Genomic DNA, 57,671 nt, shown 5'->3' with positions numbered 1-57,671 from the left:
ACATCGAGGTCGCGGCCCGCACGGGCGGCGCCGACGTGTCCGGCAACCCGACCCTCTTCGACGCCATCCAGAAGGCCAAGAAGAGCTCGGTTCCGAACAAGAACATCGACTCCGCGGTCAAGCGCGGTGCCGGTCTCGAAGCCGGTGGCGCCGACTACGAGACGATCATGTACGAGGGCTACGGCCCGAACGGCGTCGCGGTGCTCATCGAGTGTCTGACCGACAACCGCAACCGCGCGGCCTCCGACGTGCGCGTGGCGATGACCCGCAACGGCGGCTCCATGGCCGACCCGGGCTCGGTGTCGTACCTCTTCAACCGCAAGGGCGTCGTGATCGTCCCCAAGGGCGAGCTGAGCGAGGACGACGTCCTGACGGCTGTTCTGGACGCAGGCGCCGAAGAGGTCAACGACCTGGGTGAGTCCTTCGAGGTGCTCAGCGAGGCCACCGACATGGTCGCGGTGCGCACCGCGCTCCAGGAGGCCGGCATCGACTACGACTCGGCCGAGGCCAACTTCGTCCCGACCATGCAGGTCGAGCTGGACGAAGAAGGCGCGCGCAAGATCTTCAAGCTCATCGACGCCCTCGAGGACAGCGACGACGTGCAGAACGTCTTCGCCAACTTCGACGTGTCGGACGACGTCATGGCGAAGGTCGACGCCTGAGCGGCACACCACGGCAACGGGCGAACGGGCCGACGGGACACACCCCGTCGGCCCGTCGCTTTGTCAGTGGCACCCGATAGCCTGCACAAACAGGCGATCGAAGAGGGGGTTGGAGTGCGGGTACTTGGGGTGGACCCCGGGCTCACCCGGTGCGGTGTCGGTGTCGTCGAAGGCGTCGCGGGCCGCCCGTTGACCATGCGTGGCGTCGGCGTCGTGCGTACGCCCGCGGACGCCGACTTGGGCCTCCGCCTGGTCGCCATCGAGCAGGGCATCGAGAGCTGGCTGGACGAGCACCGCCCCGAATTCGTCGCCGTGGAGCGGGTGTTCAGCCAGCACAACGTCCGTACGGTCATGGGCACCGCCCAGGCCAGCGCCGTCGCCATGCTGTGCGCGTCACGCCGCGGCATCCCCGTCGCCCTGCACACCCCCAGCGAGATCAAGGCCGCCGTCACCGGCAGCGGCCGCGCCGACAAGGCCCAGGTCGGCGCGATGGTGACCCGCCTGCTCCGCCTTGACGCGCCGCCCAAGCCCGCCGACGCCGCCGACGCCCTGGCCCTCGCGATCTGCCACATCTGGCGCGCGCCCGCGCAGAACCGCCTCCAGCAGGCCGTGGCCCAGAACCGCCTCCAGCAGGCGGTGGCCAAGCACGCCCAGCAAGCCCAGCAGACCCCCCACGTCCGGCAGGCCCAGCAAGCCGGGCGTTCCCAGCAAGCCCAGCAAACCTCGAAAGGCCGCCCCGCATGATCGCCTTCGTCAGCGGCCCGGTCGCCGCCCTCGCCCCTGACTCCGCCGTCGTCGAAGTGGGCGGCATCGGCATGGCCGTCCAGTGCACGCCGGACACGCTCTCCGGACTCCGTATCGGCCAGCAGACCAAGCTCGCCACGTCCCTGGTCGTCCGCGAGGACTCCCTCACGCTGTACGGCTTCGCGGACGACGACGAGCGGCAGACCTTCGAGCTCCTGCAGACCGCGAGCGGCGTCGGCCCGCGCCTCGCCCAGGCGATGCTCGCCGTGCACAACCCGGACGCGCTGCGCCGCGCGGTCGCCACGGCCGACGAGAAGGCACTCACCGCCGTGCCCGGCATCGGCAAGAAGGGCGCCCAGAAGCTGCTCCTGGAGCTGAAGGACCGCCTCGGCGCACCGCTCGGCACCGGCGGCCCCGCCATCGGCACCGCCGTCACCTCCGGCTGGCGCGACCAGCTGCACGCCGCGCTGATCGGCCTGGGGTACGCGACGCGCGAGGCGGACGAAGCGGTCACCGCCGTCACGCCGCAGGCCGAGGCCATGGAGTCGCCGCAGGTGGGCCGGCTCCTGAAGGCCGCCCTCCAGACCCTGAACCGCACCCGCTAGCCACCCCCGAACCGCATCGCGAGGCACACCGCATGAACTGGGACGACACGACCGACGACGCTGCCGGGGCGGCCGAGCGGCTGGTCGGTGCGTCCGCCGACGGCGAGGACCAGGCCGTCGAGGCCGCCCTGCGCCCCAAGGACCTGGGCGAGTTCATCGGCCAGGAGAAGGTCAGGGAGCAGCTCGACCTCGTCCTGCGTGCCGCCCGCGCGCGCGGCGCCACCGCCGACCACGTGCTGCTCTCCGGCGCCCCCGGCCTCGGCAAGACGACCCTCTCGATGATCATCGCCGCCGAGATGGGCGCCCCGATCCGCATCACCAGCGGCCCGGCCATCCAGCACGCGGGCGACCTCGCCGCGATCCTGTCCTCGCTCCAGGAGGGCGAGGTCCTCTTCCTCGACGAGATCCACCGCATGTCGAGGCCCGCCGAGGAAATGCTGTACATGGCCATGGAGGACTTCCGTGTCGACGTGATCGTCGGCAAGGGTCCGGGAGCCACCGCCATCCCGCTGGAACTGCCGCCCTTCACGCTCGTCGGCGCCACCACGCGCGCGGGCCTGCTGCCGCCGCCGCTGCGCGACCGCTTCGGCTTCACCGCGCACATGGAGTTCTACGAGCCCGCCGAACTGGAGCGGGTGATCCACCGCTCCGCGAACCTGCTGGACGTCGCCATCGACACCGAGGGCGCCGCCGAGATCGCGGGCCGCTCCCGCGGCACCCCCCGCATCGCCAACCGCCTGCTGCGCCGCGTGCGCGACTACGCGCAGGTCAAGGCCGACGGCGTGATCAACCGCGAGATCGCGGGCGCCGCTCTGAGCGTCTACGAGGTCGACGCCCGTGGCCTCGACCGCCTGGACCGTGCGGTCCTCGAAGCCCTCCTGAAGCTGTTCGGCGGCGGCCCCGTCGGCCTCTCCACCCTCGCCGTCGCGGTGGGGGAGGAGCGTGAGACGGTGGAAGAGGTGGCCGAGCCCTTCCTCGTCCGGGAGGGGCTGCTCGCCCGCACCCCCCGCGGCCGCGTCGGGACGCCCGCGGCATGGGCCCATCTGGGTCTCGTACCGCCCCGGCAGGGAGCGGGAACTGGACAACAGGACTTGTTCGGGTCGTGACGCGGCGCGCACCGGCGCGGAGAGTCGCACCGTCAGGAACTGCGGTGCCATGCTGAGCGTTGTTCGTTAGGCGCGGACTCGCTTAGACTCCGCCGATGCCGCCCTTGTGGGCGGCGCCGCCCACCCCCATCCATCAGGCCGCTCAAAGTACGCGGTCGTGCGAAGGAAACTCCGTCCCGTGAATATCGTGACCCTCCTCCCCTTCATCGTGCTCATCGGGGCCATGTTCCTGATGACCCGGTCCGCCAAGCGCAAGCAGAACGCGGCCGCCCAGATGCGTAACGACATGACGCCTGGCACCGGCATCCGCACGATCGGAGGCATGTACGCCACCGTCAAGGAGGTCCACGACGACGCGGTCCTCCTCGAGGTGGCCCCCGGCGTCCACGCGGTGTACGCGAAGAACTCCATCGGCGCCGTCCTCGACGACGACGAGTACAACCGCATCGTTCACGGCACCGAGGACGACCTGAAGTCCGACGACGCCCCCGTGGTGCCCGACGACGCCTCCTCCCTCACCGAGGCCGGCGAGCCCGCCGACGCCGCCGCGGCCGCTTCGGACGACGAGCGCATCGACCTCGGCAAGAAGGACACGGCCGACGAGGCCCCCGAGGCAGCGGACGCAGAGCCGAAGAAGACCGACGGCGAGTCCGGCGCGAAGTAGTCACAGACGGGGGTCCGTGCGCCCGCTCGCGCACCGCGGCCCCCGCCGCAGGTGATTTCGCGCCGCGTCTCGACACAACTTCATGGCCGCCCGCCCGGGTCCCCTCCACCGCAGCCCTCCGCTCAGCGCAGGTGACGGGGAGGCACCCCGCAGGCCGGGACGGTTGGACAGGGAGAACGAGAAGGTGGCAGCACCCACGAAGGGCCGCAGGCAGGCCGCCCAGGGGAAACCGGGCCGCACCCTGGTCCTGATCATGATCGCCCTGGTGGCGCTCACCGGAGGGATGTTCCTCTCCGGTCACACCACGCCCCGCCTCGGCATCGACCTCGCCGGTGGCACGAGCATCACGCTCGAGGCGAAGAACGAGCCGGGCCAGAAGAACGCGATCAACCAGACCAACCTGAACACGGCTGTTGACATCATCAACAACCGTGTCAACGGTCTGGGTGTCTCCGAAGCCGAGGTGCAGACCCAGGGCGACCGGAACATCATCGTCAACATCCCCAAGGGCACCAACGCCAAGCAGGCGCGGGAGCAGGTCGGCACGACCGCTCAGCTCTACTTCCGGCCCGTCCTCGCCCAGCAGCCCAGCACGGGTGCGGCGGAGAAGCCGGCCCCGAAGCCCAAGCCGTCGTCCTCGGGCAAGGACGGCGACAAGGGTGACAAGGGTGACAAGGGTGACAAGCCCAAGGAGAGCGACGAGCCCAAGGACGGGGCGACCTCGCCGACCGCGACGCCGACCACCCAGGGCCGCTCTGTCACCGACGGCCTGAAGGCCGACACCACTCCGCCCGCGACGCCCACCGGCGACGCCAAGGACGACCCGGCCAAGGACAAGAAGGACGACGGCAAGAAGGACGACGGCAAGAAGGACCCGTCGCCGACGCCGCCGGCCCCGTCCGGTGACACCGCGAAGCTCCAGGAGCAGTTCACCAAGCTCGACTGCACCAGCAAGACGGCCCGTCTGAAGGTCAAGGAAGGCACCAAGCCGACCGACCCGGTCGTGGCCTGCGGCAAGAGCGGCGACGGAAAGGGCTGGGACAAGTTCATCCTCGGACCCTCCGAGGTCAACGGCAAGGAGGTCGATGACGCGAAGGCCGTCTACGACACCCAGGGTGCCGCTGGCTGGAAGGTCACGATGAAGTTCTCCGGCAAGGGGACGAAGCAGTTCGGTGACATCACCGGCAAGCTCGCCAGCCAGCAGCCGCCGCAGAACGAGTTCGGCATCGTCATGGACGGCGAGGTCGTCTCCGCGCCGTACGTCCGGCAGGCGCTGACCTCCGGCGAGGCCGAGATCTCCGGCAGCTTCACCCAGGACGAGGCCAAGGACCTGGCCAACATCCTGTCGTACGGCGCGCTCCCGCTGACCTTCAAGGAGCAGAGCGTCACCACGGTCAGCGCGGCGCTCGGCGGCGAGCAGCTGCGCGCGGGCCTCATCGCCGGCGCCATCGGCCTCGCGCTCGTCATCATCTACCTGGTGGCGTACTACCGCGGCCTGGCCTTCATCGCCATCGCGTCCCTCGGCGTCTCCGCGGCGCTGACGTACACGATCATGACGCTGCTCGGCCCGACGATTAAGTTCGCGCTGAACCTGCCCGCGGTCTGTGGTGCCATCGTCGCCATCGGTATCACCGCCGACTCGTTCATCGTCTACTTCGAACGCATAAGGGACGAGATCCGCGAGGGTCGTACGCTGCGGCCCGCCGTCGAGCGTGCCTGGCCGCGGGCCCGGCGCACCATCCTGGTCTCCGACTTCGTGTCGTTCCTCGCCGCCGCGGTGCTCTTCATCGTCACCGTCGGCAAGGTCCAGGGCTTCGCGTTCACGCTGGGCCTGACGACGCTCCTCGACGTCGTGGTGGTGTTCTTCTTCACCAAGCCACTGATGACGATCATGGCTCGCAAGAAGTTCTTCGCGAGCGGCGGCAAGTGGTCCGGCCTCGACCCGAAGCGACTCGGTGCCAAACCGCCGCTGCGCCGCTCGCGCCGCAGTGGCCCGACCGCCCCCGTCGACTCGACCCCGAAGGAGGCGTGAGATGTCGAAACTTGGAGATCTCGGCGCCCGGCTCTACCGCGGCGAGGTCGGCTACGACTTCGTCGGCAAGCGCAAGATCTGGTACGGCATCTCGATCCTGATCACCATCACGGCCATCGTCGGCCTGGCGGTGCGCGGCCTGAACATGGGCATCGAGTTCGAGGGCGGCGCCGTCTTCAACACGCCGAAGACCAGCGTCTCGGTCAACAAGGCGGAAGAGTCCGCGGAGCGCGCCTCCGGCCACGACGCGCTCGTACAGAAGCTCGGCAACGACACCCTGCGCATCCAGATCGCCGGTGTGGACACCGCCAAGTCCGACCAGGTCAAGGACGAGATCGCCAAGGATCTCGGCATGGAGTCGGAGAAGATCAACGCCGACCTCGTGGGTCCGAGCTGGGGTGAACAGGTCGCCAACAAGGCCTGGCAAGGCCTGGGGATCTTCATGGTCCTGGTCGTGATCTATCTGGCGATCGCCTTCGAATGGCGAATGGCGCTGGCCGCGCTGATCGCGCTCATCCACGACATCACCATCACCGTGGGTGTGTACGCCCTCGTCGGCTTCGAGGTCACACCGGGCACGGTGATCGGTCTGCTGACCATTCTCGGATATTCGCTGTACGACACGGTCGTGGTCTTCGACAGCCTCAAGGAACAGTCGAAGGACCTCGCCAAGCAGACCCGCTTCACGTACAGCGAGGTCGCCAACCGCTCCATCAACAGCACGCTGGTGCGCTCCATCAACACCACGGTGGTGGCGCTCCTGCCGGTCGCCGGTCTGCTGTTCATCGGCGGCGGCTTCCTCGGCGCGGGCATGCTGAACGACATCTCGCTGTCGCTGTTCGTCGGCCTCGCCGCGGGCGCGTACTCCTCGATCTTCATCGCGACCCCCCTGGTCGCCGATCTCAAGGAGACCGAGCCGCAGATGAAGGCCCTCAAGAAGCGGGTGCTCGCCAAGCGCAGGGCGGCCGCCGCCAAGGGCGAGTCCGCCGAGGCCCCGGAGCCGGAGGGCGACGAGCCGCAGGACGACGTCGACCAGGCCGGCGAGGACACAGCACCGGCCGTGGTCGGCCCGCGCTCGGGACCGCGGTCCCAGCCCGCCCGCAACCGCGGTCGCGGGCGCCCCTCGGGGAAGCGCCGATGACCGAGACGGCCGAGATCAACGCGCTGCTGCTCAGCCGCATCCGTGACGTGCCGGACTATCCCGAGCCGGGCGTGATGTTCAAGGACATCACCCCGCTGCTCGCGGACCCGGCGGCGTTCGCGGCCCTGACCGGCGCGCTCGCCGACCTGAGCGTGCGCTGCGGGGCCACGAAGGTCGTCGGTCTGGAGGCGCGCGGCTTCATTCTGGGCGCCCCGGTCGCGCTGCGCGCCGGGCTCGGCTTCATTCCCGTACGCAAGGCGGGCAAGCTCCCCGGAGCGACCCTCAGCCAGGCGTACGACCTGGAGTACGGCAGCGCGGAGATCGAGGTGCACGCCGAGGACCTGGCCACGGGCGACCGTGTCATGGTCATCGACGACGTCCTCGCGACCGGCGGCACCGCCGAGGCCTCGCTCCGGCTCATCCGCCGGGCCGGGGCCGAGGTGGCCGGCGTCGCGGTGCTGATGGAGCTCGGCTTCCTGGGCGGCCGCGCGCGGCTGGTTCCCGCCCTGGACGGCGCCCCTCTGGAGGCGCTGCTCACGGTCTGAGCCCCTGGGGGAGCCGGAGCGGCGGCGGGACGGCCGCGGCAGACGGTTCAGGACACCCCTGCAGGACACGGAGGCGGGCCCGGTGGAATCCGGCGCCCGCCTCTGGCGTTCCTCCAGTACAGAGCCGTCTCACCGGCCGAGGGCGAGCCGTCGGCCCAGGATCGATACCATGGGCACTTCGGGACCTGACCGGGGGACCCGATCGCGCACAGGGAGCGCTCTTGCCAGACGAGTCCCAGCCACTTGCCGCCGCGAAGTCCGCCCAGCAGTCCGAGCGGGCCGCGGCGCCCGCTGGTGCGCCCGCCAAGCCCGGGGATTCCGGGACGAGCACGCCCGGTGGCACGGACGCGAAGCGCGCGCCCGGTGGCGACAGCGCGCGTGACGGCAAGCCGGCCGAGCAGCCCGGTCCCAAGCCGCCGCCGGAGGCGCAGCCCGCCCCGCAGGACGGCCCCGCCGCACCGCAGGACCGCCCCGCGGCCACCACCCCGCCGGTCCGCCCCGCCCCCGCGAAGGCCCCTGCTCCCGCGAAGGCCCCCGTCCCGGCCAAGCCCCCCGTCACCGGCAAGACCGAGCGCTCCGGCTCCTCCAACCGCGTGCGCGCCCGCCTCGCCCGCCTCGGCGTCCAGCGCTCCAACCCGTACAACCCGGTCCTGGAGCCGCTGCTTCGGATAGTGCGCAGCAACGACGCGAAGATCGAGACCGCGACGCTGCGCCAGATCGAGCGTGCCTACCAGGTCGCCGAGCGCTGGCACCGCGGCCAGAAGCGCAAGAGCGGCGATCCGTACATCACGCACCCGCTCGCGGTGACGACGATCCTCGCCGAGCTGGGCATGGACCCGGCCACGCTGATGGCGGGCCTGCTGCACGACACCGTCGAGGACACCGAGTACGGCCTGGACACCCTGCGCCGCGACTTCGGCGACCAGGTCGCCCTGCTCGTCGACGGCGTCACCAAGCTCGACAAGGTCAAGTTCGGCGAGGCCGCGCAGGCCGAGACCGTGCGCAAGATGGTCGTCGCCATGGCCAAGGACCCGCGCGTCCTGGTCATCAAGCTCGCCGACCGCCTGCACAACATGCGCACGATGCGCTATCTCAAGCGCGAGAAGCAGGAGAAGAAGGCCCGCGAGACGCTGGAGATCTACGCTCCGCTGGCGCACCGCCTGGGCATGAACACCATCAAGTGGGAGCTGGAGGACCTCGCCTTCGCGATCCTCTACCCCAAGATGTACGACGAGATCGTGCGTCTGGTGGCCGAGCGCGCCCCCAAGCGCGACGAGTACCTGGCCATAGTGACCGACGAGGTCCAGGCCGACCTGCGCGCGGCCCGCATCAAGGCCACCGTCACCGGGCGGCCCAAGCACTACTACAGCGTCTACCAGAAGATGATCGTCCGCGGCCGTGACTTCGCGGAGATCTACGACCTGGTCGGCATCCGCGTCCTCGTGGACACCGTCCGCGACTGCTACGCGGCGCTCGGCACCGTCCACGCGCGATGGAACCCGGTCCCCGGCCGGTTCAAGGACTACATCGCGATGCCGAAGTTCAACATGTACCAGTCGCTGCACACGACGGTCATCGGCCCCAACGGCAAGCCCGTCGAGCTGCAGATCCGTACGTTCGACATGCACCGCCGCGCCGAGTACGGCATCGCCGCGCACTGGAAGTACAAGCAGGAGGCCGTCGCCGGCGCCTCCAAGGTGCGTACGGACGTGCCGAAGAAGACCGGCAAGGACGACCACCTCAACGACATGGCGTGGCTGCGCCAGCTCCTCGACTGGCAGAAGGAGACCGAGGACCCCAGCGAGTTCCTGGAGTCCCTGCGCTTCGACCTGTCGCGCAACGAGGTCTTCGTCTTCACGCCGAAGGGCGACGTCATCGCGCTGCCCGCGGGCGCGACCCCGGTCGACTTCTCCTACGCGGTGCACACCGAGGTCGGCCACCGCACCATAGGCGCCCGGGTCAACGGACGGCTCGTACCGCTCGAATCGACCCTGGACAACGGCGACTTGGTGGAGGTCTTCACCTCCAAGGCAGCGGGGGCCGGCCCGTCCCGCGACTGGCTCGGCTTCGTCAAGTCGCCGCGCGCCCGCAACAAGATCCGCGCCTGGTTCTCCAAGGAACGCCGCGAGGAGGCCATCGAGCAGGGCAAGGACGCCATCGCGCGCGCCATGCGCAAGCAGAACCTGCCGATCCAGCGCATCCTCACCGGGGACTCGCTGGTCACCCTCGCGCACGAGATGCGTTACCCCGACATCTCGTCGCTGTACGCGGCGATCGGTGAGGGCCATGTCACCGCGCAGAGCGTCGTGCAGAAGCTCGTGCAGGCGCTCGGCGGCGAGGAGGCCGCCAACGAGGACATCGCCGAGAGCACGCCGCCCTCGCGCAGCCGCTCCAAGCGCCGCTCCAACGCCGACCCGGGCGTCGTCGTCAAGGGCGTCGACGACGTGTGGGTCAAGCTCGCGCGCTGCTGTACGCCGGTGCCGGGCGACCCGATCATCGGCTTCGTCACGCGCGGCAGTGGCGTATCGGTTCACCGCAGCGACTGCGTGAACGTGGACTCGCTGTCCCGTGAGCCCGAGCGCATCCTCGAGGTCGAGTGGGCGCCCACGCAGTCGTCGGTCTTCCTGGTCGCCATCCAGGTGGAGGCACTCGACCGCTCGCGGCTCCTTTCGGACGTCACGCGCATCCTCTCGGACCAGCACGTGAACATCCTGTCCGCGGCCGTCCAGACCTCCCGCGACCGCGTCGCCACCTCCCGCTTCACCTTCGAGATGGGCGACCCCAAGCACCTGGGCCACGTGCTGAAGGCGGTCAGGGGAGTGGAGGGCGTGTACGACGTGTACCGGGTGACGTCGGCGCGCAGGCCGTAAGCCCTGATGCGAAGCGGCTCCGGTACATCCGTACCGGAGCCGCTTCGGGTTATGGCACATCAGCCATCAATTGAGGAACCACAGCGGCGAGTAACCAGCTCCGCGAGAGCGGCGGCGGTTTAGCCGCAAAGAGGGCCCCTCAGCCGCCGAACTCGTGCAGGCCCTTGAGGGCCTGGTCCAGGAGCGCCTGGCGGCCGTCGAGCTCCTTCTGGAGCTTGTCGGCCTTGGCGTTGTTGCCCGCCGTGCGCGCCGTCTCGATCTGGCCCTGGAGCTTGTCGACGGCGGCCTGGAGCTGGCCGGTCAGGCCCGCGGCGCGCGCACGCGCCTCCGGGTTCGTCCGGCGCCACTCGGCCTCCTCGGACTCCTGCAGCGCCCGCTCCACCGCGTGCATCCGGCCCTCGACCTTCGGCCGGGCGTCGCGCGGGACGTGGCCGATGGCCTCCCAGCGCTCGTTGAGGGACCGGAAGGCCGCGCGGGCGGTCTTCAGGTCCGACACCGGGACGAGCTTCTCGGCCTCCTCGGCCAGCTCCTCCTTGAGCTTCAGGTTCTCCGACTGCTCCGCGTCACGCTCGGCGAACACGGAGCTGCGGGCGGCGAAGAAGACGTCCTGGGCGCCGCGGAAGCGGTTCCACAGGTCGTCCTCGTGCTCGCGCTGGGCGCGGCCCGCCGCCTTCCAGTCGGCCATCAGCTCGCGGTAGCGCGCGGCCGTGGGACCCCAGTCCGTCGAGGCGGACAGGGACTCGGCCTCCGCGACCAGCTTCTCCTTGGCCTTGCGGGCGTCCTCGCGCTGCGCGTCGAGCGAGGCGAAGTGGGCCTTGCGGCGCTTGGAGAACGCCGAGCGGGCGTGCGAGAAGCGGTGCCACAGCTCGTCGTCGGACTTGCGGTCGAGGCGGGGCAGCCCCTTCCACGTGTCCACCAGGGCCCGCAGGCGCTCGCCGGCCGCGCGCCACTGCTCGCTCTGCGCCAGCTCCTCGGCCTCCGCGACCAGCGCCTCCTTGGAGTGCCGCGCCTCGTCCGACTGCTTGGCCTTCTGGGCCTTGCGCTCCTCACGGCGGGCATCGACGGTCTCGACCAGCTTGTCGAGCCGCTTGCCGAGGGCGTCCAGGTCACCGACGGCATGCGCCTCGTCGACCTGCTGGCGCAGGTGGTCGATGGCGGTCGTCGCGTCCTTGGCCGACAGGTCGGTCGTCTTCACCCGGCGCTCGAGAAGTCCGATCTCGACGACCAGACCGTCGTACTTGCGCTCGAAATAGGCCAGGGCCTCCTCGGGAGAACCTGCCTGCCACGAACCGACCACTCGCTCACTGCCGTCGGCCGTACGCACGTACACGGTCCCCGTCTCGTCGACGCGGCCCCACGGGTCGCTGCTCACAGCGCCTCCTCCACATGATGCCTGCACAAGGCCACGGGCCCCCGGCATCGTCCACAGTTTCGTCACCGCCAACATAGGCGACCGGCGGGGCGGCTGTCCGCATCCAGCGCGAGCGAAATTCGCCTGGCCGAGGTCAGGATTTAGCGACGGTGGCCTTGTCGATGACAACCGTCGCGTTCGGCGTCCCGTCGCCCTGACCGCTGCTCTCACCGGCCGCGGCGATCTTCTTCAGGACCTTCATGCCCGAGTCCGAGATGGTGCCGAACGGTGTGTAGTCGGGCGGCAACTGGGAGTCCTGGTACACGAGGAAGAACTGGCTGCCGCCGGTGTCGCGGCCCTTCTTCGTATCCGGCTTGTACCGGTTCGCCATGGCGACCGTGCCCGCCGGATACACATTGCCGCGCAGCCGCTTGTCCTTGAGATTCTCGTCCGGAAGGGAGTACCCGGGGTCGCCCTCGCCGGTGCCCTTCGGGTCGCCGCACTGCAGGACGTTGACGTTGCCCGCGGTGAGCCGGTGGCACTTGGTGTGGTCCAAGTAGCCCTTGTTCACCAGGAAATTGAACGAGTTGACGGTGTGCGGGGCCTTCGCCGCGTCCAGGTCGACGCCGATGTCGCCGCACGTGGTGGCCAGCTTCATCTCGTACGAAGCCGACTTGTCGATCGTCAGCGCCGGCTCCTTCTTGAAGCCGAGCGGCTTGATCTTGCCGGGCGCGGCCTTGCGGCAGGGGTCCTCGGGCTTGCTGGGCGTCGGCTTCGGGGCCGCGTCGTCGTTCGTCGAGCCGCCGTCGTCGAAGGCGCCCGCCGCGTACGACACCGCTCCGCCGGCCACCACCAGGGCGACCGCGCCCGCGATCACCGCGTTGCGCATCCGCCGTCGGCGCCGCGCGGCCTCCCGTCGCTGCTGCTGCCGCAAGAACTTCTCCCGCGCGAGCTGCTTGCGCCGCTGTTCCTGGCTGACCACCGGGTGCTCTCCTTGTGCGTCTTCGGCGGCACGAGCGTCGGATGAGTCTCGTACGTCGCCTGGGTCCTCGTCGCGCGGCGTGACCGGCCGCGTGTGCCCCGTACCGTATATGGGTTGGCTGTGGAATCGGCAGCGCCGGTAGGCTTCTGATCCGCCGCAATCTCCGCTGCCACCTCCACCGGACGACGAAACGAAGGACGATCGTGCTCATTGCCGGGTTTCCCGCCGGGGCCTGGGGGACCAACTGCTATCTGGTCGCCCCCGCCGCGGGCGAGGAGTGCGTGATCATCGACCCGGGGCACCAGGCCACCCAGGGAGTCGAGGAGACGCTCAGGAAGCACCGGCTCAAGCCCGTCGCCGTCGTCCTCACGCACGGCCACATCGACCACGTCGCCTCGGTCGTCCCGGTCTGCGGGGCGCACGACGTGCCCGCGTGGATCCACCCCGAGGACCGGTACATGATGAGCGACCCGGAGAAGGCCATCGGCCGCGCCTTCGGCGCCCAGCTCATGGGCGAGCTGACCGTGGGCGAACCGGACGACCTCAAGGAGCTCACGGACGGCGCGAAGCTGCGGCTGGCCGGCATGGAGCTGACCGTGGCGCACGCGCCCGGTCATACCAAGGGGTCGGTGACCTTCGGGCTGCCCGAGGCGGAGGACATCCCTCCGATCCTGTTCTCGGGCGACCTGCTCTTCGCCGGCTCCATCGGACGCACCGACTTCCCCGGTGGCTCCATGGACGACATGCGCGATTCGCTGGCCCGCGTGGTCCTGCCTCTCGACGACTCGACCGTGGTGCTGCCCGGGCACAACCAGCAGACGACCATCGGCCAGGAGCGCGCCACCAACCCGTATCTGCGGCAGGTGGCCGCCGGCCTGGGCGCGGACGGCACCTCCGCCCCTCGACGAGGAATGTGACGAGAGAACCCCCAGTGAGCACCTTCAAGGCCCCCAAGGGCACCTACGACCTGCTGCCGCCGGACTCCGCGACCTACCTCGCGGTGCGCGAGGCCATCGCGGCGCCGCTGCGCAACTCCGGGTACGGCTACGTGGAGACGCCCGGCTTCGAGAACGTCGAGCTGTTCTCGCGCGGCGTGGGCGAGTCCACGGACATCGTCACCAAGGAGATGTACGCCTTCACCACGCGCGGCGGCGACCAGCTCGCCCTGCGCCCCGAAGGCACCGCCTCCGTGCTGCGCGCCGCCCTGGAGGCGAACCTGCACAAGGCGGGCAACCTCCCGGTCAAGCTCTGGTACTCGGGCTCGTACTACCGCTACGAGCGCCCCCAGAAGGGCCGCTACCGCCACTTCTCGCAGGTCGGAGCCGAGGCGATCGGCGCCGAGGACCCGGCCCTCGACGCCGAGCTGATCATCCTGGCCGACCAGGCGTACCGCTCGCTGGGCCTGCGCGAGTTCCGGATCCTCCTCAACTCGCTCGGCGACAAGGAGTGCCGCCCCGTCTACCGCGCCGCCCTCCAGGACTTCCTGCGCGGGCTCGACCTGGACGAGGAGACGCGTCGACGTATCGACATCAACCCCCTGCGCGTCCTGGACGACAAGCGTGACGACGTGCAGAAGCAGCTCGTGGGCGCGCCCATGCTGCGCGACTACCTCTGCGACGCCTGCAAGGCCTACCACGAGCAGGTCCGCGAGCTGATCACCGCCGAGGGCGTCGCCTACGAAGACGACCCGAAGCTGGTCCGCGGCCTCGACTACTACACCCGCACCACCTTCGAGTTCGTCCACGACGGCCTGGGCGCGCAGTCCGCCGTCGGCGGCGGCGGGCGCTACGACGGCCTCTCCGAGATGATCGGCGGCCCCGCGCTGCCGTCCGTCGGCTGGGCCCTCGGCGTGGATCGCACCGTCCTCGCGCTGGAGGCGGAGGGCGTCACCCTCGACCTCCCCTCGGCGACCAGCGTGTTCGCGGTGCCCCTCGGCGACGAGGCGCGGCGCGTCCTCTTCGCCAAGGTGACCGAACTGCGCAAGGCAGGCATCGCCGCCGACTTCTCGTACGGCGGCAAGGGCCTCAAGGGCGCCATGAAGAACGCCAACCGCAGCGGCGCCCGCTTCACCGTCGTCGCCGGCGAGCGCGACCTCGCCGAGGGCGTCGTCCAGCTCAAGGACATGGAGTCCGGGGAGCAGGAGGCGGTCGCGGTGGAGGCGATCGTGGGGGAACTGAAGGCAAGGCTGGGCTGAGGCGCTTGTCGTGTGCCGGAGGGGCTGGAGATCCAGCCCCTCCGGCGTTCGAGGAGCGGGGTCCGGGGCGGAGCCCCAGGTACGGGACGGGTAGGGGCGGAGGGGGCGAAAACCTCAGTCCAGCAACCCGAACCGCATCGCGCTGGTGACCGCTGCCGTGCGGTCATCGACCCCCAACTTCCCGAAGACTCGGAGCAGATGCGTCTTCACGGTCGACTCGGCGACGTGCAGGCGGCGGCCTGTCTCCGCGTTCGTACAGCCCTCCGCGACGAGCCGAAGCACCGCCGTCTCGCGCTCCGACAGGCGCGGCCGCTCCGGCTTGGCACGGAGCTGGTCCACGAGGCGGGCGGCCACGGACGGGGCGAGTACGGTCTCGCCCCGCGCCGCGGCCCGTACCGCGTCGGCGAGCTCGCCGCGGGCCAGGTCCTTCAGCAGATAGCCCGCCGCCCCCGCCTCGACGGCGCGCAGGATGTCGCGGTCCGTTTCGTACGTCGTGAGGACGATGACCCGGCACGGCAGGGCGGCGGTCGCCATCCGCTCGATGGAGTCCACTCCGCCACCGCCCGGCATGCGCAGGTCCATCAGGACGATGTCGGGGCTCAGCTCGGCCGCCAGCGCCTCGGCGCGCGGTCCGCTCGACGCCTCCGCGACGACCTCCAGGTCGGGCTCGGCGCTCAGCATGGCCCGGAGTCCTTCGCGTACGACGGGGTGGTCGTCGGCCAGCACGATGCGGATCACAGGGGAGTCCTCTCGGGAACCGGGGGGCTCTGCTCGGGGACGGGGAGCTCGACCGTGACGGTGGTGCCTTCGCCGGGAGCGCTGACGACGTCGGCCGTGCCGCTGACCTCGGCGGCGCGTGCGCGCAGTCCACGCAGACCGAAGCCCTCCGGACGCACTTTCCTGTCGAAGCCGAGCCCCGTGTCCCGGACCGTCAGCGTGAGCGAGCCCTCCGTGTAGGTGAGCGCGACGGACACCGCGGCGGCGGGCCCCGCGTGCTTGGCCGCGTTGGCCAGCGACTCCTGGCAGGCGCGCAGGGCCACGACTTCGAGGGCGGGGGGCAGCGCCGCGGCCGTGCCGGTGACCGTGACGGCGGCCCCGTGCCGGGCGGCCAGGCGCCGCACCGCGTCCGGCAGTGAGCCGCCGTCGAGGTCGGCCGGTGCGCGCCCGGCCACCAGAGCCCGTGCCTCCGCGAGGTTCTGCCGGGCCGTGGCCTGCATCAGGTCCAGGTGGCGGCGGGCGGTGCCCACGTCACGGTCCAGCTCCGCCTCGACGGCCTGGACGAGCATCAGCAGGCTGGTGAAGCCTTGCGCGAGGGTGTCGTGGATCTCGCGGGACATGCGCTCGCGTTCGGCGAGGGCGCCGCGTTCCGCGGAGAGCCGGGCGACCTCCTCACGGCTGGCTTGCAGCTCCGCGATGAGATCGGCGCGCTCCTGGCTCTGCGCGATGATGCGGATGATCCATGTGCCGATCGCGGTGCTGAAGGCCAGGGACACGGCGGCGCCCACGGAGTTGAGGAAGACGTCCTGCGCGTCCGGCCGCCACAGCAGCGCCCAGCCCGCCACTGGCACCACCGTGATGGCGGTGACCGCCACGACGGCGCGGGGCAGCCGCAGGGCGATGAAGCACTGGGGCACCAGCGCGAAGGTCAGCAGCCGCGTCTCGGTCACGAGGATGCCGGCTCCCGCGAACAGGGCCGTGGCGACAGCGAGATAGCGCACGGTCCCGCGCTGGTCGGCGCCGTCGGTGAGCAGCACCGCGCGCCCATCGGCGACGTACCAGGCGAGCAGCAGCACGATCAGCGCGACGCAGGCCGAGCGCACGGCCCGGTCGGGTGCCTCGGCGGAGAGCGCAAGGACCAGCGCCCCGGCCCACACCACGGCGAAGTAGCAGTCCCAGAACAGGAAGCCGCGGTCCCACATGGACTTGGCCCGGGTCCGGGGCGCTTCGCTCACCCGTCGGACTTGTTCTTCCAGCGGAAGGTCAACAGACACAGCGCCAATCCTCCGACGCACCAGGCGGCGAGCACCAGGGCGATGCGTCCGTACTCCCAACTCCCCGCCTGCTCCAGGACTTGGGCGGACTCGGGCAGGAACACTCCGCGGAAGCCCTGGCACATCCACTTGAGCGGGAACAGCGCGCCGAGCGTCAGCATCCAGTCGGGAACCGTGTCGATGGCTATGTAGACACCGGAGATGAACTGCAGCACCAGGAAGGGCAGGACGACCACGGACGAGGCGCTGCGGCCGGACCGCGGGACGCTGCTGACCGCGACGCCGAGCAGCGCGCAGCCCGTCAGACCGAGCACGAATATCCAGGCGAAGGTGAGCCACTTCCCCGGGGAGGTGGGCAGGTCCAGGTCGAACATCGTCGCGCCCGCGGCGAGCAGGAGCGCGGTCTCGAGGAAGCCGGTGACCAGGACGAGCCAGACTTTCCCCAAGAAGTACGCCGCCGGGGGCATCGGCGTGCCCCGCAGACGCCGCAGCACATGCTCGTCACGCTCCAACGCGATGCCGATGCCGAGGGACTGGAAGCTGACGGACATGATGCCCGCGCCGATCATCGCGGCGACATAGAGCTGTGCGGCGGTGATGCCCGCGCCCTCCACGTCGTCCTGGAAGATCGACGCGAACAGGAAGAGCAGCACCACAGGGAACGCGAACGTGAACACACCCTGTTCGCGCTGGCGGAAGAACTGCCTGAGCTCCAGCGCGCCCCGATGCAGCCCGAGCTGCCAGGCCCCGGGAAGCCGTTCGGCGGTGGTGGTCCGGGGCACGTCGCGCGGGGTCGTCGTGGTCATCGCTCGCCTTCCTGTGCGGCCGGTCCGCCGTCCTGCCCGGTCAGGCGGAGATACACGTCCTCCAGGCTCGGGCGGACGATCCGCAGGCCGGGGACCTCGCCGTCGAAGCGGCTCATCAGTTCGGCGACGGTCCTGGTCGGGGTCTTGGTGCGGAATTCGCGCGTGCGGCCGTCGGGCTCGGTCCACCCGACGGTGGCTTCCTCGCCGTAGCGTCGGCGCAGGGCGGCGGGCTCGCCCTCGGCGACCACGCGGCCCCGGGCGATCACCACGAGGCGGTCGGCGAGCGCCTCGGCCTCCTGGAGATAGTGCGTGGTGAGGACGACGGTGGTGCCCTCGTCCGCAAGGCCGCGGATCACGTCCCAGAAGCGGTGGCGGGCGGCCGGGTCGAAGCCCGTCGTCGGCTCGTCGAGCAGGAGCAGGCCCGGGTCGCCGACGATGCCGAGTGCCACGTCGAGACGGCGGCGCTGGCCTCCGGAGAGCGCCTTGAGGCGGCTGTCGGCCTTCTCCTGGAGGCCCACCATCGCGATGACGTCCTCCGGAGAGCGCGGGCGGGCGTAGTAGCGGGCGAAGTGGCGTACCGTCTCGCGCACCGTGAGCTCGGCCGGGGCGGACTCGTCCTGCCACACGATGCCGACGCGGGCACGCCACGCGCGGCCGGCCGTCGCCGGGTCGGCGCCCAGGACGGAGACCTCGCCCTCGTCCCGGGACCGATGGCCCTGCAGGATCTCGACGGTCGTGGACTTGCCCGCGCCGTTGGGCCCGAGGACGCCGAAGACCTCGCCGTGCCGGACCGCCAGATCGATGCCGTCGACAGCCGGAACGGGCCCGTACCTCTTGCGCAGCCCCCGGACGTCGACGGCGAGTTGATTCACCTGTGTCGTCATGAATTCCAGCCTGCCGCCGGAGCGAACGCCGCGGGACCACCATCCGTACCTGGTGATGTCCACCGAACGGTGGACACACAGGCACGTACGGCACAATGACCCTGCCTGCAGGCCACCACGAGCGACGGAACGGCGTGATGAGCAAACCGATGTCAGTGAAGCAGCCAGTGAAGGACGGCGCCGCGGCAGGCGCGGATCACGAGGACGTGCCGGGGGCGGCCGGTGGCAGCCGAGCCCTTGCGCTGCTTCTCGTGATCACCGGTGCGGCCGGACTGCTCGCCTCCTGGATCATCACGCTCGACAAGTTCGAGCTGCTGAAGGACCCGAACTTCCAGCCGGGCTGCAGCATCAACCCGGTCGTGGCCTGCGGCAGCATCATGAAGAGCGACCAGGCGGAGGCGTTCGGGTTCCCGAACCCGATGCTGGGCCTCGCCGCGTACGCCGTCGTGATCGGTGTCGGGATGAGCCTGCTGGGGCGGGCGCGGTTCCCGCGCTGGTACTGGCTCACGTTCAACGCGGGCACGCTCTTCGGCGTCGGATTCTGCACCTGGCTGATGTTCCAGTCGCTGTACCGCATCAACGCGCTGTGCCTGTGGTGCTGCCTGGCCTGGGTCGCCACGATCCTGATGTTCTGGTACGTCACGGCGTTCAACGTGCGCCAGGGCTTCCTGCCCGCGCCCGGCTGGCTGAAGACCTTCTTCGAGGACTTCACCTGGGCCCTGCCGGTCATGCACATCGGTGTCATCGCGATGCTGATTCTTACGCGGTGGGGCTCCGACCTCTGGGTGTGAGGCCGCCGGATCCGAGGCCGCCGGGTCCGAGGCCGCCAGGGTCGGCTGTCAGTGGGCCAGGACCGGTTGTCAGTGGGGTGACATAGGGTTTTCGACGTGGAGCCCGACCTGTTCACCGCCGCAGCAGAAGACCGCCAGGAGAAGGACCCGTCCGCGAGTCCGCTGGCGGTCCGGATGCGCCCGCGCACCCTCGACGAAGTCGTCGGACAGCAGCATCTGCTGCGCCCCGGATCGCCGCTGCGCCGCCTCGTCGAGGGCAGCGGCGGCCCCGCCGGGCCGTCGTCGGTGTTCCTGTGGGGCCCGCCCGGCATCGGCAAGACGACCCTGGCGTACGTCGTCTCCAAGGCGACCAACAAGCGCTTCGTGGAGCTCTCCGCGATCACCGCGGGCGTCAAGGAGGTCCGCGCGGTCATCGACGGCGCCCGCCGCGCCATGGGCGGCCACGGCAAGGAGACCGTCCTCTTCCTCGACGAGATCCACCGCTTCAGCAAGGCCCAGCAGGACTCGCTGCTCCCGGCGGTGGAGAACCGATGGGTGACGCTCATCGCCGCGACGACGGAGAACCCGTACTTCTCGGTGATCTCCCCGCTCCTGTCCCGCTCCCTGCTGCTCACCCTCGAACCGCTCACGGACGACGACCTGCGCGGACTGCTCCAGCGGGCCCTCACCGACGAGCGCGGCCTCGGCGGCGCCGTCACCCTGCCCGAGGACGCCGAGGAGCATCTCCTGCGGATCGCGGGCGGCGACGCCCGCCGCGCGCTCACCGCCCTCGAAGCGGGCGCGGGCTCGGCCCTCTCCAAGGGCGAGAAGGAGCTCACGCTCCAGACCTTGGAGGAGTCGGTCGACCGCGCGGCCGTGAAGTACGACCGCGCGGGGGACCAGCACTACGACGTCGCGAGCGCCCTGATCAAGTCCATCCGCGGCTCGGACGTGGACGCGGCCCTGCACTATCTGGCCCGCATGATCGAGGCCGGCGAGGACCCCCGGTTCATCGCCCGCCGCCTGATGATCTCCGCCAGCGAGGACATCGGCCTCGCCGACCCGACGGCCCTGCCCACCGCCGTCGCCGCCGCCCAGGCCGTCGCCATGATCGGCTTCCCGGAAGCGGCCCTGACCCTCAGCCACGCCACGATCGCCCTGGCCCTGGCCCCCAAGTCGAACGCCGCGACGACCGCCATAGGCGCCGCCCTGGAAGACGTCCGCAAGGGCCACGCGGGCCCTGTCCCGCCCCACCTGCGCGACGGCCACTACAAGGGCGCGGCCAAGCTGGGCCACGCCCAGGGCTACGTCTATCCGCACGACCTGCCCGAGGGCATCGCCGCACAGGAGTACGCCCCGGAGGCCCTGCGGGACCGCGAGTACTACACCCCCACCAGGCACGGCGCCGAGGCCCGGTACGCCGACGCCGTCGAGTGGACCAGAAAGCACCTCGGTCGCAAGCGGTCCTGACCGCCCTGTAGAATCCCTCGGAGTGCTGCGTCCCGTGTCCGGTCTCGTACCGGCACCACCAGAACGGGACATCCAGCCGGAGCCCCCGCCCCCGGGCAGGGAGTTCCAGGAGCGTCGCGCACCGTCGAAGGTGTCGCGGGCAGCCCACCACCCTCCCGGATCCCGGGACACGGCCGGTGGGCCACTCGCGTGCTGCACATAGTGCCCAGACCAGGGAACGGCTGCCAGGTGAGTCCGACCGGACCCGCCGGGTTTCCCAGGCTGCGGATGCGACCTCCCCTAACCCTGGTGAAGCCGAATCCGTACAGAAAAGCAGAGGTGTTTGGTTCATGCCGAACCAGTCCCGCCCCAAGGTCAAGAAGTCGCGTGCTCTTGGCATCGCGCTGACCCCGAAGGCCGTCAAGTACTTCGAGGCCCGCCCCTACCCGCCGGGCGAGCACGGCCGCGGCCGCAAGCAGAACTCGGACTACAAGGTCCGTCTGCTCGAGAAGCAGCGGCTGCGCGCGCAGTACGACGTGTCCGAGCGTCAGCTCGTCCGCGCCTACGAGCGTGCCGCCAAGACCCAGGGCAAGACCGGTGAGGCCCTGGTCATCGAGCTGGAGCGTCGTCTCGACGCCCTGGTTCTGCGTTCGGGCATCGCCCGCACGATCTACCAGGCCCGCCAGATGGTCGTCCACGGCCACATCGAGGTCAACGGCCAGAAGGTCGACAAGCCGTCCTTCCGTGTCAAGCCGGACGACGTCGTCATGGTCCGCGAGCGCAGCCGTCAGAAGCCGCTGTTCGAGGTCGCCCGCGAGGGTGGCTTCGCCGCCGACGGTGAGACCCCGCGCTACCTCCAGGTGAACCTGAAGGCCCTGGCCTTCCGCCTGGACCGCGAGCCGAACCGCAAGGAGATCCCCGTGATCTGCGACGAGCAGCTCGTCGTCGAGTACTACGCCCGCTGATCCGGACGTAAACCCTCGCCTGCGGCGCAGGTATCGCAGGAATTTCCTGCTCAGCCCGCCGTCTCCCCGCCCCTTGTGGTCGGGGAGGCGGCGGGTTCGCGCGTTTCCGGGGCCTGCGGCGGCAGGGCCGCCTCGCCCCGGCCCGGACGGCGCGACTCAGCCGCCACCCGCTGCCGGCGCAGCGCCCGCGACACCGCCACATCGGGGGCGAGCTCGGTCCCGGCCCGTACGTACCACTCGTACCCCTCGTCGCCGAGGCGCTGCCGGGCCCGCGCCTCGCACAGCGCGTGCGGGCCGCCGAAGTGCTCCGAGCCGAACAGCGGCAGACCCACCGACGGCCAGATCCGCGCCGCCACCCCCTGCAGCACCGCCGCCTCCGCGGCGTCCCCCTCCGACACCGTGAACAGCGCGAGGAGTTCGACCGCGAGCACCGTGCCGAGCAGGTCGTGGAAGGCGTGGTCCAGGTCGAGGCACCGGGTGACCAGGTCCCGCGCGTGACCCTGTTCGCCGCGTGTCCAGGCCGCGTAGCCGAGGACGTACAGCGCGTACGCGAGCGCCCAGCGCTCCCCGTGGTCCTCGCAGACCCGGCGGACGTCCTCGCACAGCTCCACCGCGTCCCCGAGCGCGCCCTGGAAAGCCAGCGCCATCGCCAGCTCGACCTGGCCCATCAGGACATTGCTGTTCAGCTCGCCGAGCTGCCGGTACTGCTCAAGTGCCGTGCGCAGCAGCCGCTCCGCGCGCGGCATGTCGTCCGTGACGAGGGCGAGACAGCCCAGGCGGTGCACCGCGTACGCCGTGGCGACGGCGCTGCCCGTGCGCTCCGCCGTGTCCTGGCACTCCTGGAGCGCGCACAGCGCGGGCACCGTGTCGCCCTGCAGGATCGCCACATAGCCGAGCACCCACAGCGCCTTGAGCCGCGAGTCCTCGTGCGCGCCGTCCAGCTCCACGGCCCGGTCCAGCCAGTGCCTGCCCTCCGCGAGCCGCCCGCAGCCCACCCAGCAGAACCACAGCGTGCCCGCCAGATACTGGCCCAGGTGCGTCTCTTCGGGATCGGTCAGACAGAACTCGAGGGCCGCCCGCAGATTCGGCAGCTCGCACTCGACGAGGGTCGCGACCTCCGCCTGCCGGGGCGAGAACCAGTCCAGCTCGCACCAGGTGGCCAGCCCCATGTACCAGTCGCGGTGCCGGCGCCGCATCCGCGCCGCGTCCCCGGCCGCCTCCAGCCACTCCGCGCCGTACGCCCGGACCGTGTCGAGCATGCGGTAGCGCACGCCCGTGGGGCTCTCCTCGCGGGACACCACGGACTGCGCGAGCAACTCGTCGAGCACGTCGAGGACGTCGTCGGCGTGCAGGCCGTCGCCGCTGCACACGTACTCGACCGCCTCCAGGTCGAACGGCCCGGAGAAGACGGAAAGCCGCGCCCACAGCAGCCGCTCCCGCGCCGTGCACAGCTCATGGCTCCAGCCGATCGCCGTACGCAGCGTCTGGTGCCGCGGCGGCACATCGCGCGGCGCACCGGCGAGCAGCCGGAAGCGGTCGTCCAGGCGGGCAAGGAGCTGGCCGGGGGACAGGGCCCGCAGCCGCCCCGCCGCCAGTTCCAGGGCCAGCGGGATGCCGTCGAGGCGGCGGCACAGCTCGAGCACGTCGGCGCGGTCGCGGCCCGCCGGGGCGAAGCCAGGCAGGCAGGACGCCGCCCGGTCGGTGAACAGCTCGGCCGCGTCCTGCTCCGGCATCGGCGCCAGCGGCATCACGCGCTCACCCGTCGTGTCCAGCGGCCTGCGCCCGGCGGCGAGCACGCGCAGGCCCGGGCAGCGCAGCAGCAGATCCCGCACCAGCGAGGCCGTCGCGTCCACCAGGTGCTCGAACCCGTCGACGATCAGCAGCAGTTCGCGTCCGGCCAGCCGGTCGAGGAGCACCTGCCGGGGCGAACGACGGGTGTGATCCGTGAGGTCGAGGGCGCTCGCCACGGCGTGCTCCACCAGCTCGGGATCGCGCACCTGCGCGAGCTCCACCAGCCAGGCGCCGTCGCGCGGTCCGATCTCCGCGGCCACCCGCGCGGCGAGGCGCGACTTGCCCACCCCGCCGACGCCCGTCACGGTGACGAGCCGCGCGGACACCAACGCCGTGCGCAGCGCCGCCAGTTCGGCGGTGCGGCCGACGAAGGCGGTCAGCTCGGCCGGGAGGTTCCCCGGCACGGGCGGACAGCCGCGGGAGCGGGCGGAGGAATCGTTCCGACGGTCGTCGGGGCGCTGAGAGCGTCGCATGAGGTACGGAGCGTACTCAGGCGTAAGCATTCCGTACAATCACTTCGTCCCGGCTCGCGCGTAACCCCACGGCCAAGCGCCGCATGCGGTAATGCGGGTCGGTAATGCGGTACGGAGCCGGGGCCCCGGCGCGATAGGGTCGGAGGACGACTTTTCGACGTTCGGCGACCCTGGATTCCAGGGCCGTGTCTCATATGTCTCAGGGGAGCGGTGCTCAGTGTCCGGTGGAGAGGTGGCCGGGATCCTGGTGGCCGTCTTCTGGGCGATTCTGGTCTCCTTCCTGGCCGTGGCGCTGGCGAGGCTGGCGCAGACGCTCAGGGCGACCACCAAGCTCGTCGCGGACGTGACCGAACAGGCCGTCCCGCTGCTCGCCGACGCCTCCACGGCGGTGCGCTCCGCGCAGACCCAGATCGACCGCGTGGACGCCATCGCGACGGACGTCCAGGAGGTCACGTCGAACGCGTCGGCGCTGTCCACCACCGTGGCCTCCACCTTCGGCGGCCCGCTGGTCAAGGTCGCGGCGTTCGGCTACGGAGTGCGCAGGGCGCTCGGTCGTAAGGAAGTGCCCGCCAAGCCGTCGCGTCGTACGGTGATCGTGGGCCGCACCCTCCCCTCCGCACGGCGGGGCAAGCGGAAGAAGGACTGACGCAGCGATGTTCCGACGTACGTTCTGGTTCACCGCGGGCGCGGCCGCCGGTGTATGGGCCACCACGAAGGTCAACCGCAAGCTGAAGCAGCTCACCCCGGAGAGCCTCGCGGCACGCGCCGCGGACAAGGCGCTCGAGGCCGGGCACCGGCTCAAGGACTTCGCGCTCGACGTCCGCGACGGCATGGCCGAACGCGAGGCCGAGCTGGACGACGCCCTCGGCCTGAACGCCCCGACCGAGCCCGAGCTGCCGGCCCAGCGCCGCCTCGCGATCGTCGAGAACCACAGCAAGAAGCACCCCAAGTCCCTCGAAAACACGAGGAACACGACGTACTCGTACAACCGGAATGAGGACCACTGATGGAGTCGGCTGAAATCCGCCGCCGCTGGCTGCGCTTCTTCGAGGAGCGTGGGCACAAGGTCGTGCCGTCGGCGTCGCTGATCGCAGACGACCCGACGCTGCTCCTCGTCCCCGCGGGCATGGTGCCGTTCAAGCCCTACTTCCTCGGCGAGACCAAGCCGCCCGCCCCCCGTGTCACCAGCGTGCAGAAGTGCGTGCGCACGCCGGACATCGAGGAGGTCGGCAAGACCACCCGGCACGGCACCTTCTTCCAGATGTGCGGCAACTTCTCCTTCGGGGACTACTTCAAGGAAGGCGCCATCAAGCTCGCCTGGGAGCTGCTCACCAGCTCCGTGGCGGACGGCGGCTACGCCCTGGACCCCGAGCGCCTGTGGATCACGGTCTACAAGGAGGACGACGAGGCCGAGCGCATCTGGCGCGACGTCATCGGCGTCCCCGCCGAGCGCATCCAGCGCCTCGGCATGGGCCCGAACTTCTGGTCCATGGGCGTGCCCGGCCCCTGCGGGCCCTGCTCGGAGATCAACTACGACCGCGGTCCCGAGTTCGGCGAGGAGGGCGGCCCGGCCGTCAACGACGAGCGCTACGTGGAGATCTGGAACCTGGTCTTCATGCAGTACGAGCGCGGCGCGGGCACGGGCAAGGAGGACTTCCCGATCCTCGGCGACCTGCCGTCGAAGAACATCGACACGGGTCTCGGCCTGGAGCGCCTGGCCATGATCCTGCAGGGCGTACAGAACATGTACGAGACCGACACCCTGCAGGTCGTCATGGACAAGGCCACCGAGCTGACCGGCGTGCGCTACGGCGCCGAGCACGGCACGGACGTCTCGCTGCGCGTGGTCGCCGACCACATGCGCACCTCCGTGATGCTCATCGGCGACGGCGTCACGCCCGGCAACGAGGGCCGTGGCTACGTCCTGCGCCGCATCATGCGCCGCGCCATCCGCAACATGCGCCTCCTCGGCGCCACCGGACCGGTCGTGGCCGAGCTGGTCGACACGGTCATCAAGACCATGGGCGAGCAGTACCCGGAGCTGCTCGCCGAGCGCAAGCGCATCGAGACCGTCGCCCTCGCCGAAGAGGCCGCCTTCCTGAAGGCCCTCAAGGGCGGCACGAACATCCTCGACACCGCCGTCACCGAGACCAAGGCCGCCGGTGCCACCGTGCTGCCCGGCGACAAGGCGTTCCTGCTCCACGACACCTGGGGCTTCCCGATCGACCTCACCCTGGAGATGGCCGCCGAACAGGGCCTGTCCGTGGACGAGGACGGCTTCCGCCGCCTGATGAAGGAGCAGCGGGAGCGCGCCAAGGCCGACGCCCAGGCCAAGAAGACCGGCCACGCCGACCTCGGCGCCTACCGCGCGATCGCCGACGCCGCCGGCGCCACCGACTTCACGGGCTACTCGCTCACCGAGAACGAGGCCGTGATCGTCGGCCTGCTCGTCGACGGTGTGACCTCGCCCGCCGCCACCGAGGGCGACGAGGTCGAGATCGTCCTGGACCGCACCCCGTTCTACGCCGAGGGCGGCGGCCAGATCGGCGACACCGGCCGCATCCGCCTGGACAGCGGCGCCGTCGTCGAGATCCGCGACGTACAGAAGCCGGTGCCCGGCGTGCACGTGCACAAGGGTGTCGTGCAGGTCGGCGAGATCACCGTCGGCGCCCAGGTGTGGGCCTCGATCGACAACCACCGCCGCCGCGCCATCGCCCGCGCCCACTCCGCCACGCACCTCACGCACCAGGCGCTGCGCGACGCCCTCGGCCCGACGGCCGCCCAGGCCGGTTCCGAGAACCAGCCCGGCCGCTTCCGCTTCGACTTCGGCTCGCCGTCCGCCGTGCCCACGACCGTGATGACGGACGTCGAACAGCGGATCAACGACGTGCTCTCGCGCGAACTGGACGTCCAGGCCGAGGTCATGTCGATCGACGACGCCAAGAAGCAGGGCGCCATCGCCGAGTTCGGCGAGAAGTACGGCGAGCGCGTGCGCGTCGTGACCATCGGCGACTTCTCCAAGGAGCTGTGCGGCGGCACGCATGTGCACAACACCGCCCAGCTCGGCCTGGTGAAGCTGCTCGGCGAGTCCTCCATCGGCTCGGGCGTGCGGCGCATCGAGGCCCTGGTCGGCGTGGACGCGTACAACTTCCTGGCCAAGGAGCACACGGTCGTCGCCCAGCTCCAGGAGCTGGTCAAGGGCCGTCCGGAGGAGCTGCCCGAGAAGATCTCCGGCATGCTCGCCAAGCTCAAGGACGCCGAGAAGGAGATCGAGAAGTTCCGCGCGGAGAAGGTGCTTCAGGCCGCCGCCGGTCTCGCCCAGGGCGCCAAGGACGTACGCGGCGTCGCGCTCGTCACCGGCCAGGTCCCGGACGGCACCTCCGCCGACGACCTGCGCAAGCTCGTCCTCGACGTGCGCGGCCGCATCCAGGGCGACCGCCCGGTCGTGGTCGCACTGTTCACCACGGCCAATGGCCGCCCGCTGACGGTCATCGCCACCAACGAGGCCGCCCGTGAGCGTGGTCTCAAGGCCGGCGACCTGGTGCGCGCCGCCGCCAAGACCCTCGGTGGCGGTGGCGGCGGCAAGCCGGACGTCGCCCAGGGCGGCGGCCAGAACCCGGCCGCCATCGGCGACGCCATCGCCGCCGTCGAGCGCCTCGTCACCGAGACGGCCTGAGGCCCGCCCCGATGAGCGAAGGCATCCGCCGCGGGCGCAGGCTCGCGATCGACGTCGGGGACGCCCGGATCGGGGTCGCCTCGTGCGACCCCGACGGGATCCTCGCCACACCGGTGGAGACCGTGCCGGGACGTGACGTCCCGGCCGCCCAGCGGCGCCTGCGGCAACTCGTCGAGGAGTACGAGCCGATCGAGGTCGTCGTCGGGCTCCCTCGCTCCCTCAAGGGGGGCGAGGGGCCGGCGGCCGTGAAGGTCCGCGGCTTCGCCCAGGAGCTCGCCGCCGGGATCGCGCCCGTTCCGGTGAGACTCCTGGACGAGAGGATGACCACAGTGACGGCCAGTCAGAGCCTGCGCGCCTCCGGCGTGAAGTCCAAAAAGGGCAGGTCTGTCATCGATCAGGCGGCGGCCGTGGTGATCCTTCAGCAGGCGCTGGAGTCCGAACGGGCGTCAGGCAAGGCCCCGGGCGAGGGCGTCGAAGTGGTCATCTGATCGCGATACGGTAACGTTCCGCGCGATGCGGCGGCGTTCGAACAGCCGACGCACGGCATCAAGAGGCGGAACGGTTGCCCTGACATCCAGCCGGCGGCCCCCGCCTCGCGGCTCGTAGGGGATCGATGACTGAGTATGGCCGGGGCCCAGGCTCCGAACCGTGGCATCCCGAGGACCCGTTGTACGGGGACGGCGGATGGGGAGGACAGCAGGCCGACGGCCCGTCCCCCTACGGCGGCCAGGGGCAGTACCACCCTCAGCAGCCCCACCACGGTCAGCAGCCGCACCAGCCGGACCCTCAGCAGGCGCACTACCAGCAACAGCAGCACCATCCCCAGCAGTCACACCCTCAGCAGTCACACCCGCAGCAAGGGCAGCATCCGCATCAGCAGGCTCCGTACGGTGACTGGAACACGGGCCAGCAGCAGGGCTACGACCAGCAGCAGGCGTACGACCAGCAGGGCTATGACCAGCAGGGCTACGCGCAGGCGCAGGCCCAGTACGGCGGAGGCGGCCAGCCGCACGACGGCAGTTGGGACACCGGGCAGCACGGCCACGTCCCGTACGGGGGTGACCCGGTCGACCCCTACGGCGGGCAGCCCGCGGGCTATGCCGAGGAGCGCCCCGACTACTACGGCACGCCGGACGCCTACCCGCCGCCCGAGCCGCCGGGCCGACGGCGCCCCACGCCCGAACCGGAGTCGGGGAGCGACTGGGATCCCGGCCCCGACCAGGGCGAGCACGCCTTCTTCGCGGGCGGGGGCGACGACGAGGACGACGACTACGACGAACCGGACGGCGGCGGCCGCGGAGAGCGGCGCGGACGCGGCGGCAAGAAACCGAAGAAGCGGCGCAGCGGCTGTGCCTGCCTGGTCGTGGCGCTGGTCTTCGCGGGCGGCCTCGGCGGCGTCGGCTACTTCGGCTACCAGTTCTACCAGGATCGTTTCGGCACGGCCCCGGACTATTCGGGCGACGGCATCGGCACCACGGCCACCGTCACCATCGACAAGGGCGCCGGCGGCTATGACATCGGCAACAAGCTCAAGGAAGCCGGCATCGTCAAGAGTGTCGACGCCTTCGTTTCCGCACAGGGAAAGAACCCGGAGGGTCAGAAGATCCAGGCGGGTGTCTACACCCTCAAAAAACAGATGTCCGCGGCGTCCGCCGTCGAATTGATGCTCAGCCCGAAGAGCCGCAACAACCTCATCATTCCGGAAGGCAAGCGGAATGTATGGGTGTACAACCAGATCGACGAGCGGCTGCAGCTCAAAAAGGGCACCACAAAGGACATCGCCCACAAGGAATGGAAGAAGCTCGGCCTGCCCAAGTGGGCGGTGGCCAACATGTCCAGCGAGGCCATGGACCCGCTGGAAGGCTTCCTCTACCCCTCCAGTTATCCCGTCGCCAAGGGGCAGAAGCCCGCGGACGTCCTGCGGAAGATGGTGGCCGAGGCCGCCGCCAAGTACGACTCGATGGGCGTCGAGGCACAGGCCGGGCAGCTCGGCCTGGACAACCCGCTCCAGGTCGTCACGGTCGCGAGCCTCGTCCAGGCCGAAGGCAAGTACAAGCACGACTTCGAGAAGGTCGCGACGGTCGTCTACAACCGCCTGAAGCCCGGCAACACCGAGACGTACGGCCTGCTGGACTTCGACTCGACGGTGAACTACCTGAAGGGCCAGTCCAAGCTCGCCATCGGCTCCGTCGACGAGCTGCGCAACCTCAAGGACCCGTACAACACGTACAAGATCAAGGGTCTGCCGCCCGGACCGATCGGCAACCCGGGCGAGGTCGCGATCAAGTCCGCGCTGAATCCGGCGAAGGGCAACTGGTACTACTTCGTCTCCGTCAGCGAGGACGAGACGCTCTTCGCGGAAACGAATGAAGAGCAGAACCGGAACCGCAAGAAGTACGAGAAGAACCTCCAGGAGCAGAACGGTCAATGAGCGCACAAGTGCGCCGAGCCGCGGTGCTCGGCTCTCCCATCGCCCATTCGCTCTCCCCGGTGCTGCATCGCGCTGCGTATCGGGAACTGGGCCTGGGTGACTGGTCGTACGACCGTTTCGAGATCGACGAGGCGGGGCTGCCCGAATTCCTCGGGCAGCTCGGTCCGGAGTGGGCGGGGCTCTCCCTGACCATGCCGCTCAAGCGGGCGGTGATTCCGCTGCTCGACGAGATCAGTGAGACCGCCGCGTCGGTCGAGGCCGTCAACACCGTGGTGTGCGCGGACGACGGCCGGCGCGTCGGCGACAACACCGACATTCCCGGCATGGTCGCGGCGCTGCGTGAGCGCGGCATCGAACAGGTCGAGAGCGCCGCGATCCTCGGCGCCGGGGCCACGGCGTCCTCCGCCCTCGCCGCGCTCGCCCGCGTCTGCACCGGCGAGATCGTCGCGTACGTACGCAGCGAGGCCCGCGCCGCCGAGATGCGGCAGTGGGGCGAACGCCTCGGCGTCGAGGTGCGCACCGCCGACTGGGCGGACGCCGAGCGGGCGCTGCACGCGCCGCTGGTCGTCGCCACGACCCCGGCCGGCACCACGGACGCGCTGTCCCGCGCGGTGCCGGAGCGGCCCGCCACGCTCTTCGACGTGCTGTACGACCCGTGGCCCACCGCGCTCGCCGCGCGCTGGTCCGCGTACGGCGGCGCCGTCGTCAGCGGGCTCGACCTGCTCGTGCACCAGGCGGTGCTCCAGGTCGAGCAGATGACGGGGCGCTCGCCCGCGCCGCTTGACGCGATGCGCAAGGCGGGGGAGCGGGCGCTGGCGGAGCGCTGAGGCTCGGCACACGGGGCGGCCGACCGTCGCCCCTGCCTGCCGCGCTGTCCGCCCGATCGTCCGGCAAGTGGACCGGGAGCCGGGCCACGCCCCCGGACGTGGGAGGATCGGGGGTGGCGGGCCAGGGCCGCGCACCCGGTCGCGCCGCAAGCAGTTCCAGGCGCGAGCATGAGGAGCACCGTTGAGCAGGTTGCGCTGGCTGACCGCGGGGGAGTCCCACGGACCCGCACTGGTGGCGACGCTGGAGGGCCTTCCGGCCGGCGTCCCGATCACCACGGACATGGTGGCGGACCACCTCGCCCGTCGGCGCCTGGGCTATGGGCGCGGCGCCCGCATGAAGTTCGAGCGCGACGAGGTCACGTTCCTCGGCGGCGTCCGGCACGGCCTGACCATGGGCTCGCCCGTCGCCGTCATGGTGGGCAACACCGAGTGGCCCAAGTGGGAGCAGGTCATGTCGGCCGACCCAGTCGACCCCGCCATCCTCGCCGAACTGGCGCGCAACGCCCCGCTGACCCGCCCCCGGCCCGGCCACGCCGACCTCGCGGGCATGCAGAAGTACGGCTTCGACGAGGCCCGGCCGGTCCTGGAGCGCGCCTCCGCGCGGGAGACCGCGGCCCGGGTGGCGCTCGGCGCCGTGGCCCGTTCGTACCTCAAGGAGACGGCCGGGATCGAGATCGTCTCGCACGTGGTGGAGCTGGCCGCGGCCAAGGCTCCGTACGGCGTGTGCCCGACGCCCGCCGACGTCGAGAAGCTGGACGCCGACCCGGTGCGCTGCCTGGACGCCGACGCGTCGAAGGCGATGGTCGCGGAGATCGACCAGGCCCACAAGGACGGCGACACCCTGGGCGGTGTGGTCGAGGTGCTCGCGTACGGAGTGCCGGTGGGCCTCGGCTCGCACGTGCACTGGGACCGCCGCCTCGACGCGCGCCTCGCCGGGGCGCTCATGGGCATCCAGGCGATCAAGGGCGTCGAGGTCGGCGACGGCTTCGACCTGGCGCGGGTGCCGGGCTCCCAGGCGCACGACGAGATCATCGGCACGGACGACGGCGTGAAGCGCGCGACCGGTCGCTCCGGCGGCACCGAGGGCGGCCTGACCACGGGCGAGCTGCTGCGCGTGCGCGCCGCGATGAAGCCCATCGCGACCGTCCCGCGCGCCCTCGCCACCATCGACGTGGTCACCGGCGAGGCGACCAAGGCGCACCACCAGCGCTCCGACGTGTGCGCCGTGCCGGCCGCCGGGATCGTGGCCGAGGCCATGGTGGCGCTGGTGCTCGCGGACGCGGTCGCGGAGAAGTTCGGCGGCGACAGCGTGCCCGAGACGCGCCGCAACGTGGCGTCGTACCTCGACAACCTCCAGATCCGGTGACGGCCGGCGAAACCGCAGCCGCGCGCGGGCCGCGCGTCGTGCTCGTCGGGCCCATGGGCTCGGGCAAGTCCACGGTGGGCGCGCTGCTCGCCGATCGGCTCGGCGTGGCCTACCGGGACACCGACGCCGACATCGTGGCCGCTGAGGGCCGGGCGATCGCCGACCTCTTCCTGGACGAGGGCGAGCCGTACTTCCGCGAGCGTGAGCGCGCGGCGGTGCGGGCCGCCGTCGCCGGCCACGACGGTGTCCTCGCCCTCGGCGGCGGCGCGATCCTCGACGAGGGCACGCGCGCGCTGCTGCGGGGCCTGCCCGTGGTCTACCTCGCGATGGACGTCGAGGAGGCGGTCCGCCGGGTCGGGCTCAACGCCGCCCGGCCGCTGCTCCTGGTCAACCCGCGCAAGCAGTGGCGCGAGCTCATGGACGCGCGCCGCCATCTGTACGAAGAAGTCGCCCGCGCCGTCGTCGCCACGGACGACCGCACCCCCGAAGAGGTCGCGGAAGCGGTCCTCGACGCACTGGAGTTGAAGGAAGCATGAGCGAGGCAGTGACGCGGATCCACGTCGGCGGCACGGCGGGCACCGAGCCGTACGAGGTGCTCGTCGGGCGGCAGTTGCTCGGTGAGCTCGGCGCGCTGATCGGCGACACCGTCAAGCGGGTCGCCGTCATCCACCCCGAGGCGCTGGCCGAGACCGGCGACGCGCTGCGCCAGGACCTGGCCGACCAGGGGTACGAGGCCGTGGCCGTGCAGGTGCCCAACGCCGAGGAGGCCAAGACCGCCGAGGTCGCCGCGTACTGCTGGAAGGCGCTCGGGCAGTCCGGCTTCACGCGCACCGACGTCATCGTGGGCGTCGGCGGCGGTGCCACCACCGACCTGGCCGGGTTCGTGGCGGCGACGTGGCTGCGCGGGGTGCGCTGGATCGCCGTGCCGACGACCGTGCTCGGCATGGTCGACGCGGCGGTCGGCGGCAAGACCGGCATCAACACCGCCGAGGGCAAGAACCTGGTGGGCTCCTTCCACCCGCCCGCGGGCGTGCTGTGCGACCTGGCGGCGCTGGACTCGCTGCCGGTGCACGACTACGTCTCCGGGCTCGCGGAGATCATCAAGGCGGGCTTCATCGCCGATCCGGCCATCCTCGACCTCATCGAGGCCGACCCGGAGGCAGCCCGCACGCCCGCCGGGCCGCACACCGCGGAGCTCATCGAGCGCTCCATCAAGGTCAAGGCCGAGGTCGTCTCCGGGGACCTGAAGGAGTCGGGCCTGCGGGAGATCCTCAACTACGGCCACACGCTGGCGCACGCCATCGAGAAGAACGAGCGCTACAAGTGGCGGCACGGTGCGGCCGTCGCCGTCGGCATGCACTTCGCGGCCGAACTCGGCCGCCTGGCGGGGCGGTTGGACGACGCGACGGCCGACCGGCACCGCACCGTCCTGGAGTCCGTCGGGCTGCCGCTGACGTACCGCTACGACCAGTGGCCCAAGCTCCTGGAGACCATGAAGGTCGACAAGAAGTCCCGCGGTGACCTGCTGCGGTTCATCGTCCTCGACGGCCTCGCCAAGCCGACCGTCCTGGAGGGCCCGGACCCGGCGGTGCTGCTCGCCGCGTACGGAGAAGTCGCCCAGTGAGCCTTCGGTCCGCCCCGGCCGGGGCGGACCGAACAAGCCATGGGCACTTCGGGCCCGCCCCAGCCGTTCACACAACGTCGGCCGGGGACGGTACCGTTCGGTAAGGGTGGCCCCGGCCGCCGCCCATCAGCAGTCGTACGAGACGGAGTGGCACCGGATGCAGCACGCAGTGGGATCGCCGCTGCCGCCGCCCCCTCAGCCGGGGCACGGACCGGCCACCGGCTGGACCCCGGCCGCACACCACCCGAGCGGCCCGCCGCCGGGTGCGGTTCCGGGCTCCCCTCCGCCGCTGGTGCCCGGGGCGCCGGGCGCCTCGCACGCACCGGCTCCGCATGTCCCGGGGACACCGCACGCCCCGGGTCCGGCTCCGCACGCTTCGGGCCCGACGTCGCACGCGCCCGGACCCGCCCCGCACGCTCCCGGTCACGCCCCGCACCCCGCGGCCACCGGGCACGCCCAGACCGGCCCCGCCGCGCACCACGCCCCCGCGGCCCCGCCGCCCGCCCGTGACACCACCGGCCACATCCAGCTCCCGCCCGGCGGCCCCGTCGCCATGCCGAGCCCGCCGCCCGGCACGGCGCGAGCTGACACGGGCTCCACCACGCTCGCCGTGCTCCTCATCGGCCCCGCGGGCGCGGGCAAGACCAGCGTCGCGAAGTTCTGGGCCGAGCACCGGCGCGTGCCGACGTCCCACATCAGCCTCGACGACGTGCGCGAATGGGTGCGTTCGGGCTTCGCCGACCCGCAGTCGGGCTGGAACGACCACTCCGAGGCGCAGTACCGGCTCGCCCGCCGCACCTGCGGCTTCGCCGCGCGGAACTTCCTTGCCAACGGGATCTCCTGCATCCTCGACGACGCCGTTTTCCCCGACCGGCCGGTTGTCGGCCTCGGTGGCTGGAAGCGGCACGTCGGCCCCGGCCTGCTGCCCGTCGTCCTGCTCCCCGGCCTCGAGGTCGTCCTGGAGCGCAACGCCCAGCGCAGCGGCAACCGCCGCCTCACGGACGACGAGGTGGCCCGCATCCACGGCCGCATGGCCGGGTGGTACGGCTCGGGGCTGCCGATCATCGACAACTCCCAGCTCGACGTCCCCGCCACGGCCCGCCTCCTGGACGACGTCCTGGCCCGCGCGATCGCGAGCCCGCCGCAGTGGTAGGGCGGGGTGCTTTTCCCCAAGCCAGCCCCTTTCCGTAACCAGAGGGCTGCCGCCCCCTGGACCCCCGCCATCGGCCTGAACGGCCTCGTCCTCAAACGCCGGACGGGCTGAAACTCAGCCGCGCCGCCAAGGTCCGGCACAGCCACACCGTCACCGCCCGGCGCGCAGCCGCACGCCCGTCCGGACGCGCTGAACCGGCCGGACGGCCAGCGCCCTCATAGGCTCGCCCCATGTCAGAGGTGTACGCCGCGCGCAGGGAGCGGCTCAGGGAGCGCTGTGCGGGGGTGGGCAGCGCGGCCGCGCTCGTGTCGCGGCCCGCGAATGTGCGCTATCTCGCGGGCGCGGCGCCCCACGGCGCCGTACTCCTGCTGGGCAGGACCGAGGACGTGCTGGTGTGCGCCCGGCCGCCGGGGGAGGAGCCGGGGGCGGAGCGGCCCGACGGAGGCCTGCGTACGTACGTCCTGGAGTCGCCGGACGGAGATCCGGCGGTCGCGGGCGCGGGGCAGGCGGCGACGCAGGGAGCCGAGACGCTGGCCGTCGAGGAGCACCACCTGACGGTGGCCCGGCACCACGCGCTGGCCTCCGTGGCGCCCTCGCTGCGCCTGACGGACCTGGCGCGCGGCGTGGAGCAGCTGCGGCTCGTCAAGGACGAGGAGGAGATCTCCTGTCTGCGGATCGCCGCGGAGATCGCCGACCAGGCTCTCGGGGAGTTGCTCGAGTCGATCCTCGTGGGGCGTACGGAACGGCATCTCGCGCTGGAGCTGGAGCGCCGTCTCGTGGATCACGGCGCCGACGGTCCGGCCTTCGCCACGTCCGTGGCCACCGGGCCGAACTCGGGGCGCGGCGGACACCGTCCGACCGACCGACGAGTCGAGGAGGGCGACTTCCTCTCCGTGTGCCTGGGCGCCTGCTACCGCGGCTACCGCAGCGAGATCGGCCGCACCTTCGTCATCGGCACCTCGCCCGCGGACTGGCAGATCGAGCTGTACGACCTCGTCTTCGCCGCTCAGCGGGCCGGCCGCGAGGCCCTCGCACCGGGCGCCGCCTACCGCGACGTGGACCGCGCGGCACGCCATGTACTGGACGCCGCGGGCTACGCGGACGGCCTCGCTCCGCTCACCGGACACGGTGTCGGGCTCGAAATCGACGAGGACCCGCAGTTGGCGCCCGCGGCCATGGGTAAACTGGACGCTTGCGTGCCGGTCACCGTCGAACCGGGGGTCCACCTCCCGGGCCGGGGCGGGGTCCGGATCGATGACACGCTCGTCGTCCGCTGCGAAGCGGACGGCGGACCCGAGCTACTCACCATTACGACCAAGGAGCTGCTCGCGCTCTAGCGCGTGCGCGTGCCCCGGCGTCGTCCACGTCAGTCCAGGAGATTCCGCAACCGTGGCTTCCACGAACGACCTCAAGAACGGCATGGTGCTCAAGCTCGACGGCGGCCAGCTTTGGTCCGTCGTCGAGTTCCAGCACGTCAAGCCCGGCAAGGGCCCGGCCTTCGTGCGCACCAAGCTCAAGAACGTGCTCTCCGGCAAGGTCGTCGACAAGACCTTCAACGCCGGTGTCAAGGTCGAGACGGCCACTGTCGACAAGCGCGACATGCAGTTCTCGTACATGGACGGCGACTACTTCGTCTTCATGGACATGGAGACGTACGACCAGCTGCACATCGACAAGAAGGCCGTCGGCGACGCCGCGAACTTCCTGATCGAGGGCTTCACCGCCACCGTCGCGCAGCACGAGGGCGAGGTGCTCTTCGTCGAGCTGCCCGCCGCCGTCGAGCTCGTCATCCAGGAGACCGAGCCGGGCGTCCAGGGCGACCGCTCCACCGGCGGCACCAAGCCCGCCATCCTGGAGACCGGCCACCAGATCCAGGTCCCGCTCTTCATCACCACGGGCGAGAAGATCAAGGTCGACACCCGTGACAGCGGCTACCTCGGCCGGGTGAACAGCTAACCGTGGCCGCCCGTAATACGGCCCGCAAGCGCGCCTTCCAGATCCTTTTCGAGGCCGACCAGCGTGGTACCGACGTCCTGACCGTCCTGGCGGACTGGGTACGCCACTCGCGGACCGACACCCGGCAGCCGCCCGTGAGCGAGTACACGATGGAGCTCGTCGAGGGGTACGCGGAGCACGAGCGCCGCATCGACGAGCTGATCTCGCAGTACGCCGTCGGATGGACGCTCGACCGGATGCCCGTCGTCGACCGGAACATCCTGCGGCTCGGCGCGTACGAACTCGTCTGGGTCGACGGTACGCCCGACGCGGTCGTTCTGGACGAGGCCGTCCAGCTCGCCAAGGAATTCTCCACGGACGAGTCGCCGGCCTTCGTCAATGGCCTGCTCGGCCGGTTCAAGGACCTGAAGCCGGGTCTTCGCCGGGGAGAGTAGGCGTCCGCCGGACTTTTCCGTTCCTGGAGGGCCCACAGCCGTTTGGCTGTGGGCCCTCCAGGGTTTTGCCGAAAGGCGCGTGGAGGACACACGCAAGGCGCGTGTGGAGGACACAAGGCGCGTGGAGAGCACACGCACAAAACCGCCGGGGTGGCCGGAACACAATTGGTTCCGGCCACCCCGGCGGCACGTTTCTGCTCAGCTCTCCCTTGGGAGGATTCAGACCTCTTCGTGGGCCACGGCGCGGCGCGCGTCCGCGTCGAGGACGCCCCAGCTGATGAGCTGCTCGGTGAGCACCGAGGGCGACTGGTCGTAGATCACTGCCAGGGTGCGCAGGTCGTCCTGGCGGATGGAGAGGACCTTGCCGTTGTAATCGCCGCGCTGCGACTGGATCGTCGCGGCATAGCGCTGCAAGGGGCCCGCCTTCTCGGCCGGGACGTGGGCGAGCCGCTCCAGGTCGAGGACCAGCTTGGGCGGGGGCTCGGCGGCACCGCCGGGCGGGGTGCCCGGGAGCAGTTCCTGCACCGGAACGCCGTAGAAGTCCGCCAGCTCGGCGAGGCGCTGCACGGTCACGGCACGGTCGCCGCGCTCGTACGACCCCACCACGACCGCCTTCCAGCGACCCTGGGACTTCTCCTCGACGCCGTGGAGGGAAAGGCCCTGCTGGGTGCGGATGGCGCGGAGCTTGGCCCCGAGCTGTTTGGCGTATTCGCTGGACATATAGCTCCCCGGACGCTGTGACAACGTGCGGCTCCGCCGCGCGGCTGGTGACTCACTGTGAGGTTACGCAGCGTTACTTGGCCGCGTCAAGCCGAATGAGTCCGAGGGCCTCTTCCGTGGGGGTGGTGACGGCGCGCGTTGCCGTTGCTGGTACCGTGGCAAACACTGCTGACGCAGTTGGCGCAATTTAGACGTCCTTTAAAGTCCGTCCCGTGAGGCGGAGAAGGAGGTCCGTTTTTCATGGACTCGCAAGACTCCGGTGTCGCCCGGCCTGTTCTCGAAGGCCCGGACATCGCACGGGTGTTGACCCGTATCGCACACGAAATCGTCGAGCGCGCCAAGGGCGCGGAGGACGTGGTCCTGCTCGGCATTCCCACTCGAGGGGTCTTCCTCGGTCAGCGGCTCGCCGCGAAGCTCGAAGAGATCACCGGCCGCAAGATCCCGGTCGGCTCCCTCGACATCACGATGTACCGCGACGACCTGCGCATGCACCCCCCGCGCGCGCTCGCCCGCACGGACATCCCCGGTGACGGCATCGACGGCCGTCTGGTCGTCCTCGTCGACGACGTGCTCTTCTCCGGCCGCACCATCCGCGCCGCCCTCGACGCCCTGAACGACATCGGTCGCCCGCGCGCGGTGCAGCTCGCCGTCCTCGTCGACCGCGGCCATCGAGAACTGCCCATCCGCGCCGACTACGTCGGCAAGAACCTCCCGACGTCGCTGCGGGAGACGGTCAAGGTCCAGCTCGCCGAGGAGGACGGCCGCGACGCCGTGCTGCTCGGTGCCAAGCCGACCGCTCCGGCCGGCGAGCGCTAGCTCCTTCCCGTACGGCAGGCCCCTTCGAGGCACCTGTCCGTGCGCGAGCCGACGCACGCCCGCATGTCCGCCGTGCCCCGGGGACACCCCGCCCGGGCACCCGCACACCTGAATTCCCTTACGGAGCCCACCAGATGATGCGACACCTCATCTCGGCCGCCGACCTCACCCGCGACGACGCCGTTCTCATCCTCGACACCGCGGAGGAGATGGCCCGCGTCGCCGACCGGCCGATCAAGAAGCTGCCCGCGCTGCGCGGCCGCACCGTGGTCAACCTCTTCTTCGAGGACTCGACCCGGACCCGGATCTCCTTCGAGGCCGCCGAGAAGCGCCTCTCCGCCGACGTCATCAACTTCGCCGCCAAGGGATCGTCCGTCTCCAAGGGCGAGTCCCTCAAGGACACCGCCCAGACCCTGGAGGCCATGGGCGTCGACGCCGTCGTCATCCGCCACGGGGCCTCCGGCGCGCCCTACCGCCTGGCGACCTCCGGCTGGATCGACGCCACCGTCATCAACGCCGGTGACGGCACCCACCAGCACCCCACCCAGGCCCTGCTCGACGCCTTCACCATGCGCCGCCGCCTGGTCGGCAGGGACACCGGGCTCGGCCAGGACCTGGAGGGCAAGCGCGTCACGGTCGTCGGGGACATCCTGCACAGCCGCGTCGCCCGCTCCAACGTGGACCTGCTGCACACGCTCGGCGCCGAGGTCACCCTCGTCGCGCCGCCCACCCTGGTGCCGGTGGGCGTCGAGCACTGGCCGTGCGAGGTGTCGTACGACCTCGACCGCGTGCTGCCCAAGTCCGACGCCGTGATGATGCTGCGGGTGCAGCGCGAGCGCATGAACGCCGCGTTCTTCCCCACCGAGCGCGAGTACTCCCGGCGCTACGGCCTCGACGGCGACCGCATGGCGAAGATGCCCGAGCACGCCATCGTGATGCACCCGGGACCGATGGTCCGCGGCATGGAGATCACCGCCGAGGTCGCCGACTCCGACCGCTGCACGGTCGTCGAGCAGGTCGCCAACGGCGTCTCGATCCGCATGGCCGTCCTGTACCTGCTCCTGGGCGGCAACGAGCCCGCCGTCACCCACTCTCGTACCGAGGAGAAGTAAGACCATGAGCAAGATCCTTATCCGTGGTGCGAAGGTGCTCGGCGGCGAGCCGCAGGACGTCCTGATCGACGGCTCCGAGATCGCCGAGGTGGGCCAGGGCCTGTCCGCCGAGGGCGCCGTCGTCGTCGAGGCCGAGGGCAAGGTCCTGCTGCCGGGCCTGGTCGACCTGCACACGCATCTGCGCGAGCCGGGCCGCGAGGACTCCGAGACGGTGCTGACCGGCACCCGCGCCGCCGCCAGCGGTGGCTTCACGTCCGTGTTCGCGATGGCCAACACCTTCCCCGTCGCCGACACCGCGGGCGTCGTCGAGCAGGTCTGGCGGCTCGGCAAGGAGTCCGGCTACTGCGACGTGCAGCCGATCGGCGCCGTCACCGTCGGCCTCGAGGGCAAGAAGCTCGCCGAGCTGGGCGCCATGCACGAGTCGGCGGCCGGGGTCACGGTCTTCTCCGACGACGGCAAGTGCGTCGACGACGCCGTGATCATGCGGCGCGCCCTGGAGTACGTGAAGGCCTTCGGCGGAGTCGTCGCGCAGCACGCGCAGGAGCCGCGGCTCACCGAGGGCGCGCAGATGAACGAGGGCATCGTCTCGGCGGAGCTCGGGCTCGGCGGCTGGCCTGCCGTCGCCGAGGAGTCGATCATCGCCCGGGACGTCCTCCTGGCCGAGCACGTCGGTTCGCGGGTGCACATCTGCCACCTGTCGACCGCGGGCTCCGTGGAGATCGTGCGCTGGGCCAAGTCGCGCGGCATCGACGTGACCGCGGAGGTCACCCCGCACCACCTGCTCCTCACCGACGAGCTCGTACGGACGTACAACCCCGTCTACAAGGTCAACCCGCCGCTGCGCACCGAGCGCGACGTGATGGCGCTGCGTGAGGCCCTGGCCGACGGCACCATCGACATCGTCGCCACCGACCACGCCCCGCACCCGCACGAGGACAAGGACTGCGAGTGGGGCGCGGCCGCCATGGGCATGGTCGGCCTGGAGACCGCCCTGTCCGTGGTGCAGCACACGATGGTCGACACCGGCCTGCTCACCTGGGCGGGCGTCGCCGAGCGGATGTCGCTCACGCCGGCGCGGATCGGACAGGCCGCGGGGCACGGCCGGCCCGTCTCGGCAGGCGAGCCCGCGAACCTCACCCTCGTCGATCCGGCATACCGTGGTCCCGTGGACCCCGCGGGATTCGCCTCCCGCAGCCGTAACACCCCCTACGAGGGCCGTGAGCTGCCGGGACGCGTCACGCACACGTGGCTGCGGGGCCGGGCCACGCTCGTCGACGGGAAGCTCCAGTGACTGCAACGCACCTTCTTGCCAGCACCCACCTGACCCACCTGGCCGCCGAGGAGAAGTCGGCCGAGGTCACCGACTGGGCCGCCCGGATCGGCTGGGTCGTCGGACTGCTGCTCTTCATCACGCTCGTCTACTGGCTGATGCGCCAGGGCTGGAAGTGGCGCGGCACCCTCCAGGGCGACCTGCCGGAGCTCTCCGGCGCGCCGTCCGACCCCGGCCCGGTGAAACTTGAGATGACCGGCCGCTACCACGGCTCGACCACAGCGGGGCAGTGGCTCGACCGGATCGTGGCGCACGGCCTGGGCACCCGCAGCCGCGTGGAGCTGAGCCTCACCGACGCGGGCCTGGACGTCGTACGCCCCGGGGCGCGGGACTTCTTCATCCCGAAGGAGGCGCTGCGCGAGGCCCGCCTGGACAAGGGCATCGCCGGCAAGGTCCTCGCCGAGGGCGGTCTGCTGATCGTCACCTGGGCGCACGGCGACAAACTGCTTGACTCCGGCTTCCGCTCGGACCACGCCGCCGAGCAGGCGCAGTGGGTCGAGACCCTGAACGAAATGATCGAAAACGCACGGTCCGAGAGCGAGACCGGCAGCACGACGGAAACGGAAGGCGCACGATGACGACCTCCACTCGGGGAGCCGCCAAAACTCCCGCAGTACTCGTCCTGGAGGACGGCCGCATCTTCCGCGGGCGTGCCTACGGGGCCGTGGGGGAGACCTTCGGGGAGGCGGTGTTCTCCACCGGCATGACCGGCTACCAGGAGACCCTCACCGACCCCTCGTACCACCGCCAGGTCGTCGTGATGACCGCCCCGCACGTCGGCAACACCGGCGTCAACGACGAGGACGACGAGTCGCAGCGGATCTGGGTCTCCGGCTACGTCGTGCGCGACCCCGCGCGCGTGCCCTCCAACTGGCGCGCCAAGCGCTCCCTGGACGAGGAGTTGGAGCGCCAGGGTGTGGTGGGCATCAGCGGCATCGACACCCGCGCCCTGACCCGCCACCTGCGTGAGCGCGGCGCCATGCGCGTCGGCATCTTCTCCGGGGACGCCGTCTCCGTAGACAGTGATCTGCTCGCCAAGGTGCAGGCCGCCCCGCAGATGAAGGGCGCGAACCTGTCCGCGGAGGTCGCCACCAAGGAGACGTACGTCGTCCCCGCGATCGGCACCAAGAGGTTCACGGTCGCCGCCGTCGACCTCGGCATCAAGGGCATGACCCCGCAGCGCATGGCCGAGCGCGGCATCGAGGTGCACGTGCTGCCCGCCACTGCCACCGCCGAGGACGTGTACGCGGTCAACCCTGACGGCGTGTTCTTCTCCAACGGCCCCGGCGACCCCGCCACGGCCGACGGCCCCGTCGCCGTCATGCAGGAGGTCCTGAAGCGCAGGACGCCGCTGTTCGGCATCTGCTTCGGCAACCAGATCCTCGGCCGCGCCCTCGGCTTCGGCACGTACAAGCTGAAGTACGGCCACCGCGGCATCAACCAGCCCGTGCAGGACCGCACCACGGGCAAGGTCGAGGTCACCGCGCACAACCACGGCTTCGCCGTCGACGCGCCCCTGGACAAGGTCTCCGACACCCCCTACGGCCGCGCCGAGGTCTCCCACGTGTGCCTCAACGACCAGGTCGTCGAGGGCCTCCAGCTCCTCGACCAGCCCGCGTTCAGCGTCCAGTACCACCCCGAGGCGGCCGCCGGCCCGCACGACGCCGCGTACCTCTTCGACCGCTTCACCACCCTGATGGAGGGCCAGCGTGCCTAAGCGCACCGATATCCAGTCCGTCCTGGTCATCGGCTCCGGCCCGATCGTCATCGGCCAGGCCGCGGAGTTCGACTACTCCGGCACCCAGGCGTGCCGCGTCCTCAAGGCCGAGGGCCTGCGCGTCATCCTCGTCAACTCGAACCCCGCGACGATCATGACCGACCCGGAGATCGCCGACGCCACGTACGTCGAGCCGATCACCCCGGAGTTCGTCGAGAAGATCATCGCCAAGGAGCGCCCCGACGCGCTCCTGCCCACCCTCGGCGGGCAGACGGCCCTCAACACGGCCATCTCCATGCACGAGCAGGGTGTCCTGGAGAAGTACGGCGTCGAGCTGATCGGCGCCAACGTCGAGGCCATCAACAAGGGCGAGGACCGCGACCTCTTCAAGGACGTCGTCGAAGAGGTCCGCAAGAAGATCGGCCACGGCGAGTCCGCCCGCTCGTACATCTGCCACTCCATGGACGACGTCCTCAAGGGCGTCGACGAGCTCGGCGGCTACCCCGTCGTCGTGCGGCCCTCCTTCACCATGGGCGGCGCGGGCTCCGGCTTCGCGCACAACGAGGACGAACTGCGCCGCATCGCGGGCCAGGGCCTCACGCTCTCGCCGACCACCGAGGTGCTCCTGGAGGAGTCCATCCTCGGCTGGAAGGAGTACGAGCTGGAGCTGATGCGCGACAAGAACGACAACGTCGTGGTCGTCTGCTCCATCGAGAACTTCGACCCGATGGGCGTGCACACCGGCGACTCGATCACGGTCGCGCCCGCGATGACGCTCACCGACCGCGAGTACCAGATCCTGCGGGACGTCGGCATCGCGATCATCCGCGAGGTCGGCGTCGACACCGGCGGCTGCAACATCCAGTTCGCCGTCGACCCCGAAGACGGCCGCGTCATCGTCATCGAGATGAACCCGCGCGTCTCCCGGTCGTCGGCGCTCGCTTCGAAGGCCACCGGCTTCCCCATCGCGAAGATCGCCGCGAAGCTGGCCGTCGGCTACACGCTCGACGAGATCCCCAATGACATCACCGAGAAGACCCCGGCATCCTTCGAGCCGACCCTCGACTATGTCGTCGTCAAGGCCCCCCGATTCGCCTTCGAGAAGTTCCCGCAGGCCGACTCCACGCTGACCACGACCATGAAGTCGGTCGGCGAGGCCATGGCCATCGGCCGCAACTTCACCGAGGCCCTCCAGAAGGCGCTGCGCTCCCTGGAGAAGAAGGGCAGCCAGTTCTCCTTCACCGGCAAGCCCGGCGACAAGTACACGCTGCTCCGTGCGGCCGTGCGGCCCACCGACGGGCGCATCAACACCGTCATGCAGGCCATCCGCGCGGGCGCCACGCCCCAGGAGGTCTTCGACGCCACGAAGATCGACCCCTGGTTCGTCGACCAGCTCTTCCTCATCAAGGAGATCGCCGACGAGCTGACGGCCGCCGAGAAGCTGGAGCCGGAGCTGCTCGCCGAGGCCAAGCGGCACGGCTTCTCCGACGCCCAGATCGCCGAGATCCGCGGCCTGCGCGAGGACGTCGTCCGCGAGGTCCGCCAGGCCCTCGGTGTCCGTCCCGTCTACAAGACGGTCGACACCTGTGCCGCGGAGTTCGCCGCCAAGACGCCGTACTTCTACTCCTCCTACGACGAGGAGACCGAGGTCGCCCGGCGCGACAAGCCCGCCGTGATCATCCTGGGCTCCGGCCCGAACCGCATCGGCCAGGGCATCGAGTTCGACTACTCCTGCGTGCACGCCTCGTTCGCGCTGAGCGACGCGGGCTACGAGACCGTCATGGTCAACTGCAACCCCGAGACCGTCTCCACGGACTACGACACCTCCGACCGGCTCTACTTCGAGCCGCTCACCCTGGAGGACGTACTGGAGATCGTGCACGCCGAACAGCAGGCGGGCCCGGTCGCGGGCGTCATCGTCCAGCTCGGCGGCCAGACCCCGCTCGGCCTCTCCCAGGCCCTGAAGGACAACGGCGTCCCGGTCGTGGGCACCTCGCCCGAGGCCATCCACGCCGCCGAGGACCGCGGCGCCTTCGGCCGCGTGCTCGCCGAGGCGGGCCTGCCCGCGCCCAAGCACGGCACCGCGACGACCTTCGCCGAGGCCAAGGCCATCGCCGACGAGATCGGCTACCCCGTCCTCGTACGCCCCTCCTACGTCCTCGGGGGGCGCGGCATGGAGATCGTGTACGACGAGACCCGGCTTTCGTCGTACATCGAGGAGTCGACGGAGATCAGCCCGTCCCGTCCTGTCCTCGTCGACCGCTTCCTGGACGACGCGATCGAGATCGACGTGGACGCGCTCTACGACGGCCACGAGCTGTACCTCGGCGGCGTCATGGAGCACATCGAGGAGGCCGGCATCCACTCCGGCGACTCGGCGTGCGCGCTGCCCCCGATCACCCTCGGCGGCCACGACATCAAGCGCCTGCGCGCCTCCACGGAGGCCATCGCCAAGGGCGTCGGCGTACGCGGACTGATCAACATCCAGTTCGCGATGGCCGGGGACATCCTCTACGTCCTCGAAGCCAACCCGCGCGCCTCGCGCACCGTCCCCTTCACCTCGAAGGCGACCGCGGTGCCGCTCGCGAAGGCAGCCGCCCGCATCTCGCTGGGCGCGACCATCGCCGAGCTGCGCGCGGAGGGCCTGCTTCCGGCCGTCGGCGACGGCGGCGAGCTGCCGCTGGACGCGCCGATCTCCGTCAAGGAGGCCGTGATGCCCTGGTCGCGCTTCCGCGACATCCAGGGCCGCGGCGTCGACACGGTGCTCGGCCCGGAGATGCGCTCCACCGGCGAAGTCATGGGCATCGACTCGGTGTTCGGCACGGCGTACGCCAAGTCCCAGGCGGGCGCGTACGGCCCGCTGCCGACCAAGGGCCGAGCCTTCATCTCGGTGGCCAACCGCGACAAGCGCTCGATGATCTTCCCGGCGCGCGAACTGGTCGCCCACGGCTTCGAGTTGCTCGCCACCTCCGGCACGGCCGAGGTCCTCAAGCGCAACGGCATCAACGCCACCGTCGTGCGCAAGCAGTCCGAGGGCGAGGGCCCGAACGGCGAGAAGACCATCGTCCAGCTCATCCACGACGGCCAGGTCGACCTCATCGTCAACACCCCGTACGGCACCGGCGGCCGCCTCGACGGCTACGACATCCGCACCGCCGCCGTGGCGCGCTCCGTGCCGTGCCTGACGACCGTGCAGGGCCTCGCCGCCGCCGTCCAGGGCATCGACGCGCTCAACCACGGGGACGTGGGCGTGCGCTCGCTCCAGGAACACGCACAGCACCTGACCGCGGCCCGCGACTAGCAGCCCACGAGGGGGACACCGGATGCGGTGTCCCCCTCCTCGTGCCGCATGCACCACGAGAACGCCGCATGCCTCATGAGGACTCCGAGGACACTGAGGACACCGAGGACAGCCCCCCATGTACAAACTCTTCTTCCGCCTGGTCTTCAAGCGGATGGACCCCGAGCAGGCCCACCACCTGGCCTTCCGCTGGATCCGTCTCGCGGCCCGCGTCCCCGTGCTGCGCACCTTCGTCGCCGCCGCCCTCGCCCCGCGCTTCAAGGAGCTGCGCACCGAGGCCTTCGGCCTGCGCATGCACGGCCCCTTCGGACTCGCCGCCGGGTTCGACAAGAACGCTGTCGCGATCGACGGCATGACGATGCTCGGCTTCGACCACATCGAGATCGGTACGGTCACCGGCGAGCCGCAGCCCGGCAACCCCAAGAAGCGCCTCTTCCGCCTCGTGCCGGACCGCGCGCTGATCAACCGCATGGGCTTCAACAACGAGGGCTCCGCGGCCGTGGCGGCCCGCCTGGCGGCCCGCACGCCCGTCTTCAGGGGCGTCGTCGGCGTCAACATCGGCAAGACGAAGGTCGTGCCGGAGCCCGAGGCCGCCGCCGACTACGTGAAGTCCACCGAGCGCCTCGCCCGCCACGCCGACTACCTGGTCGTCAACGTCTCCTCGCCGAACACGCCGGGCCTGCGCAACCTCCAGGCGACGGAGTCGCTGCGCCCCCTGCTCAGCGCGGTGCGCGAGGCCGCGGACCGCAGCGTCGAGGGCCGCCGCGTCCCGCTGCTCGTGAAGATCGCGCCCGACCTCGCCGACGAGGACGTCGACGCGGTCGCCGACCTCGCCGTCGAGCTCGGCCTGGACGGCATCATCGCCACGAACACCACCATCGCGCGCGAGGGCCTCGGGCTCGTCTCCGACCCGGCGCTCGTCGCGGAGACCGGCGGTCTGTCCGGCGCGCCCCTCAAGGAGCGCTCCCTGGAGGTCCTGAGCCGCCTCTACGCGCGCGTGGGCGACCGGATCACCCTGGTGGGCGTCGGCGGCATCGAGAACGCCGAGGACGCCTGGCAGCGCATCCTCGCGGGCGCCACGCTGGTACAGGGCTACAGCGCGTTCATCTACGAGGGCCCGTTCTGGGCGCGCGGGATCCACAAGGGCCTCGCCGCCCGCCTCGCCACCTCCCCCTACGCCACGCTCGCCGAAGCCGTCGGCGCCGACACCCGAAAGGCCTCCGCAGCATGAGCCCCCTGGAACCCTTCGGCGCCCGGCTGCGCCACGCCATGGACACCCGCGGCCCGCTGTGCGTCGGCATCGACCCGCACGCCTCACTGCTCGCCGCCTGGGGCCTGAACGACGACATCCAGGGACTGGAGTCCTTCACCCGCGCCGTCGTCGACGCCCTGGCCGACCAGGTCGCCGTCTTCAAGCCGCAGTCGGCGTTCTTCGAGCGCTTCGGCTCGCGGGGCATCGCGGTCCTGGAGCGGGCGGTCGCGGACCTGCGCGCGGCGGGCGGCCTGGTCGTCATGGACGCCAAGCGCGGCGACATCGGCTCCACCATGGCCGCGTACGCCGAGACCTTCCTGCACAAGGACGCGCCGCTGTTCTCGGACGCGCTGACCGTCTCGCCCTACCTGGGCTACGGCTCCCTCGCCCCCGCCGTCGACCTGGCCAGGGAGAACGGCGCGGGCCTCTTCGTGCTCGCCCTCACCTCCAACCCGGAGGGCGCCGAGGTGCAGCGCGCGGTGCGCGAGGACGGCCGGAGCATCGGGGCGACCATGCTGGGGCACCTCGCGGCCGAGAACGCGGGCGCGGCGCCCATGGGGTCGTACGGCGCGGTCGTCGGGGCCACGCTCGGCGATCTGTCGACGTTCGACCTCGACATCAACGGGCCGCTGCTCGCGCCGGGCATCGGGGCGCAGGGGGCGACGCCGGCCGATCTGCCGCGGGTCTTCGGCGCGGCCGTGCGCAATGTCGTGCCGAACGTCAGCCGGGGCGTCCTGAAGGCGGGGCCCGACGCGGGCGCGCTGCGGGACGCGGCGGCGCGGTTCGCGGACGAGGTGCGGGTCGCGGTCGACGCCGCGTAGGCGCCTTGTCGACACCGCGTAACCCTCTCGTCGACGCGGCGCGGGCTTACGGCCGGCGCCGCGCGGGCCTCTGGACTTCTTTCGACGAGAGCGCACGTCGGGGGGACAGAAAGGCGTTTCCGGGTGCGGATTTCGTGTTCCGGGGAGACGCCGACGACGACGTACACGCGCCGAACTGACGCGTTGCTTACGCGACACCCGGCCAAAACAGGGGTGAAATGCCCTTTATGCCGGGCTCGGCGCAGGCTGACCAGGACTTTTCGTTCGTTCTCGCTGACTCCGGCGGCCATGGCCGCTAGTCTCCGACGAGAGCCAACGGGCAAGTGCGTTGCGCGTTGCTCCCCTGGTGTGGGGCGACTAGGTTCCTCACCGGTCCGTATCCGACAGTTCGACATCCGAGGTGACGTAGGCGTGGCTCTTCCGCCCCTTACCCCTGAACAGCGCGCAGCCGCGCTCGAAAAGGCCGCCGCGGCTCGCCGGGAGCGGGCCGAGGTCAAGAATCGACTCAAGCACTCCGGCGCCTCCCTTCACGAGGTCATCAAGCAGGGCCAGGAGAACGACGTCATCGGCAAGATGAAGGTCTCCGCCCTCCTGGAGTCCCTGCCGGGCGTGGGCAAGGTCCGCGCCAAGCAGATCATGGAGCGCCTCGGCATTTCCGAGAGCCGCCGCGTGCGCGGGCTCGGCTCCAACCAGATCGCGTCGCTCGAGCGCGAGTTCGGCGGCAGCGGGGCCTGACTGTCTCGGGACTTCCTGGGCACCTGGTCTCAGGCAGTCCCGAGAAGCTGGATAATCGCTGCATGGCTGCAACACCCCGGGGGACGACCCCCGTACCCCCGGACGTACGTCCGCGGCTGACCGTGCTCTCCGGCCCCTCCGGGGTCGGCAAGAGCACGGTCGTCGCTCATATGCGCAAAGAACACCCCGAGGTCTGGCTCTCGGTCTCGGCGACGACCCGCAAGCCGCGCCCAGGCGAGCGCGACGGTGTCCACTATTTCTTCGTCTCCGACGACGAGATGGACAAGCTGATCGCCAACGGCGAGCTCCTGGAATGGGCGGAATTCGCGGGCAACCGCTACGGCACACCGCGCCGTGCGGTCATGGAACACCTGGAATCGGGTGTTCCGGTCCTCCTTGAGATCGATCTGCAGGGTGCCCGTCTGGTGCGCGAGTCGATGTCCGAGGCACAGCTGGTCTTCCTGGCCCCGCCGAGCTGGGAGGAGCTGGTGCGCCGGCTCACCGGCCGGGGTACGGAGCCGCCCGAGGTCATCGAGCGCAGGCTGGAGGCCGCACGCGTCGAACTGGCCGCCGAGGCAGAGTTCGACACCACCCTGGTCAACACCTCGGTCGAGGATGTGGCCCGCGAGCTGCTAGCCTTGATGAAAGTTGTTTGATCTTCACCCCTGAGATCTTGACGTGATCTTGACCCCCTTCGGAAGGCAGAGAGTGTCCTCTTCCATTACCGCGCCCGAGGGCATCATCAACCCGCCGATTGATGAGCTGCTCGAGGCAACCGACTCGAAGTACAGCCTTGTGATCTACGCCGCCAAGCGCGCCCGTCAGATCAACGCGTACTACTCGCAGCTCGGCGAGGGCCTCCTGGAGTACGTCGGCCCGCTGGTGGACACCCACGTCCACGAGAAGCCGCTGTCGATCGCGCTCCGCGAGATCAACGCGGGCCTGCTGACGTCCGAGGCCGTCGAGGCCCCCGCGACCTGAGCAGCGCCAAGCATCACTTTTTCCACCACGGGCCCGGCAGAGCACCTGCCGGGCCCGTGGTGTGTCATGGAGTCGTACGTTTTCGAGTGCGGGGAGGCACGGGTGGACAAGCCGAAGGTCGTTCTGGGGGTCAGCGGCGGAATCGCCGCCTACAAGGCGTGCGAGCTGCTGCGCCGGCTCACCGAGTCCGGCCACGACGTGCGCGTCGTGCCCACCGAGTCCGCGCTGCACTTCGTCGGCGCCGCGACCTGGTCGGCGCTGTCCGGCCACCCGGTCTCCACGGAGGTCTGGTCGGACGTCCACGAGGTGCCGCACGTACGCATCGGACAGGGCGCCGACCTCGTGATCGTCGCGCCCGCCACGGCCGACATGCTCGCGAAGGCCGCTCACGGCCTGGCCGACGACCTCCTCACGAACACGCTCCTCACCGCCCGCTGTCCGGTCGTCTTCGCCCCGGCCATGCACACGGAGATGTGGGAGCACCCGGCCACCCAGGAGAACGTCGCCACGCTGCGCCGCCGCGGCGCCCTCGTCGTCGAGCCCGCCGTCGGCCGCCTCACCGGCGTCGACACCGGCAAGGGCCGCTTCCCGGAGCCCGCCGAGCTCTTCGACGTCGTACGCCGCCTCCTCGCCCGGGGCGATCGCCCCGCCCAGGACCTCGCCGGACGACATGTCGTGGTCAGCGCGGGCGGCACCCGAGAGCCGCTGGACCCGGTGCGCTTCCTCGGCAACCGCTCCTCCGGCAAGCAGGGCTACGCGCTCGCCCGCAGCGCGGCGGCCCGTGGCGCCCGCGTCACCCTCCTCGCGGCCAACACGGCCCTGCCGGACCCTGCGGGCGTCGACATCGTGCCCGTCGGCACCGCCGTGCAGCTCCGCGAGGCCGTCCTGAAGGCCGCCGCGGACGCCGACGCCGTGGTGATGGCCGCAGCCGTGGCCGACTTCCGCCCGGAGACGTACGCCACCGGAAAGATCAAGAAGAAGGACGGCGAGGCCCCGGCACCCATCGCCCTCGTCCGCAATCCGGACATCCTGGCCGAGATCGCGGGCGACCGCCCCCGTGCGGGCCAGGTCGTCGTCGGCTTCGCCGCCGAGACGGACGACGTCCTGGCCAACGGCCGCGCCAAGCTCGCCCGCAAGGGCTGCGACCTGCTCGTCGTGAACGAGGTCGGTGAGCGTAAGACATTCGGCTCTGAGCAGAACGAGGCGATCGTGCTCGGCGCCGACGGCAGTGAGACCCCGGTTCCGTACGGGCCCAAGGAGGATCTCGCGGACACGATCTGGGACCTGGTGGTCCAGCGCCTGGTGTGAACCACGGTGAATCTGGGGCATGCTGTCCGAAAACTGGGGCGAATATCACTTCCGCCCCGGTGGAGGGCCCAAACCCTGCGAATTCGGGCGGCAGGCCCTCTGGTGCAGACCGATCGTCGTATCGCACAATGCAGTGCCGCAGGTCACAGCGCTCCCATGGAGCGAGACAGGTGACCACGCGGAGGAGCGCGACCGATAAACTGGTCTCGGACGGTGTCGAGCGCAGCTCTCGGCCCGCCCGCCAATGATCAGCCAGCAGCCGCTGCAACCACAGGGAGCGATGTGTCCCGCCGTCTCTTCACCTCGGAGTCCGTGACCGAGGGTCACCCCGACAAGATCGCCGACCAGATCAGCGACACCATCCTCGACGCGCTTCTGCGCGAGGACCCGACCTCCAGGGTCGCCGTCGAAACGCTCATCACCACCGGCCTCGTGCACGTCGCCGGTGAGGTCACGACGAAGGCGTACGCGCCGATCGCCCAGCTCGTGCGCGACAAGATCCTCGAGATCGGCTACGACTCCTCGAAGAAGGGCTTCGACGGCGCCTCCTGCGGCGTGTCGGTGTCCATCGGGGCCCAGTCCCCGGACATCGCCCAGGGTGTCGACACCGCGTACGAGAAGCGTGTCGAAGGCGATGAGGACGAGCTCGACAAGCAGGGCGCGGGCGACCAGGGCCTGATGTTCGGCTACGCCTGCGACGAGACCCCGGAGCTCATGCCGCTCCCGATCCACCTCGCGCACCGCCTCTCGCGCCGCCTGTCCGAGGTCCGCAAGAACGGGACCATCCCCTACCTGCGCCCCGACGGCAAGACCCAGGTCACCATCGAGTACGACGGCGACAAGGCCGTCCGCCTCGACACGGTCGTCGTCTCCTCGCAGCACGCGAGCGACATCGACCTGGACTCCCTCCTCGCGCCCGACATCCGCGAATTCGTGGTCGAGCCCGAGCTGAAGGCGCTCCTCGACGACGGCATCAAGCTGGAGACCGAGGGCTACCGCCTCCTGGTCAACCCCACCGGCCGCTTCGAGATCGGCGGCCCGATGGGCGACGCCGGCCTGACCGGCCGCAAGATCATCATCGACACCTACGGCGGCATGGCCCGCCACGGCGGCGGCGCCTTCTCCGGCAAGGACCCGTCCAAGGTCGACCGCTCCGCCGCCTACGCCATGCGCTGGGTCGCCAAGAACGTCGTCGCGGCCGGCCTCGCGGCCCGCTGCGAGGTCCAGGTGGCCTACGCGATCGGCAAGGCCGAGCCGGTGGGCCTGTTCGTCGAGACCTTCGGCACCGCCAAGGTCGACACGGAGAAGATCGAGACCGCCATCAGCGAGGTCTTCGACCTCCGCCCGGCCGCGATCATCCGCGACCTGGACCTCCTGCGCCCCATCTACGCCCAGACCGCCGCGTACGGCCACTTCGGCCGCGCCGTCCCCGACTTCACGTGGGAGCGGACGGACCGGGTCGAGGCGCTGCGGAAGGCCGTTGGCCTGTAGGTCCAGCGGTTCAGTGCATCGGGCGAGGCCCGGCGCTCCCTTCGGGGAGGGCCGGGCCTCGCTTCCGTCTCCGGTCGGCCGGGCCGGTGGCCGCCGAGCCGTCGATCGTCCCGGCTCAAGTCGGCGCTGTCAGTCGCGTCTGGTAGGAATTTGGCTGTGAGCAGCGAGAACGGTCAGTCGGGTGGTGCGGAGGGCGCCGTGCCCGAGCAGCTTGCGCTCATTCGGGAGAGTGTGCGGAAGGCCAAGGCGCCCAAGGCGAAGCCGCGTACGTGGCGGGGGGCCGCGCTGGCCAAGGAGTTGCCGGTGGCGCGGGTCGTCGTCGACAAGGGCGTGCTGCATCTCGACCGGTACTTCGACTATGCCGTGCCGGAGGAGCTGGACGAGGCCGCGCAGCCGGGGGTGCGGGTGCGGGTGCGGTTCGGGGCCGGGTCGCGGAATGTGCGGGGCGGGCGGCGCGAGGGCGGCGGGCTCATCGACGGGTTCGTCGTCGAGCGCTGCGCCGAGTCGGACTACGGCGGGCCGCTGGCCGCGCTCGCCCAGGTCGTGTCGCCGGAACCGGTCCTGAGCGAGGAGCTGTTGGGCCTCGCCCGCGCCGTCGCCGACCGGTACGCGGGCAGTCTCGCCGATGTGTTGCAGTTGGCGGTGCCGCCGCGGCACGGCCGCGCCGAGTCCCGGCCCTCGCCTCCCGCGGCTGCGCCGCCTCCGGTGCCCGAGCCCGGATCGTGGCAGCGGTACGCGCGCGGTGCGGAGTTCGTGGCGTCGCTCGCCGCGGGCGGCGCGCCCCGGGCCGTGTGGACGGCGCTGCCGGGGCCGCAGTGGGCCGACGAGATCGCCAGGGCCGTGCAGGCCACGCTGGCCTCGGGGCGCGGTGCCCTCGTCGTCGTACCGGCGGGGCGGCCCGCCGCGCGCGTGGACGCGGCGCTGCGGGAGCGGCTGGGGGAGGGGCAGCATGCCGTCCTGACCGCCGACGCGGGGCAGGAGCGGCGGTATCGGGAGTGGCTGGCCGTGCGGCGCGGCGCGGTGCGGGCCGTCGTCGGGACGCGCGCGGCCATGTTCGCCCCGGTGCGCGACCTCGGGCTCGTCGTGGTGTGGGACGACGGCGACGCGAGCCATTCGGATGAGAACGCTCCGTTTCCGCATGTGCGTGAAGTGCTCGAGCTGCGTGCCTCGCGGGACAAGTGCGGCTTTCTGCTGGGCAGTTGGGGCTGCACGGTCGAGGCCGCGCAGCTCGTGGAGAGCGGTTGGGCGGCGCCGATGGTCGCCGGTCGCGACCAGGTGCGGGCCGCCGCTCCGCTCGTACGGACCGTGGGGGACGGGGATCTCGCGCGCGACGAGGCCGCGCGGGCCGCACGCCTGCCCACCTTGGCGTGGCAGGCCGCCCGTGAGGGCTTGAAGCATGGGCCGGTCCTGGTGCAGGTGCCCCGGCGCGGTTATGTGCCGCGGCTCGCGTGCGAGCGGTGCCGGGAGCCCGCGCGGTGCCGTGCTTGCGCGGGGCCGCTGGAGGCGCGGGACGACGGCGCGCTGCGGTGTGCGTGGTGCGGGCGGGGTGAAGGGGCCTGGCACTGCGCCGAGTGCGGGGGTTTCCGGCTGCGCGCGCAGGTCGTGGGGGCGCGGCGGACCGCCGAGGAGTTGGGGCGGGCGTTTCCCGCGGTGCCGGTGCGGACGTCCGGGCGCGAGCAGGTCCTCGACACGGTGGGCGGCGCGCCCGCCCTCGTGGTGAGCACGCCGGGCGCGGAGCCGGTGGCCGAGGGCGGCTACGCGGCCGCGCTGCTGCTCGACGGCTGGGCGATGCTCGGCCGCCCCGACCTGCGGGCGGGCGAGGACGCGCTGCGGCGGTGGATCGGCGCCGCCGCGTTGGTACGCGATCAGGGCGCGGGCGGCACGGTGGTGATCGTCGCCGAGCCGACGCTGCGGCCCGTGCAGGCGCTGGTGCGCTGGGACCCGGTGGGGCACGCGGTGCGGGAGTTGGCCGAGCGGGCGGAGCTGGGCTTTCCGCCGGTGTCGCGGATGGCGGCGGTCGTCGGGCCGCCGGACGCCCTTTCGGAATTCCTGGGCGCCGTCGAACTGCCTTCGGACGCCGAGGTGTTGGGGCCGGTGCCGGTCGCTGCCGCAGAGACGGGCCGGCCCCGGCGGTCCGGGGACGCGCCGCCCGGCGAGCAGTGGGAGCGGGCTTTGGTGCGGGTGCCGCCCGGCAGCGGCGCGGCGCTGGCCCGCGCCCTGAAGACGGCGCAGGCGGCGCGGATGGCGCGGGGGGTGGGGCAGCAGGCTGCGGTGCGGGTGCGGATTGATCCGCTGGACATTGGGTGAGATCGCGTTCCGCGGCGCCGCGTGAGCTTGTGTTCCGCGGTGCGTGGCGGCGTACGAATCCATGGCCGCGTACGTATTCAGGCGTACGTATTCACGGGAGTCGTACGCCTTCGTCTGGTGCCCGAACATGCGGCTGCCCCCTGCCCGTTGGGAGGCAAGGGGCAGGCGGCAGCCGCTGGGGGTCAGCCGTTGCGCGGGCCGGGGAAGGCGCCGGGCCGCATGTCCTCGCGGAGGCCGGTGCTGCCCGCTGTCGGCTGGGTCGGCATGGCGCGGGCCGCGGGGACGGACGGCAGGGGGGCGCCCACGGGGACCGTGCGGGTGGCGGCGGCGGGGGTCGGCTCGGCCACGCGCTCGGGTTCGGCGGTGGTCTGGGCCGTGGTGGCGCGGCGGGCGCCGTAGCGGCGGTGCACGGCCTGCTTGGTGACGCCGAGCGCGGAGCCCACCGCGTCCCACGAGAAGCCGAGTGAGCGGTCGAAGTCGACTGCCGCGGTCACCAGGGTCTCGACGCTGTCCCGCAGTTCCTGGGCCAGGCGGACGGTCGGAGCGGGAGCGCGTCCGTACACGACGAAGCCCGCGGAGGGGCTGGAGCGGCGCGGGCGGTAGACGTTGCCGAGCTGGGCGGTGAGGGTGCGCAGTGCGTCCACCTGCCGGCGGACCCGCTCGATGTCCCGCACCAGCAGGTGCAGGCTGGCCCGTGCCTGGGCGTCGTGGGTTGCGTGGTCGGCCATGAACAAGCCTCTCGAACCGGCGTTGAGGGATCGGGTGTTGAGGGATCGGATGGGATGAGTGGACGGGGGAGGGGGACGGGGGACGGGGACCGGGAGGAAACGGGGACCGGGGAGTGGGGGTGTCGCGGTGTGGGGGTGGGCGGTCCTGTGCAATGAGGAGCGGGCCGCGTGTGCGGCCCGTTGTGGTCAACTTTTTCTTGACCAACGCGCTACGTCGTGAGGGGTCACGGTCCAGGGGCGTATGCGCATATGCGCAGGGCGCACAGCCATGCGTACGCCCCCGGGAAACCTCCGGGGAATCCTCGGGGCGGGGCCCATAGACTGGTGCGTCGCCGTCCGCCAGAGAACCGGAGTACTACCCAGTGAAGCTGGTCTTCGCAGGCACCCCCGAGGTCGCCGTCCCCGCCCTGGACGCCCTGATCGCCTCCGGCAGGCACGAGGTGGCCGCCGTCGTGACCCGCCCGGACGCCCCCGCGGGCCGCGGCCGCAGGCTGGTCGCGAGCCCGGTGGCCCAGCGTGCGGAGGAGGCCGGGATCGAGGTGCTGAAGCCCGCCAAGCCGCGCGACGCGGAGTTCCAGGCGAGGCTGCGGGAGATCGCGCCGGACTGCTGCCCGGTGGTGGCGTACGGCGCGCTGCTTCCGAAGTCCGCCCTGGAGATCCCGGCCCGTGGCTGGGTGAACCTGCACTTCTCGCTGCTGCCCGCCTGGCGCGGTGCCGCGCCCGTGCAGCACGCGATCATGGCGGGGGACGAGATCACCGGCGCCTCCACCTTCCTGATCGAGGAGGGCCTGGACTCCGGCCCGGTGTACGGCACGGTCACCGAGGAGGTCCGGTCCACGGACACCAGCGGCGACCTGCTGACGCGGCTCGCGTTCGCGGGGGCCGGGCTGCTGGCCGCGACCATGGACGGCATCGAGGACGGCTCCCTGAGCGCCGTGCCGCAGCCGGGCGACGGTGTCAGCGTCGCGCCGAAGATCACCGTCGAGAACGCGCACATCGACTGGTCGGCGCCCGCGCTGCGGGTGGACCGGGTGGTCCGCGGCTGCACGCCCGCGCCCGGCGCGTGGACCGTCTTCCGCGGCGAGCGCCTGAAGTTGATCCAGGCCACGCCGGTGCCGGACCGCACCGACCTCGCGCCCGGTGAGATCGCCGCCGGGAAGAAGAACCTGTACGTCGGCACGGGTTCGTACGCCGTGGAACTGCTATGGGTGCAGGCGCAGGGCAAGAAGCCGATGGCCGCCGCCGACTGGGCGCGCGGGGCGCGGATCACCTCCGGGGAGCGGCTCGGCGCGTAGCGCGCGGGCGACGTACGCTGGTTCGGTTCGCCCCATCACCAGCAGCGGAGCACCTTTGAACGACCAGCCGAGCCGGCGACCGCGTACCCAGGGCAAGTCCGGACCCCAGGGGAAGTCCGGCAAGCCCTACCGCCGCCCGCAGAAGGACCCCGTCCGCTTCCTCGCCTTCGAGGCGCTGCGGGCCGTCGACGAGCGCGACGCGTACGCGAACCTCGTGCTGCCGCCGCTGCTGCGCAAGGCGCGCGAGAAGGAGGGCCCCGAGCAG

General features: G+C 71.1%; 52 protein-coding genes (2 of these 52 running past the window's edge). 43 read left to right on the top strand and 9 right to left on the bottom strand.

Annotated elements, in window-relative coordinates:
- The 9 genes from IEY91_RS26170 to IEY91_RS26130 form a co-directional block, all read left to right on the top strand.
- Window positions 1-662 carry the 3' portion of a YebC/PmpR family DNA-binding transcriptional regulator gene (locus tag IEY91_RS26170; protein ID WP_164326391.1) on the top strand. The gene continues 91 nt to the left of window position 1, outside the view, so 662 of the gene's 753 nt are visible here — the last part of the coding sequence; the start codon falls outside the window, past its left edge; its stop codon occupies window positions 660-662.
- Window positions 663-776: 114 nt separating this feature from the next.
- The gene (ruvC, locus tag IEY91_RS26165; protein ID WP_164326392.1) at window positions 777-1,406 is read left to right on the top strand and encodes a crossover junction endodeoxyribonuclease RuvC; all 630 of its coding nucleotides are present in this window, start codon (window positions 777-779) and stop codon (window positions 1,404-1,406) included.
- On the top strand, window positions 1,403-2,011 hold the full coding sequence (gene ruvA / locus IEY91_RS26160; RefSeq protein ID WP_164326393.1) for a Holliday junction branch migration protein RuvA: 609 nt from the start codon (window positions 1,403-1,405) through the stop codon (window positions 2,009-2,011). Before ruvC ends, ruvA begins: the two co-directional genes overlap by 4 nt.
- Window positions 2,012-2,043: 32 nt before the next feature.
- A complete protein-coding gene (gene ruvB / locus IEY91_RS26155) occupies window positions 2,044-3,117 on the top strand; it encodes a Holliday junction branch migration DNA helicase RuvB (protein WP_164326394.1) in 1,074 nt (357 codons plus the stop codon).
- Between the two features lie 178 nt (window positions 3,118-3,295).
- Window positions 3,296-3,781, top strand: coding sequence for a preprotein translocase subunit YajC (gene yajC, locus IEY91_RS26150; protein WP_189175912.1), 486 nt, complete (start codon window positions 3,296-3,298; stop codon window positions 3,779-3,781).
- A gap of 184 nt (window positions 3,782-3,965) precedes the next feature.
- A complete protein-coding gene (secD, locus tag IEY91_RS26145) occupies window positions 3,966-5,813 on the top strand; it encodes a protein translocase subunit SecD (protein ID WP_189175911.1) in 1,848 nt (615 codons plus the stop codon).
- A 1-nt stretch (window position 5,814) separates the two neighbouring features.
- Window positions 5,815-6,954, top strand: coding sequence for a protein translocase subunit SecF (gene secF / locus IEY91_RS26140; RefSeq protein ID WP_189175910.1), 1,140 nt, complete (start codon window positions 5,815-5,817; stop codon window positions 6,952-6,954).
- Entirely contained in the window at window positions 6,951-7,499 is a 549-nt protein-coding gene (locus tag IEY91_RS26135; protein WP_164326398.1) for an adenine phosphoribosyltransferase, read from the top strand. The genes secF and IEY91_RS26135 overlap by 4 nt, the downstream gene beginning before the upstream one ends.
- Before the next feature lie 221 nt (window positions 7,500-7,720).
- Window positions 7,721-10,369, top strand: a complete 2,649-nt coding sequence (locus IEY91_RS26130) for a RelA/SpoT family protein (protein ID WP_164326399.1) — start codon at window positions 7,721-7,723, stop codon at window positions 10,367-10,369.
- 139 nt (window positions 10,370-10,508) lie between these two features.
- On the opposite strand, the gene IEY91_RS26125 is transcribed toward IEY91_RS26130, so the two are convergent.
- A complete protein-coding gene (locus IEY91_RS26125; protein ID WP_164326400.1) occupies window positions 10,509-11,741 on the bottom strand; it encodes a DUF349 domain-containing protein in 1,233 nt (410 codons plus the stop codon).
- Between the two features lie 133 nt (window positions 11,742-11,874).
- Window positions 11,875-12,702 carry a peptidylprolyl isomerase gene (locus tag IEY91_RS26120; protein WP_189175909.1) on the bottom strand — a complete coding sequence of 276 codons (828 nt, stop codon included), beginning with the start codon at window positions 12,700-12,702 and terminating at the stop codon, window positions 11,875-11,877.
- A 203-nt stretch (window positions 12,703-12,905) separates the two neighbouring features.
- On the opposite strand from IEY91_RS26120, the gene IEY91_RS26115 reads away from it, so the two are divergent.
- Entirely contained in the window at window positions 12,906-13,619 is a 714-nt protein-coding gene (locus IEY91_RS26115) for an MBL fold metallo-hydrolase (RefSeq protein WP_189175908.1), read from the top strand.
- A gap of 14 nt (window positions 13,620-13,633) precedes the next feature.
- A complete protein-coding gene (hisS, locus tag IEY91_RS26110; RefSeq protein ID WP_189175907.1) occupies window positions 13,634-14,896 on the top strand; it encodes a histidine--tRNA ligase in 1,263 nt (420 codons plus the stop codon).
- Window positions 14,897-15,010: 114 nt separating this feature from the next.
- On the opposite strand, the gene IEY91_RS26105 is transcribed toward hisS, so the two are convergent.
- From IEY91_RS26105 to IEY91_RS26090, 4 genes are read right to left on the bottom strand one after another with little or no spacing between them, the layout of a single operon-like run.
- Complete coding sequence (locus tag IEY91_RS26105; protein ID WP_164326404.1) at window positions 15,011-15,634, bottom strand: response regulator; 624 nt, start codon at window positions 15,632-15,634, stop codon at window positions 15,011-15,013.
- A complete protein-coding gene (locus IEY91_RS26100) occupies window positions 15,631-16,815 on the bottom strand; it encodes a sensor histidine kinase (RefSeq protein WP_189176016.1) in 1,185 nt (394 codons plus the stop codon). Before IEY91_RS26100 ends, IEY91_RS26105 begins: the two co-directional genes overlap by 4 nt.
- Before the next feature lie 29 nt (window positions 16,816-16,844).
- Window positions 16,845-17,693, bottom strand: coding sequence for an ABC transporter permease (locus IEY91_RS26095; RefSeq protein WP_189175906.1), 849 nt, complete (start codon window positions 17,691-17,693; stop codon window positions 16,845-16,847).
- Window positions 17,690-18,577, bottom strand: a complete 888-nt coding sequence (locus IEY91_RS26090; protein WP_189175905.1) for an ABC transporter ATP-binding protein — start codon at window positions 18,575-18,577, stop codon at window positions 17,690-17,692. Before IEY91_RS26090 ends, IEY91_RS26095 begins: the two co-directional genes overlap by 4 nt.
- A gap of 149 nt (window positions 18,578-18,726) precedes the next feature.
- Here IEY91_RS26090 and IEY91_RS26085 point away from each other — a divergent pair, with 149 nt between their 5' ends.
- The 3 genes from IEY91_RS26085 to rpsD all read left to right on the top strand — a co-directional run bounded on the left by IEY91_RS26085 (window position 18,727) and on the right by rpsD (window position 21,761).
- Window positions 18,727-19,368: a vitamin K epoxide reductase family protein gene (locus IEY91_RS26085; RefSeq protein WP_164326407.1), complete on the top strand. Its 642-nt coding sequence runs from the start codon at window positions 18,727-18,729 to the stop codon at window positions 19,366-19,368.
- Window positions 19,369-19,464: 96 nt separating this feature from the next.
- Entirely contained in the window at window positions 19,465-20,817 is a 1,353-nt protein-coding gene (locus IEY91_RS26080; RefSeq protein WP_164326408.1) for a replication-associated recombination protein A, read from the top strand.
- 329 nt (window positions 20,818-21,146) lie between these two features.
- Window positions 21,147-21,761 (top strand): 30S ribosomal protein S4, encoded by a 615-nt coding sequence (gene rpsD / locus IEY91_RS26075; RefSeq protein ID WP_030360491.1) that lies wholly within the window; start codon window positions 21,147-21,149, stop codon window positions 21,759-21,761.
- A 50-nt stretch (window positions 21,762-21,811) separates the two neighbouring features.
- Here rpsD and IEY91_RS26070 read toward each other — a convergent pair whose 3' ends face one another.
- Entirely contained in the window at window positions 21,812-24,025 is a 2,214-nt protein-coding gene (locus IEY91_RS26070) for an ATP-binding protein (RefSeq protein ID WP_229697233.1), read from the bottom strand.
- Between the two features lie 217 nt (window positions 24,026-24,242).
- Here IEY91_RS26070 and IEY91_RS26065 point away from each other — a divergent pair, with 217 nt between their 5' ends.
- From IEY91_RS26065 to nusB, 13 genes are all read left to right on the top strand, one after another.
- Complete coding sequence (locus IEY91_RS26065) at window positions 24,243-24,671, top strand: DUF948 domain-containing protein (protein ID WP_164326409.1); 429 nt, start codon at window positions 24,243-24,245, stop codon at window positions 24,669-24,671.
- Between the two features lie 7 nt (window positions 24,672-24,678).
- Complete coding sequence (locus tag IEY91_RS26060) at window positions 24,679-25,032, top strand: DUF6167 family protein (RefSeq protein WP_164326410.1); 354 nt, start codon at window positions 24,679-24,681, stop codon at window positions 25,030-25,032.
- Entirely contained in the window at window positions 25,032-27,701 is a 2,670-nt protein-coding gene (alaS, locus tag IEY91_RS26055) for an alanine--tRNA ligase (RefSeq protein ID WP_189175904.1), read from the top strand. The genes IEY91_RS26060 and alaS overlap by 1 nt, the downstream gene beginning before the upstream one ends.
- 23 nt (window positions 27,702-27,724) lie before the next feature.
- A complete protein-coding gene (gene ruvX / locus IEY91_RS26050) occupies window positions 27,725-28,189 on the top strand; it encodes a Holliday junction resolvase RuvX (protein WP_164328688.1) in 465 nt (154 codons plus the stop codon).
- A gap of 125 nt (window positions 28,190-28,314) precedes the next feature.
- Window positions 28,315-30,132, top strand: a complete 1,818-nt coding sequence (mltG, locus tag IEY91_RS26045) for an endolytic transglycosylase MltG (RefSeq protein ID WP_189175903.1) — start codon at window positions 28,315-28,317, stop codon at window positions 30,130-30,132.
- Window positions 30,129-30,959, top strand: a complete 831-nt coding sequence (locus IEY91_RS26040; RefSeq protein WP_189175902.1) for a shikimate dehydrogenase — start codon at window positions 30,129-30,131, stop codon at window positions 30,957-30,959. Before mltG ends, IEY91_RS26040 begins: the two co-directional genes overlap by 4 nt.
- 181 nt (window positions 30,960-31,140) lie before the next feature.
- Window positions 31,141-32,325: a chorismate synthase gene (gene aroC, locus IEY91_RS26035; protein ID WP_189175901.1), complete on the top strand. Its 1,185-nt coding sequence runs from the start codon at window positions 31,141-31,143 to the stop codon at window positions 32,323-32,325.
- 53 nt (window positions 32,326-32,378) lie between these two features.
- Window positions 32,379-32,861 (top strand): shikimate kinase, encoded by a 483-nt coding sequence (locus IEY91_RS26030; protein WP_164328689.1) that lies wholly within the window; start codon window positions 32,379-32,381, stop codon window positions 32,859-32,861.
- On the top strand, window positions 32,858-33,949 hold the full coding sequence (gene aroB, locus IEY91_RS26025) for a 3-dehydroquinate synthase (RefSeq protein WP_189175900.1): 1,092 nt from the start codon (window positions 32,858-32,860) through the stop codon (window positions 33,947-33,949). The genes IEY91_RS26030 and aroB overlap by 4 nt, the downstream gene beginning before the upstream one ends.
- A 157-nt stretch (window positions 33,950-34,106) precedes the next feature.
- On the top strand, window positions 34,107-35,102 hold the full coding sequence (locus IEY91_RS26020) for an AAA family ATPase (protein ID WP_189175899.1): 996 nt from the start codon (window positions 34,107-34,109) through the stop codon (window positions 35,100-35,102).
- Between the two features lie 230 nt (window positions 35,103-35,332).
- Window positions 35,333-36,439, top strand: a complete 1,107-nt coding sequence (locus IEY91_RS26015) for an aminopeptidase P family protein (RefSeq protein WP_189175898.1) — start codon at window positions 35,333-35,335, stop codon at window positions 36,437-36,439.
- A gap of 52 nt (window positions 36,440-36,491) precedes the next feature.
- The gene (gene efp, locus IEY91_RS26010; protein WP_164326418.1) at window positions 36,492-37,058 is read left to right on the top strand and encodes an elongation factor P; all 567 of its coding nucleotides are present in this window, start codon (window positions 36,492-36,494) and stop codon (window positions 37,056-37,058) included.
- A gap of 2 nt (window positions 37,059-37,060) precedes the next feature.
- A complete protein-coding gene (gene nusB / locus IEY91_RS26005; protein ID WP_164326419.1) occupies window positions 37,061-37,492 on the top strand; it encodes a transcription antitermination factor NusB in 432 nt (143 codons plus the stop codon).
- Between the two features lie 219 nt (window positions 37,493-37,711).
- On the opposite strand, the gene bldD is transcribed toward nusB, so the two are convergent.
- Window positions 37,712-38,212, bottom strand: a complete 501-nt coding sequence (gene bldD / locus IEY91_RS26000; protein ID WP_016638847.1) for a transcriptional regulator BldD — start codon at window positions 38,210-38,212, stop codon at window positions 37,712-37,714.
- Window positions 38,213-38,452: 240 nt separating this feature from the next.
- Here bldD and pyrR point away from each other — a divergent pair, with 240 nt between their 5' ends.
- The 14 genes from pyrR to IEY91_RS25930 all read left to right on the top strand — a co-directional run bounded on the left by pyrR (window position 38,453) and on the right by IEY91_RS25930 (window position 55,383).
- Window positions 38,453-39,028, top strand: a complete 576-nt coding sequence (gene pyrR, locus IEY91_RS25995) for a bifunctional pyr operon transcriptional regulator/uracil phosphoribosyltransferase PyrR (protein ID WP_016638846.1) — start codon at window positions 38,453-38,455, stop codon at window positions 39,026-39,028.
- A 134-nt stretch (window positions 39,029-39,162) separates the two neighbouring features.
- Window positions 39,163-40,140: an aspartate carbamoyltransferase catalytic subunit gene (locus IEY91_RS25990; RefSeq protein ID WP_189175897.1), complete on the top strand. Its 978-nt coding sequence runs from the start codon at window positions 39,163-39,165 to the stop codon at window positions 40,138-40,140.
- A 4-nt stretch (window positions 40,141-40,144) separates the two neighbouring features.
- The gene (locus IEY91_RS25985; RefSeq protein WP_189175896.1) at window positions 40,145-41,431 is read left to right on the top strand and encodes a dihydroorotase; all 1,287 of its coding nucleotides are present in this window, start codon (window positions 40,145-40,147) and stop codon (window positions 41,429-41,431) included.
- Window positions 41,428-42,048 (top strand): PH-like domain-containing protein, encoded by a 621-nt coding sequence (locus IEY91_RS25980; protein ID WP_189175895.1) that lies wholly within the window; start codon window positions 41,428-41,430, stop codon window positions 42,046-42,048. Before IEY91_RS25985 ends, IEY91_RS25980 begins: the two co-directional genes overlap by 4 nt.
- A complete protein-coding gene (gene carA, locus IEY91_RS25975; RefSeq protein WP_189175894.1) occupies window positions 42,045-43,187 on the top strand; it encodes a glutamine-hydrolyzing carbamoyl-phosphate synthase small subunit in 1,143 nt (380 codons plus the stop codon). Before IEY91_RS25980 ends, carA begins: the two co-directional genes overlap by 4 nt.
- Complete coding sequence (carB, locus tag IEY91_RS25970; RefSeq protein ID WP_189175893.1) at window positions 43,180-46,488, top strand: carbamoyl-phosphate synthase large subunit; 3,309 nt, start codon at window positions 43,180-43,182, stop codon at window positions 46,486-46,488. The genes carA and carB overlap by 8 nt, the downstream gene beginning before the upstream one ends.
- Window positions 46,489-46,606: 118 nt before the next feature.
- Entirely contained in the window at window positions 46,607-47,719 is a 1,113-nt protein-coding gene (locus tag IEY91_RS25965) for a quinone-dependent dihydroorotate dehydrogenase (RefSeq protein ID WP_189175892.1), read from the top strand.
- On the top strand, window positions 47,716-48,561 hold the full coding sequence (gene pyrF, locus IEY91_RS25960) for an orotidine-5'-phosphate decarboxylase (protein WP_189175891.1): 846 nt from the start codon (window positions 47,716-47,718) through the stop codon (window positions 48,559-48,561). Before IEY91_RS25965 ends, pyrF begins: the two co-directional genes overlap by 4 nt.
- A 411-nt stretch (window positions 48,562-48,972) precedes the next feature.
- Window positions 48,973-49,296, top strand: a complete 324-nt coding sequence (locus tag IEY91_RS25955) for an integration host factor (protein ID WP_016638838.1) — start codon at window positions 48,973-48,975, stop codon at window positions 49,294-49,296.
- Between the two features lie 62 nt (window positions 49,297-49,358).
- Entirely contained in the window at window positions 49,359-49,952 is a 594-nt protein-coding gene (gmk, locus tag IEY91_RS25950) for a guanylate kinase (RefSeq protein ID WP_164326426.1), read from the top strand.
- Window positions 49,953-50,004: 52 nt separating this feature from the next.
- Window positions 50,005-50,277, top strand: a complete 273-nt coding sequence (gene rpoZ, locus IEY91_RS25945; RefSeq protein ID WP_164326427.1) for a DNA-directed RNA polymerase subunit omega — start codon at window positions 50,005-50,007, stop codon at window positions 50,275-50,277.
- Window positions 50,278-50,379: 102 nt separating this feature from the next.
- Window positions 50,380-51,585, top strand: coding sequence for a bifunctional phosphopantothenoylcysteine decarboxylase/phosphopantothenate--cysteine ligase CoaBC (gene coaBC, locus IEY91_RS25940; protein ID WP_189176014.1), 1,206 nt, complete (start codon window positions 50,380-50,382; stop codon window positions 51,583-51,585).
- A 282-nt stretch (window positions 51,586-51,867) separates the two neighbouring features.
- The gene (metK, locus tag IEY91_RS25935; RefSeq protein WP_164326428.1) at window positions 51,868-53,076 is read left to right on the top strand and encodes a methionine adenosyltransferase; all 1,209 of its coding nucleotides are present in this window, start codon (window positions 51,868-51,870) and stop codon (window positions 53,074-53,076) included.
- A gap of 156 nt (window positions 53,077-53,232) precedes the next feature.
- Window positions 53,233-55,383, top strand: a complete 2,151-nt coding sequence (locus IEY91_RS25930; protein ID WP_189175890.1) for a primosomal protein N' — start codon at window positions 53,233-53,235, stop codon at window positions 55,381-55,383.
- A gap of 182 nt (window positions 55,384-55,565) precedes the next feature.
- Here the strand turns inward: IEY91_RS25930 and IEY91_RS25925 are convergent, their stop codons facing one another.
- A complete protein-coding gene (locus IEY91_RS25925) occupies window positions 55,566-56,111 on the bottom strand; it encodes a hypothetical protein (protein ID WP_164326432.1) in 546 nt (181 codons plus the stop codon).
- A gap of 362 nt (window positions 56,112-56,473) precedes the next feature.
- Between IEY91_RS25925 and fmt the strand changes: the two genes are divergently transcribed.
- Window positions 56,474-57,406 (top strand): methionyl-tRNA formyltransferase, encoded by a 933-nt coding sequence (fmt, locus tag IEY91_RS25920; RefSeq protein ID WP_164326433.1) that lies wholly within the window; start codon window positions 56,474-56,476, stop codon window positions 57,404-57,406.
- 55 nt (window positions 57,407-57,461) lie between these two features.
- A protein-coding gene (locus IEY91_RS25915) for an RsmB/NOP family class I SAM-dependent RNA methyltransferase (RefSeq protein ID WP_189175889.1) crosses the window boundary here: on the top strand, window positions 57,462-57,671 show its beginning. The gene runs 1,257 nt beyond the window's last position; 210 of the gene's 1,467 nt are visible here — the first part of the coding sequence; the start codon lies at window positions 57,462-57,464; its stop codon lies beyond the right edge, outside the window.

The organism is Streptomyces lasiicapitis (assembly GCF_014646335.1).
In the GTDB taxonomy this organism is placed as follows: domain Bacteria; phylum Actinomycetota; class Actinomycetes; order Streptomycetales; family Streptomycetaceae; genus Streptomyces; species Streptomyces lasiicapitis.
The sequence above is the reverse complement of the archived record's forward strand: the minus strand, read 5'-3'. Positions and strand labels throughout refer to the sequence as shown.

What these genes read in the sequence shown, in the direction of transcription:
- ruvA (WP_164326393.1), top strand. Translation starts at nt 1,403, where the DNA reads ATGATCGCCTTCGTCAGCGGCCCGGTCGCCGCCCTCGCCCCTGACTCC.
- ruvB (WP_164326394.1), top strand. Translation starts at nt 2,044, where the DNA reads ATGAACTGGGACGACACGACCGACGACGCTGCCGGGGCGGCCGAGCGG.
- secF (WP_189175910.1), top strand. Translation starts at nt 5,815, where the DNA reads ATGTCGAAACTTGGAGATCTCGGCGCCCGGCTCTACCGCGGCGAGGTC.
- IEY91_RS26135 (WP_164326398.1), top strand. Translation starts at nt 6,951, where the DNA reads ATGACCGAGACGGCCGAGATCAACGCGCTGCTGCTCAGCCGCATCCGT.
- IEY91_RS26100 (WP_189176016.1), bottom strand. Translation starts at nt 16,815, where the DNA reads ATGTGGGACCGCGGCTTCCTGTTCTGGGACTGCTACTTCGCCGTGGTG.
- IEY91_RS26095 (WP_189175906.1), bottom strand. Translation starts at nt 17,693, where the DNA reads ATGACCACGACGACCCCGCGCGACGTGCCCCGGACCACCACCGCCGAA.
- IEY91_RS26090 (WP_189175905.1), bottom strand. Translation starts at nt 18,577, where the DNA reads ATGACGACACAGGTGAATCAACTCGCCGTCGACGTCCGGGGGCTGCGC.
- IEY91_RS26085 (WP_164326407.1), top strand. Translation starts at nt 18,727, where the DNA reads ATGTCAGTGAAGCAGCCAGTGAAGGACGGCGCCGCGGCAGGCGCGGAT.
- rpsD (WP_030360491.1), top strand. Translation starts at nt 21,147, where the DNA reads ATGCCGAACCAGTCCCGCCCCAAGGTCAAGAAGTCGCGTGCTCTTGGC.
- IEY91_RS26070 (WP_229697233.1), bottom strand. Translation starts at nt 24,025, where the DNA reads ATGCGACGCTCTCAGCGCCCCGACGACCGTCGGAACGATTCCTCCGCC.
- IEY91_RS26060 (WP_164326410.1), top strand. Translation starts at nt 24,679, where the DNA reads ATGTTCCGACGTACGTTCTGGTTCACCGCGGGCGCGGCCGCCGGTGTA.
- alaS (WP_189175904.1), top strand. Translation starts at nt 25,032, where the DNA reads ATGGAGTCGGCTGAAATCCGCCGCCGCTGGCTGCGCTTCTTCGAGGAG.
- mltG (WP_189175903.1), top strand. Translation starts at nt 28,315, where the DNA reads ATGACTGAGTATGGCCGGGGCCCAGGCTCCGAACCGTGGCATCCCGAG.
- IEY91_RS26040 (WP_189175902.1), top strand. Translation starts at nt 30,129, where the DNA reads ATGAGCGCACAAGTGCGCCGAGCCGCGGTGCTCGGCTCTCCCATCGCC.
- IEY91_RS26030 (WP_164328689.1), top strand. Translation starts at nt 32,379, where the DNA reads ATGGGCTCGGGCAAGTCCACGGTGGGCGCGCTGCTCGCCGATCGGCTC.
- aroB (WP_189175900.1), top strand. Translation starts at nt 32,858, where the DNA reads ATGAGCGAGGCAGTGACGCGGATCCACGTCGGCGGCACGGCGGGCACC.
- IEY91_RS26020 (WP_189175899.1), top strand. Translation starts at nt 34,107, where the DNA reads ATGCAGCACGCAGTGGGATCGCCGCTGCCGCCGCCCCCTCAGCCGGGG.
- IEY91_RS26015 (WP_189175898.1), top strand. Translation starts at nt 35,333, where the DNA reads ATGTCAGAGGTGTACGCCGCGCGCAGGGAGCGGCTCAGGGAGCGCTGT.
- bldD (WP_016638847.1), bottom strand. Translation starts at nt 38,212, where the DNA reads ATGTCCAGCGAATACGCCAAACAGCTCGGGGCCAAGCTCCGCGCCATC.
- pyrR (WP_016638846.1), top strand. Translation starts at nt 38,453, where the DNA reads ATGGACTCGCAAGACTCCGGTGTCGCCCGGCCTGTTCTCGAAGGCCCG.
- IEY91_RS25990 (WP_189175897.1), top strand. Translation starts at nt 39,163, where the DNA reads ATGATGCGACACCTCATCTCGGCCGCCGACCTCACCCGCGACGACGCC.
- IEY91_RS25985 (WP_189175896.1), top strand. Translation starts at nt 40,145, where the DNA reads ATGAGCAAGATCCTTATCCGTGGTGCGAAGGTGCTCGGCGGCGAGCCG.
- carA (WP_189175894.1), top strand. Translation starts at nt 42,045, where the DNA reads ATGACGACCTCCACTCGGGGAGCCGCCAAAACTCCCGCAGTACTCGTC.
- IEY91_RS25965 (WP_189175892.1), top strand. Translation starts at nt 46,607, where the DNA reads ATGTACAAACTCTTCTTCCGCCTGGTCTTCAAGCGGATGGACCCCGAG.
- pyrF (WP_189175891.1), top strand. Translation starts at nt 47,716, where the DNA reads ATGAGCCCCCTGGAACCCTTCGGCGCCCGGCTGCGCCACGCCATGGAC.
- gmk (WP_164326426.1), top strand. Translation starts at nt 49,359, where the DNA reads ATGGCTGCAACACCCCGGGGGACGACCCCCGTACCCCCGGACGTACGT.
- IEY91_RS25925 (WP_164326432.1), bottom strand. Translation starts at nt 56,111, where the DNA reads ATGGCCGACCACGCAACCCACGACGCCCAGGCACGGGCCAGCCTGCAC.